Consider the following 53407-nt stretch of genomic DNA (forward strand, 5'->3'; position numbering starts at 1 on the left):
TGGTGCCTGTCAGCCAGCCACCGATGGCCAGGTAGGCCGTTGGGAGAAGAAGGATGCCGGACCAGCCGACAAAAACGAAGCGGTCGCGCTTGAGCCAGTCATCGAGGACGTCAAACCATCCCCGCTGTGGCGCGCGTCCTACAGCGATCGTCATGAGAGGTGCTTCATGATCCGTTACACGGCCGAGCCTAGGGGGTGATCACCGAAATGGGGCGGCTCCCCGCACCCTTTTCGAGGGGATGAGTAGAAATGCGCATTTTTGGACCGACGGGATGCCGGTCCCTCCGCGAAGATGACGCATCGCTTCTTTCCAACGCTGTGTACGTCATCGAACTGGCCCTGCGCATGAGTCCTGTCCCGGTGTCTGTTCAGCGCAAGGAGCATGCAGATGCCGATGCGCTGTATCAGCAGATCCGCCAGGCCCTCGAGAACGGCCAACCGCGGCTGCTGGAGCTCACCTGCGAGAAAGTGGAAGGCAAAAAAGTAACGCTGCTGGTCAGTGAGGTTCTCGCCGTTCAGCTTTATGAGAAAGCTTCGGCAGCGGGTGGCAGCAAGCGTCCCGGCTTTTCCTTTGATTCCTGACACCTCAACCGCCGAACTGAGCGTTGAGGCCGTCAGCCACCGCTGGCCGAACGGCCAGCAGGCCCTCAACCGTTGCAACCTGGTCATTCCTGGCCCAGGCCTCTGGATGCTGGTGGGCAGCAACGGCAGCGGCAAAAGCACCCTGTTCCGCCTGATTTCAGGACTGCTCGAACCCCAGAGCGGACGCATCGTCTGCCGCAGCAAAACTGCCCTGGTGTTTCAGAACCCAGACCATCAGCTGCTGCTCCCCAGTTGCGGCAGCGATCTGATGTTGGGCATGGACCCTGAAGGGCCCCAGCAGCACCGCCTAAGCACCGTGCGCGGCCTGCTGAGCCAGCTTGGCCTCGCCCAACTGGAGAAGCGGCCGATTCACAGCCTCAGCGGCGGCCAGAAACAACGCCTGGCCATTGCCGGAGCCCTGGCCAGTGACGCCGGGCTTCTGCTGCTCGATGAACCGACCGCCCTGCTCGATCCCAGCAGCCAAGCAACCGTGCTGACCACCGTGCAACGGCTTTGCAAAGACCCCGTGAAGCCAATCACGGCGCTGTGGATCACCCACAGGCTTGGGGAATTGGCCTTCGCCGATGGTGCCGCTCGCATGCAAGACGGTCGGATTGGACCATGGACCCGGGGAACAGAACTGCAACGGCGCTTGCAGGGGGGCACATTCGAAGGGTAAGTTCTTCGGGTCTCATTCCTCGGTAGCTCAGCGGTAGAGCGGTCGACTGTTAATCGATTGGTCGCAGGTTCGAATCCCGCCCGGGGAGCTTTAAAGCCACAGCTCACGCTGGGGCTTTTTTATTGACAAACAGAGGAATTTCGTGACGGGTGATTGCCCGAAGCGGAAGACTTCCTAAACAGCCACCGGCGAAAGACAAGCAAAAAAACCCCCAGATCGCTGTTCCTGCATGCGATTTGCCGAAACAATGCCCCTGGTGAGCTCTTTGTTGAAAATCTGCAGACAGTTGAAAAGCTTGAGAGAATCCGTTCAGCGTTAATCCCTACAGACACGCGCTCGTTATTTCTCCAGCCGAATTGCCGCCGAACCGATGAAGCCCTGCATCCTGCTAATCGAAGATGACCAGGACATGCGCGACCTGGTTAGCGGCCATTTGGAGCACAGCGGCTTCGATGTGCAGCGCGCCGACGATGGCATCAAAGGTCAGGCCCTCGCACTCCAATACACCCCGGATCTGATCCTGCTGGATCTGATGCTGCCCAAAGTGGATGGCCTCACCCTGTGTCAGCGCCTACGGCGCGACGACCGCACCGCTGGGATTCCGATCCTGATGCTCACGGCTCTCGGCGGCACCAAAGACAAGGTGAGCGGTTTCAATTCCGGAGCCGACGATTACCTGACCAAACCCTTCGATCTGGAGGAACTTCAGGTGAGGGTCAAAGCCCTGCTGCGTCGCAGTGACCGAGCTCCTGTTGGAACCAGCAACCACAACGAGATCCTCAGCTACGGGCCTCTCACCCTGGTGCCCGAGCGCTTTGAAGCCATCTGGTTTGATCAACCCGTGCGGCTCACGCACCTGGAGTTCGAACTGCTTCATTGCCTGCTGCAGCGGCACGGTCAGACCGTGGCCCCCTCGTTGATCCTCAAGGAGGTGTGGGGCTACGAGCCCGATGACGACATCGAAACCATTCGCGTACACGTCAGACACCTGCGCACCAAGCTGGAGCCCGATCCGCGCAAGCCACGCTTCATCAAAACGGTGTACGGAGCCGGCTACTGCCTGGAACTGCCCACCAGCGCTCAGATGGATGGCCTGGAGGACGTGGTGGCCATGGCACGCGAAGAGCGCAAGCAGCAAGGTGATCGAGCCTCGGCTTGATCGCCTTCGTGCACCTAGGAGACGGATGCCGTGAGATCGAGCAGCGCCACCTCCCAGGCCAATCGCGGCTGAACGAACGAAAGCAGCTGGCCGCGCAGTGTGTCCAAGCGCTTGAGGCTTGAGGCAGAACTGCCGGAGCGCCAAAGCCGGTGTTGCCACCAGCCAATCAACCACAGCTGCTGCTCGCCATCGAGGGCTTCGCAGAGATCGCGTGCCAACGCAAGTGCCTCCATGGGAGTGGCGGGAAGCGAATCAAGGCGCTGAACCAACTCCTCAGGCAGACCAGCCAGGCTGCGCCGATGGTCGATCAGGGCGCCTGGAGACCCGGCAGCCAAGGCCAGAAGTTCCGGGGCATCCTGAGCTGTGGCACCGGTGCGCTCGAGCACCTGTGCCATGGCCTCGGGGTTGAGCCGAAGGAAACGGATCAACTGACAGCGGGAGCGAATTGTGCTGAGCAACCGCTCGGGGGCTGAGGTCAACAGAATCAGCAGCCCATGGCCGGGTTCCTCCAGCGTTTTCAACAGGGCATTGGCCGCAGCTTCCGCCATCGCCTCAGCAGCCTCAATCACAACCATCCCGCGCTTCGCCTCCACCGGCTGCCGTGCCAGACAGCGTCCGATGTCGCGGATCTGCTCCAAGCGCAACTGGGGCGGCGTGCGGCGGCTGAGCCCCGCCTCCTCGGCTTCGGCGCGGGTCAGCAAACGGCCCTGATGCTGATAGGTGGGTTCCACCCAGAGCAGGTCGGGGTGATTGCGTTCCAGCAGGCGTCGGCGTTCCCGGGCCGAGGGCTGACCATCGGCCAGCAGTCCCTCCAGAAAACGCACCGCCGCCAACTGACGCCCCACCCCTTCAGGGCCGGCAAAGAGATAGGCCGGGGCCACACGGCCCTGGGCCAGGGCCGCCGAAAGCAGATCAACGGCGAGGGGCTGGCCGATCAGATCGCCAAACAACGCGCTCAAGCCAGATGCTCCTGAAGCTGACGTTCCAGAGCAGCACGAACGGCGCTGGCTGACTGATCTGCAGCGACGGCGCACCAGGAGCGCTGCTGGGCCAACTCGGCAAAACCCTGTGCGACCCGCTCCAGAAATGCGGCGCCCTCGGCTTCGATGCGGTCCTCCTTGTCCCCGAGACGGCGCCGCAGGCTCTCTTGCACGGAAAGGCGCAGCCAGAGGGTGAGATCGGGCTGAAGCCCCGTGGTGGCGATCTGTTCGAGCCGCTGAATCAAGTCCCGATCCAGACCGCGTCCATAGCCCTGATAGGCGAGGGTCGATCCCGCGAAACGATCGCTGATCACCCAGTCACCGCGCTCAAGAGCAGGACGGATCAACGTTTCAACATGCTGCGCCCGATCGGCGGCGTAAAGCAGCAGTTCCGCAGTGGGAGCTGGTGCCTCCTGGTCTGCCGTGTGCAGCAGGAGTTCCCGGATCGAACGCCCCAGAGGAGTGCCTCCCGGCTCACGGGTGCAGACCACAGCAGCACCCTTCGGCATCAGACCGCTGTTGGGCAACCACTCGACCAGATGCTGGATCTGCGTGGTCTTGCCGCAGCCATCGATGCCCTCCAGAACAATGAAGCGACCGTTCATGGCAAGCGAAGCGCCAGGGCATTGAGCACCACCGTGATCGAACTCAAGGCCATTAAGAGCGCCGCCAACGGGGGCGACAGCAGCACCCCATGGCTGGGGAGCAAGGCACCGGCGGCCACCGGAAGAACAATCAGGTTGTAACCGAAGGCCCAGAACAGGTTCTGCCTCACCTTCACCAGGGTGCGGCGGGCCAGGCTGAGGGCTTCGGGGAGATTGTCGAGCCGATCGCCGAGCAACACCAGACCAGCGGAGTCCTGCGCGATCTGGGTTCCAGTGCCAATGGCAATCCCAAGATCAGCCGCGGCCAGGGCCGGCGCATCGTTGATGCCGTCGCCCACCATGGCCACCCGCTCCGCCTGACGCAGCTGTTCGAGGCGCTGCAGCTTCTGCTCCGGCAGCATCTGCCAGCCCAGATCCTTGGTGGCAAAACCCAGCTGCTGACCAAGGCGCTGCACAGCCGCCTGCCGATCACCACTGAACACCGAAAGCGCCAGACCGTGAGAACGCAGGCGTTGCAACGCCGGGGCAACATCCGGGCGCAGCTGATCCTCAATCTGGACCAGGCCCACCAGGACAGCTCCCACAGCCACAGCCACCACCGAGCCTTCAGCGGCAGAGAGCCAGTCCTGGGCGGCGGGTGCGATGGCAACACCCTGCTCCTCCAACCAATCGGGCTTGCCAACAAGCACCTGAGCCGATGCACCGTCCACATGACCCTTGAGGCCCATGCCGGAGACAGTGCGAACGTCCTTGCAGCTCAGTAGTGCGAGCTCCCGGCGCTGGGCCTCCTGCAGCAGGGCGTAGGCCAAGGGATGGCGGCTGCTTTGCTCCAGGCTGGCCGCGAGCTGCAACAAAGAGTCCGGTTCATCCCCGTACACATCGGTCACGAGGGGACGACCCAAGGTGAGGGTGCCGGTCTTGTCGAAAACCACATGCTCCAAACCGGCGGCGGTTTCGATCACATCACCACCGCGGAACAGCCAGCCGCGCCGTGCTGCCAAGCCGGTGGCCACCGTGATCACAGTGGGGGTCGCCAGACCGAGGGCACAGGGGCAGGCGACCACCAGCACGGCGATTGACAGTTGCAGGGCCAGACCCATCGGGGTGCTGGCTCCACTGCCCAAGCCGCCGTGATGCATCCCATGGCCATGGTCAATCCCATGGGACATCGCATGGGTCATGGGCATCCCAGGTGCAGACGCCTGCAGAACCTCAGGCCAGTGCTGGGCACCGAACAACCACCAGAACAGAAACGTGGCGAGGGCCAAGCCGATCACGCCGTAACAGAAACGGCCTGCTACACGATCGGCCAGGCCCTGGATGGGAGCCCGACGGGCCTGGGCCTGCTCCACCAGACGAATGATCCGGGCCAGGGCGGTTTCGGCACCGACACGGGTGACCTTCAGCACCAGGGTTGACTCCAGATTGAGGCTGCCGGATGACAACTCCGTGCCGGGCTCCGCCTGCAGCGGCAGGGGCTCACCGGTGAGGCTGGACACATCAACGGCCGAGGCCCCCTCAAGCACCACTCCATCCACCGGAATGCGGTCACCGGCCAGCAGCTGCACGGTTTCACCGGGCCTGAGAGCGCCAACGCGCACCTCACGAATCGCCCCGTCGCTCAACAGCAGGCGCGCCGTGTCCGGCTGGAGCTCAGCCAGCTGCTGCAGGGCCTGACCGGTCCGAAAGCGGGCCCGTTCCTCCAGGAAACGTCCCAGCAGGACGAACCCCAGCAACATCACCGGTTCATTGAAAAAGCAGGGCCAACCCACCTGGGGCCAAACCAAGGCCACCAGGCTGGCCACATAGGCACTGCCCACCCCCAGGCCCACGAGGGAATCCATGCTGGGGGCCCCTGCGCGAGCGGCCGCAACACCGCCCACCAGGATTGGACGGCCCGGCCCCAGCAGAGCCACCGTTGCAAGCGTGGCGTGAAAAGGCAGGCTGCCGATCAAGGGAAGCGACAGGTGACCGGCCTCGCTGAGATGCCCCAGCACCGACAGCAACAGCAGCACAAGGGCCACCATCAGCTGTCGCCATTGCTGCCACCAGCCCGGCAGCGCCTGCCCGGCAGCCGCCGCTCCGATCGGGGCATCCAGGGAACGCTCCTTGGCCGGAAAGCCTCTGTCTGCCAGGGCTTTCAAGACACCATCCACATCACTCTCACCGGCAGTGAGATCGAGCCAGGCCGAGCGGCTGACCAGATTCACATCGGCGCGCTGAACACCGGGCTGATCCAGCAGAGTGGTTTCCACAGCGCGGACGCAACCGCCGCATTTCATCCCTTCCACATCCAGGACGACGGTCTGAACCGAAGGGCTCACAGGTGTTTACGCAACAGGGATCTTTACGAGCAGGCTAGGTCGGGCTCCGGTCCCGTCAGGATGGGGGTCCGTCCGCCGGAGCGCCGTGCCCCGCAGCAACCGCAACGACAACTTCATTGACAAGAGCTTCACGGTGATGGCGGACCTGATCGTCAAGCTGTTGCCGATCAACGCCCGCTCCAAGGAGGCCTACGTCTATTACCGGGATGGCCTCTCCGCCCAGAACGATGGCGACTACGCCGAAGCGCTGGAGAACTACGAGGAGGCCCTGAAGCTCGAGGAGAACTCCACAGACCGGAGTGAAACCCTCAAGAACATGGCCATCATCTACATGTCCAACGGCGAGGAGGAGCGAGCGATCGAGACCTACCGCAAGGCGCTCGAGGAAAACCCGAACCAGCCCTCCTGCCTGAAGAACATGGGGCTGATTTACGAGAAGTGGGGCCGCATCGCCGAGGAAGGCGGTGAGCAGGACGCAGCGGATCGCTGGTTTGACCAGGCCGCTGACGTCTGGACCCAGGCCGTGCGCCTCAATCCCGGCGGTTATCTCGATATCGAGAACTGGCTGAAGTCCACAGGCCGCAGCAACGTGGACGTTTACTTCTGAATCAGTCCTGGTCGGGCTGCACGGCATCACCGAGCGCCAGCACCAGGGCCTCGGTGACGCTGTCGGCCTCCAGAAGAGCGAGATCCAAACCCGAAGCCAGATCGCCCAGGCCACTGCCCCGGGGGACGACGGCCCGCTGGAAGCCCAGCCGGGCCGCTTCCTGCAGCCGAAGCTCCAGCTGACCCACAGGGCGCAACTGCCCCCCCAAACCAAGCTCGCCGATCAACACCGTGCCCGCAGGCAGGGTGAGATCTCTGAAGCTGGCAACTACCGCTGCAGCGACCCCCAGATCCGCCGCAGGCTCCTCCACCTCCAGGCCACCGGCCACGGCCAGATAGCAGTCGAAGCGGGAGAGCGGCAGTCCCATGTGCTTCTCCAGCACCGCGAGGATCTGGTGCAGACGGTTGGTGCCGATCCCTGTCGCCGTGCGTCGCGGACTGGCATAGCTGGTGACGTTCACCAAGGCCTGCAGATCCACCACCAACGAGCGCGTGCCCTCACAGGCCACGATCGTGGCGACACCGGAGGCGCGGGCATCGCTGAGGAACAGCTCACTGGGGTTGCCCACCTCGGCCAGGCCACCGCTTTGCATCTCAAACAAACCCAACTCATGGGTGGCACCGAAGCGGTTCTTGACGGCCCGCAGCAGGCGATGACTAGCGAAGCGGTCTCCCTCGAAGGTGAGCACCGCATCCACGAGGTGTTCCAACACCTTCGGGCCGGCCAACATGCCTTCTTTGGTGACGTGGCCCACCAACAACAACGAGATGTTCTGGCGTTTCGCCAGCCGTTGCAGGGCAGCCGCACATTCACGCACCTGACCGACGGACCCCGGCGCACTGGTGAGGTTGGCGTCATGCAACGCCTGAATGCTGTCGATGATCGCCACAGCGGGGCGAAGGGCCTCCAGCTCCTCCAGCACCAGTTCCAGATCGGTTTCGGCCAGTAACTGCAGCTCCGATGCCCCCCCGGCAAGCCGCTGCCAGCGCAGCTTCACCTGCTGAGCTGATTCCTCAGCACTCACATAGAGCACGGATGCACCGGCCGCCATGGCCGAGGCGCTCTGGAGCAGCAATGTGCTCTTGCCGATGCCCGGATCACCTCCCACCAGCACCAGCGAACCGGGAACCAGGCCCCCACCCAGAACGCGGTCAAATTCCGCCGACCCTGTCGCCAGCCGCTGCAGCGGCTGATCCTCCAGCGAGGCCATGGCCGTGGACCGTCGCGGGGCAGCGGCCTGCTCCGGATCCGGAGCACTGCGGCGGCGACGGCCATCGTCGGCGGGCTGGGATTGCTCCACCAGCGAATTCCAGCTGCCGCACTCCGGGCAACGGCCGAAAAACTGTCGGGCACGGGCTCCACAGACCTGACAGATGAAAACAGCGGTGGATTTGGGCACTGCGAACTGTGAAGAAAGTTGCCGTTGAATGAACAGACCGGGGGGCTGCCCTTTTATTTGTGGCGAGAAGTGACTAACGCCTCGGTGCCCATGACGGCCACGGCTCCCACCAAGGAAACGATCCTCGTGGTCGACGACGAGGCATCAATCCGACGGATCCTGGAAACCCGTCTATCCATGATCGGATACAACGTCGTAACCGCCTGCGACGGCACCGAAGCCCTGGAATTGTTCCCCACCTGCACGCCCGATCTGGTGGTGCTGGACGTGATGATGCCAAAGCTGGACGGCTATGGCGTCTGCCAGGAGCTGCGCAAGGAATCCGACGTTCCCATCGTGATGCTGACGGCCCTCGGCGACGTGGCTGACCGCATCACCGGGCTTGAGCTCGGTGCCGATGACTATGTGGTGAAGCCCTTCAGCCCTAAGGAGCTGGAAGCCCGCATCCGCTGCGTGCTGCGCCGGGTCGAGAAGGAGCAGGTGGCGGGCATTCCCAACTCCGGCGTCATCCAGGTCAGCGACCTGCGCATCGACACCAACAAACGCCAGGTGTTCCGCGGCGATGAACGCATCCGCCTAACGGGGATGGAATTCAGCCTGTTGGAACTGCTGGTGAGCCGTTCCGGCGAGCCGTTCAACCGCGGCGAAATCCTCAAAGAGGTGTGGGGCTACACCCCGGAGCGCCATGTGGACACCCGGGTGGTGGATGTTCATATCTCCCGTCTGCGCTCCAAATTGGAGGATGATCCTGCCAATCCCGAGTTGATCCTTACAGCTCGGGGCACCGGCTACCTGTTCCAGCGCATCGTCGATTCCGTTGCCTCCGAAGGACCCTGATCCCACCCCGGCCCCTCAGCCGCGGCATAAAACAAACCGTCCTCGGGCGATCCGTCGCCTGGTGATTTGGTATCGGCGCAATGCCGCCGTCACAACCATCGTTGATGGAGCTGCCAGCTCAGCAACGGCCGCGGGTTCGATGGCCGGCAACGTGGCGGAAACCGTTGTCTCCGGAGCAGGCACGGTAGCCAGCAGCGTGCTCCAACCGCTGGGGTTTGATCCCCTGCGCTGGCTGCAAGGGGGCACTGATGCCGATGAGATCGACGATGCAGAGCGCCTCTGGGTGGCCGTGGATGGCATGGGCGGTGACCATGCGCCGGGGCCGATCCTGGAGGGATGCCTGGACGCCATTGACCGGCTGCCACTGAAGATCCGCTTCGTGGGGGAGATCGACCGGGTGATGGCTGCCGCCACCAGCCTCGGGCTACGCGAAGCCTTGGAAAGTGCGCGTGCAGCAGGACATCTGGACCTGGTGGCCAGTGGGCCCTCCATCGGCATGGATGACGAAGCCACGGCGGTGCGGCGCAAACGGGACGCCAGCATCAATGTGGCCATGGACCTCGTGAAGAAAGGCGAGGCCGAGGCGGTGTACTCCGCCGGCAATTCCGGGGCGGTGATGGCCTCGGCGATTTTTCGGCTGGGACGGCTGAAGGGCATCGACCGCCCCGCCATCGGCGCCCTGTTCCCCACCAAGGATCCAGGCAAGCCGGTGTTGGTGCTCGATGTGGGCGCCAACATGGACTGCAAGCCCACCTACTTGCACCAGTTCGCCCTGCTGGGGAACATCTACAGCCGGGATGTGCTGCAGGTGAAACGGCCACGCATCGGCCTGCTGAACATTGGCGAGGAGGAGTGCAAGGGGAACGATCTCTCCTTGAAGACCCACGAATTGCTGCGGGACGAATCCAGGCTCCACTTCGCCGGCAACTGCGAAGGCCGGGATGTGCTTTCGGGCGACTTCGATGTGGTGGTCTGCGATGGATTCACCGGCAATGTGCTGCTGAAATTCCTGGAGTCCGTCGGCAGTGTTCTGCTGGGGGTGCTGCGGGCGGAGCTGCCCCGAGGGCGTCGCGGCAAGGTGGGATCAGCGTTTCTGCGCAGCAACCTGAAGCGCATCAAGAAGCGGCTCGACCATGCCGAACACGGTGGTGCCCTGCTTCTGGGCGTAAACGGCATTTCCGTGATCGGCCACGGCAGCAGCAAGGCCCTCTCGGTGGTCAGTGCCCTGCGCATTGCCCACTCCGCAGCCAGCCATGGGGTGATGGAGGATCTCGCAACGCTCCAACAGGGTTGTGATTGACTGACGCGACGTCAATCAACCTCCGTCTTGGTCGAGCCGCTCAGCACAACCAGGGGGGTGTTGTTCCGAGGGTCTGGCAGCGCGACGCCCAGCCGCTCGATCAGCAACGCAGAGCTGGGCCAGCGGGTTGAGACGAGTGACGAATGGATCCGCAGTCGCACAGGCATTGCCGCGCGACGGGTGGTCAACAGCGACGAATCCCTGGCGGAACTGAGCGGGTTGGCGGCGGAACGGGCCTTGGAGATGGCCGGTTGGTCGGCCGACAGCCTCGATCTGATCTTGTTGGCCACCTCCACCCCAGACGACCTGTTCGGTTCGGCTCCACGGCTGCAGGCGCGCCTCGGCGCCACCCATGCCGCGGCCTTTGATCTCACCGCTGCCTGCAGCGGCTTTCTCTTCGCCGTTGTGACCGCCGCCCAGTATCTGCGCAGCGGGGCGATGCGCCGCATCCTCGTGGTGGGAGCCGATCAACTCAGCCGCTGGGTGAACTGGGACGATCGCCGCTCCTGCGTTCTCTTCGGTGACGCGGCCGGTGCCGTCGTGCTGGAGGCCTCAGAGAACGGCCAGGACGATCTCGACGGATTTCTGTTGCGCTCCGATGGCAGCCGCGGCGAGGTACTCCAGCTGCCCCAGGTGAACCAGCGCCAGCCCCTGGTGGGGGATGCCAGCCATCAGTGTGGCGGCTTCGACCCCATCCAGATGAACGGGCAGGAGGTCTACAAATTCGCGGTGCGCGAGGTGCCGGCAATTCTCGAAAAGCTTCTTGCACAGGGTGGTGTTGCCGCAGATTGCCTGGATTGGCTGCTGCTGCATCAAGCCAACCAGCGCATCCTTGATGCCGTGGCGGATCGCTTCTCGGTGCCCTCCGAAAAAGTGCTCAGCAACCTGGCCCACTACGGCAACACCTCGGCAGCCACCATTCCCCTGATGCTGGATGAAGCCGTGCGCGATGGACGCATCCAACCCGGCCACCGCATCGCCAGCAGTGGATTCGGAGCGGGATTGAGCTGGGGTGCAGCCCTCTTCCGCTGGAGCGGGCCCGCCTAATCTCCGGCACGGTCTGCAGAACACAGCAATGGCGATCGCCTGGGTCTTTCCCGGTCAGGGCTCTCAAAAGGTGGGCATGGCAGAAGCGCTGCTCAGCATCGAAGGCTGCCGTGAGCGTTTCGCCATGGCCTCAGAGCTGCTGGGGCGCGATCTGCTGGCGATCTGCCAGGGGGAAAGCGGCGGTGGTGATGGCCTGGGTGACCTCAACGACACCCGCAACACCCAGCCCGCCCTGTTCGTGATCGAATCGGTGCTGGCCGACAACCTTCAGCAGCAGGGCCGCGAGCCTGCGCTGGTGGCCGGCCACAGCCTGGGCGAGCTGGTTGCTCTGTACAGCGCAGGGGTGTTTGGGCTGGAGACCGGTCTGCAGCTGATGAAAACCCGCTCAGAACTGATGGCGAACGCCGGGGGCGGCGCCATGACGGCCGTGATCGGCTTCGATCGCGCTCAGCTGGACGATCTGGTGGCCGCCACGGACGGGGTCAGTATCGCCAACGACAACAGCGATGCGCAGGTGGTGATCTCTGGCTCTCCAGAGGCCGTGGAAAGCGTGAGTGGAGCCCTGAAATGCAAACGCGCCATCCCCCTGGCCGTCTCCGGAGCCTTCCACTCCCCGTTCATGGCGGAGGCGGCTGAGCGCTTCGCCGCCGAGCTGGACAACGTGCCCTTCCTGGATGCCCGCGTACCAGTACTCAGCAACAGCGCCGCCAGCGCCAGCACCAGTGCGGACGAGCTCAAACAGCGCCTGAAGCAGCAGATGACCAGCGGTGTGCGCTGGCGCGAAACCATGGCGGCGATGACCGACAGCGGTGTGGACACCCTGGTGGAAATCGGTCCGGGCAACGTGCTCAGCGGCCTGGCCAAACGCAGCATGAGCGGGATCACCACCGCCCAGATCTCCGGGGCTGGAGACCTCGGACAGTGAGTCAGTCCAGCCTCGTCCGCACCCCCAAGCCGAGCCTCACCTACCGGCTGGTCAGCAGCCTGCTGGTGTTCCCGGTCTTCCGCTTGCTGTTCCGCGGATCGACCTCCGGCAACAACCGAGTGCCCATGCAAGGGTCCCTTGTGGTGGTGGCCAACCATGGCTCGCACCTGGACCCGCCCCTTCTGGGCCATGCCCTGGGGCGCCCCGTGGCCTTCATGGCCAAGGCGGAACTGTTCAGCATTCCGCTGCTGGGGCGCTTGATCCGGGCCTGTGGTGCTTACCCCGTGCGGCGGGGTGCCAGCGATCGCGAAGCGATCCGCACCGCCACGACTCGCCTTGAAGAAGGCTGGGCAACGGGGGTGTTTCTGGACGGCACCCGACAGAACGACGGCCGGATCAACAACCCACTCCCCGGAGCGGCCCTGCTGGCGGCTCGCACGGGAGCCCCGCTGCTGCCGGTGGCCATCTGCAACAGCCACCGCGCCTTGGGCAGCGGGCGCAGCTGGCCGCGCTTTGTGCCGATTCAGCTGCGCATCGGCGACCCCATTCCAGCCCCAGCCAGTCGCCGCAGGCCTGATCTGGATGCCACCACCGCTCTGCTGCAGGAACGCATCAACGCTCTGCTGGATCAGGGTCCGCAGCATCCCTGAGGTCGCGACCGGTCATCACCCACGCCACCGCACGAAGCCAATCACTCCATTGCTTGAGGCGTCCCTCCTGGGTGCAGTCCTCGCGGCAGGCCACGGGAACGCCGGTGAGCTGAATTCCGCGGCTGCCGGCCACCACCTGGCCCACCGCCATGGAGCGGGGCAGGTGGTCTTCGCTGGTCACCAGCAGCACGTGGCGAACACCATCCGCCTGCAGCTCATCCACCACAGACGTGAAATTGCTGAGGGTGTCACGGGCCCGGTAATCCAGGGTGAAGCGGTCGGGATTGAAGCGCTCCTGACTTAGCATCCATTCGGCGTACTCACGGTTGCTGCCGCCGCTCACCAGCAGGGGTAGGTCGAGCTGACGCGCCAACCGGGCACCCATTCGTTCCCGATCCACATCTCCCCCGAGCACCAGCACCAGCTGGGGCGGGCTGCGATCCAACAGAGCCCGCCGATAGGGCGACAGCGGGCCGGGGCCCAAAAGCCAGACCATCAGACCAGCTCCCAGCAGTAGCCCTGTACGCACGCCCGCCATTAGACCTGTCCAACAGGTGAGGTGGGGTAAATCGGCAGCACCTCAGCCCAGGGCAGCGCAGCCCCGACGGCATGGCTGCGCTGCAACAGCTGCAGGAGCCGCGCCACATCCGCTTCCACATCCAGCTGCACCTCAACAGCGGGCTTGGGTGATGCCCCCTGAGGCAGCAAGGTCGGCAGGCTGAGTTCGTGAACCTGCCCGGCCGTGATCCGGTACTGACCACCCACCACCCCCCGGCGCGGCAACTCCTGGGTGATCCAGAACGGTTCCCCCTGCATGGATTGGGGCAGTTGCAGCTCCAGGCGTGGGGCCATCAGGGCATAGCTGCTCACCCCCAGCAGGGGGCAATCCAGCTGTTGCGCCAGGGTGCGGGCCATCACCACCGTGAGGCGGGTGCCGGTGAAGCCGCCGGGTCCCGTCGCGACGGCAAGGCCCTGCAACTGGGGCCAACGCTCGGGCGGGAGGAGCCCCTGAACCCGCGAAATCAAGCTGTTGGAGAGGCCCCGGCCATCCGGATGAGCCTGCACCAAAGGCTCTGCCCCAGGCTGCTGAGGATCCAGCAGCGCCATGCCAAAGCAGTCGGAACAGCTGTGCAAGGCGAGCAGCAGCGGTGGAGCCGTCATCGGGGCAGTTCCTGTCCAGGACGGCAACGCTGCCACCGGCCTGGATCCGCCTTAAAGCTGGAGCAGGAGCGCACATCCCACTCAATCCCGGCCTGTCCATCGGGGAGATCCATCACCGACACGTGGATACGGGGCGCGTCTGGCTCAAAATCCGGGGCCTGGGCTAGATGCGGAACACCATGCTGACGCTCAACTGCGTGATAGGCCTGACAACGGTCGACCCAGCTGCAATCCACGCAGATGCACATGCCTCCCAAGGCCGTTCACTCCCCCCATTCTGATGGCCCAAGGCTCCGGCAACGCATTGCTTGACCAGCTGCGAGAGCGACTGGCTCCAGCCCAGTGGCCTCTCCCCCTGGCACGGCTTCCGGAGGGCACGGCGCTGGTGGGTGGCGCCGTGCGGGATGGCTTGCTGGACCGTCTACAGGAGCAGCCGGATCTTGACCTGGTGGTCCCATCCGATGCCATCGCTCTGACCCAGGCCCTGGCCCAGGAGCTGCATGGCACTTGTGTGGTGCTGGACGCGGAACGGAGCATTGCTCGGCTGGTGCTTGGGGGCTGGACGGTCGACATCGCCCGACAGGACGGAGACCGCATCGAAGACGACCTCTGGCGGCGCGATTACCGGCTCAATGCCATCGCCGTGTCGCTCCAGCCCTGGGGAGAGCTGTGGGATCCCACAGGGGGACTGAGCGATCTCCAGCAGGGCTGCCTGACCGCCGTCTCGGAAGCCAACCTCATCGACGACCCGCTGCGGTTGCTGCGGGGATTGCGGCTGATGGCGGAAATCCCTCTCACCATCTCCAGCCAGACCATGGCGTGGATTGAGCGCCACGCCGCACGGCTTCCGGAAGCGGCACCGGAGCGAATCCTGGCGGAGCTGCAGCGCCTGGTGCGGGGCGAACACGCTGACGCCGCGATGGCAGCCCTCACAAGCCTGCCGTTGCTGCATCCCTGGGCGGCCGGAGGGCAACCTCCCACGCCCGGCAACATCGATGGCCTGACCAGCGAGGAAGCCGCAGCAGCAGTGCCCTTGGCGCGGCTGACGGCCCTGGTGAGCGATGAGGGTCTCAGCCAACTCCGCGCCAGTCGCGCCCTGCGCCAGCGCTGCAAACGGCTGCGGAGCTGGCAGCAACGCACCGGCCAGGCACCGGGCGCGTTACCCGAGAGCGATCGACTGCAATTGCATGAGGAGCTCGAGGGGGATCTCCCCGCCCTGGCCATGCAACTACCCATGCCCGAAAAAGAAATCTGGCTGCGTCGATGGCGCAACGCCGAGGACCCTCTGTTCCACCCCAGAACCCCGGTCGACGGCAATGGCCTGCTGACGGCCCTGGAGATCGAACCCGGTCCCCGTCTCGGACGTCTGCTGCATCATCTGAAGCTGGAACATGCCTTTGAGCGCATCCAGACCCCAAGCGAGGCACTGAAGGAGGCCCAACATTTCTTGAACCGTGAAAGCGAGGCTCTGTGATTAACTTTCCTGGTGTCAATGATGACGGTCAGACACCGACAGATCGCATTTCCTTTCCTTCATGAGCATCCGCCTGTACATCGGCAACCTGCCGCAGACCTTTGAAGAACAGGAGCTGGTGGCTCTGCTCAAGTCGGTGGGAGAAGGGATTCGGTTCAAATCGGTTCTCGACCGCGAAACCGGTGCATGCCGCGGTTTCGGCTTCGCCAACGTGGACGATCCGAAACTCGCCGACGCCGTGATCGAAGCTCTCAACGGCAAGGAGTTCGGTGGCAGTGCCCTACGCGTCGAGCGCTCCGAGCGTCGCGACAACAATGCTGGCGGCAACCGTCGTGGAGCCCCCAATGCAGCCGGCCAACCTCAAGTGGCCCGCAAGGCTGTGAACAAGGTGGTCCACAGCGATGAGAAGAGCGAAGGCGCCCCTGACCCCCGCTGGGCCGGCGAACTGTCCAAGCTCAAGGATCTGCTTGCCAACCAGAAGACGGCTGTTTGATCCGTTGCTGATCTGATCGAGGGAAAAAGAAGATCAACTCCACCCCTGCCGGTCATCCCGGCAGGGATTTTTAGCGTGACTGAGCCAACAGGAATGAACGGGGCAGATCAAGCAGCTTGTTGACCTTGGCCACATAGGCACGGTGATTGAACACGTCGTAATCGACCCGTTCAATTTCATCCAGGATGCCGCGGTACAACCGCAACGACGTCCACACCGGCCAGCGCGCATCGGCGGACAGCCAACGGACTCCGGCTTCGGAGCGGGCAAACCAATCGCGAGCCCGCTCCAGCTGGAAGCGCATCAACGCACGCCAGGCGTTGTTGAGGGTTCCAGCCATCAGCTCCTCCTCGGAATAACCGAACCGCTCGAGATCTTCCTGGGGCAGATAGATACGGCCACGGCCACGGTCTTCCCCCACATCCCGAAGGATGTTGGTGAGTTGGTTGGCGATCCCCAGGGCGACGGCCGCATCGGAGGTGTCGGGACAGTCACTCCAGGGAGCTGAGGTATAGGCCTGGTCGACGCCCATCACCCCCTGGGTCATCAGGCCAACGGTGCCTGCCACGCGATAGCAGTAGAGCTTGAGATCTTCAAAGCGGGGGTAGCGGGTCCAGGTGAGGTCCATCCGCTGGCCCTCGATCATGTCAAGGTAAGGCTGAATGCCCTGGGGGAAGCGCTCCAGGGTGTCGACCATCACCGCATCCAGATCGTCCTCCACCCGACCATCAAACAGAGCACGGGTCTTCTCTTCCCAACGGTCGAGCCGCTCTGCAAGCTCCTCAACCGGACGCGCCTGAGCCTCCGGGCTGTCCATCAACTCATCCGTGCGCCGGCACCACACATAGATCGCCCAGATGGCACGCCGCTTCTCGGGAGGAAGAAGCAAGGTGCCGATATAGAACGTCTTGGCCCACTCGGCGGTCTCCCGACGGCAGGCCTCAAAGGCTGCGTCGAGATCCGGGGAGGCGAGGGGCATGGCTCAGGCCGTCACAGGCTCACTGGAAGAGGTCGATGATGCCAGCTGACCTGTCTTGCGGTCCACCGCACCGGCGCAGAGCTTGCCGCTGAGAACAGCACCCTCCATCGAGGCGAGATAGCGCTGCATCGTGTAGTCGCCCGCGAGGAAGAAGTTCTTGATCGGGGTGGTTTGATCCGGGCGAAGCTCCTGGCAGCCGGGCGTCGTCTTGTAGACGGACAACGGCGTCTTCACGACCTTGTATTTGCGCAGGGTGGCGGGGTTGTCGCCACTGAAGTGCATCGGGAACAGCTTCTTGAGCTCACCCATGGTGGCCTCGATGATCTCCTCATCGGGGCGGCCGATCCAGTCTTTGGCAGGAGCAAAGACCAGCTCAAGCATCGACTTGTCGGGATCTTCGTACTCCCTGCAGGTGATGCTCATGTCGGCATACACGCTGAGCAGAGGGGAGCGGCTGAACAACAGATGGTCGATGTCGGTGAGCTTGCGATCGAACCAGAGGTGCAGGTTGATCACAGGGACACCCCGGAGGCCATCCAACTTCTGGAACACTTCCATCTGCTTCCAGGGCTCGGGCAGCAGCAGCTTGAAGGGATCCACCGGCAAGGCACTGACATAGGCATCAGCGGTGAGGTCGAAGCTTTCCTTGCCCTTCACGCCACCGATATGGAAGGCCGCCACCGAACCATCGGCATTGAGCTTGATCTCACGCAGGGGGCTGTCGAGATGCACCTCACCACCCAGTGATTCGATGTGCTCGACCACCGGCTGGCAGAGGCGCTCCGGCGGTGCGCCATCCAGGAACGCCATCTGGGAGCCGTTCTTCTCCTGCAGGAAGCGGTTAAGGGCCGTGAGCACCACGGTGGCGGAGATCTCATCGGGATCGATGAAATTCAGCGCCTTGCTCATGGCGATGAACACCTCATCATTCACCCGCTCTGGGATGTTGTGGATCCGCAGCCACTCCGTCCATGAATACTTGTCGCACTCTTCGACGTAACCCTGGCCCCGGAGCATGGCGGGGACCAGTCCCAGGCCGAAGCTGATCTTCTCCGGCCAGGTGAGCATGTCGTTGTTGCCCAGGATCGCCGCCACACCATTCACCGGTGCCGGCAAATCAGGGAAATCAAAGCGGCTGTAGGTGCCGGGCTCCTCGGGTTGGTTGAAGATCATCGAATGGCTCTTCCACTGCAGCCGGTCTTCGATGTTCAGCTCCTTGAACAGCTGCAGCATGTTCGGGTAGGCCCCGAAGAAGATGTGTAGGCCGGTTTCGTACCAGTCGCCGTCTTCGTCTTTCCAGGCCGCCACCTTGCCGCCGAGAACATCCCTGGCTTCCACAACGATGGGGGTGTGGCCGGCATCCGCCAGGTATTTGGCACAGGAGAGTCCAGCAAGACCAGCTCCGGCAATAGCGACACGCATGCGGCCGTCTCGAAAGTGAAACTAACCTTAAAAGGGCTTGACCCCCGTTCGCTTCTTAAAGTCGTGTCAGCTTTCCCGTGGGCGCGTCTTGGCTGACACCCTTCTCAAGTGCACCACCCGCCACGTGCGCCTGTTCACAGCAGCACTTCAAGAGGAGGATCTGGTTCCTTCAGATGACCAACTGACCTTGGATCTGGATCCCGACAACGAATTTCTCTGGGATGCCGCCAGCCTCGCCAAGGTGCAGGGACGCTTCAAGGAACTGGTGGATGCCGCAGCCGGCGGCGAACTGAGTGACTACACCCTGCGCCGCATTGGTACAGACCTAGAGGGATTCATCCGGCAACTGCTCCAGGCTGGCGAACTCAGCTACAACCCGGATGGCCGCGTGCAGAACTTCTCCATGGGCCTGCCCCGCACCCCAGAACTGTTGTGACCGGCTCGCGCTACGACCGCGGCGGCCGCCGACCGCGTGATCGCCGCTACGACCGCGGTGAGCGGGATCGTTACGACGCTCCTCCCCGGGGGGGATACGGCCGTCCTCCCGGCCCCCCACCAGGTAGTGGAGGCGGCCAGGGCGGCTTTCAATTCAGCACCCTCACCGTGGCCGTCTTGGCAGGAGTTCTCGTGGTGGGGATCGGTATCGGCAGCGCTGTCACCAGCACCACCACGGGCGACCAGGGAAACATCGCCAGCTCCCAGCAACTGGACATGGCCGTTCCCGACCCGGAGTTCTGCCGCCAGTGGGGGGCGAGCGCCTTCGTCATGGACATCGAGATGTACACGACGCTCAACCCCTCCAGCAGCTTTGTGACCCAGCCAACCCTGCAACCGGGTTGTGTGATCCGTCGGGAGAACTGGTCGGTGCTGCGCAAGGAGGGGGCCATCACCGCCGAGCAGGAGCGTGAGTGCAAACAGCGGATGAACACCTTTGCCTACATCGGCTCCGTTCGGGACAAGCCCGTGGTGCGCTGCGTCTACCAAACCGACATCAGTGAGAACAAATTCCTCACCCGAGGCGTGGCAGATGACGCTGTGGGCGTGACACCCGAGGCCGATCAGTTCTGAACCAGTTGCTCCCCGATCGCTTCAGGCACGACCTTCGCTGCCTGACGAATCGGGCTGTCAGCGCTGGCAAAGACGGGCAGAACGTCATTGCGGAAGGCCACCGAGGCGCGTGAGCAGTAGCGGGCGGGATGGGTGATCAACTTGAGCTGGCGTCTCACCTGCAGATCAGCCACCTGGGGCCGGTGAATCGTTCCCGCCGATAACTCCCGCTCGATCGACACCACAGGAACAAAGGCGGCACCCAGGCCCGCCTGAACGGCATTCTTGATGGCTTCCAGCGAATTCAGTTCCATGTCGATGCGCAGGCGCTGCACATCCAGGCCGGAGCGCGCCAGAAGCTGGTCGACCATCTTCCGGGTGGTGGATTGCGCATCGAGACAGACAAAGCCCAGGCGATACAGGTCTTCCTTGGTGAGTTCAGCCAGTCGGGCCAAGGGGTGCTTCACCGGCAGCACCAGCGCCAGCTCATCACTGGCGTAGGGCACCACCTGCAGCAGTTCATTGAGTTCCGCCGGCAATTCACCACCGATGATCGCCAGGTCGATCTGACCGTTAGCCACACTCCAGCCCGTGCGTCTGGTGCTGTGGACCTGGAGCTGCACGGACACGTCCGGATATTTCTGGCGGAACAGGCCGATCATCCGGGGCATCAGGTAGGTGCCGGTGGTCTGGCTTGCCCCCACGATCAGGGATCCACCTTTGAGGTTGTGGAGATCATCCAGGGCCCGACAGGCTTCGTGGCACTGGCTCAGGATCCGGTCGCAGTAACTCAGCAGCAGATGGCCAGCCTCAGTGAGCTGCGCCTTGCGCCCGCCGCGATCAAACAGCGAAACCTCCAGCTGCTTCTCCAGGTTCTGGATCTGAAGGCTGACGGCGGGCTGGGTGACGTAAAGACTGTCGGCGGCCTTCTTGAAGCTGCCCTCACTGACAATCGCGCGAAGGATCCGCAGCTGGTCGAGGGTGAACGGCAGATCGGCCACCGCGGAACACCCGGAGGAACACCAGAAATTTAGGACCGCCGCGTCCGACAGCCAGAATCACGCCCTTCCAACGCAGCCGCCATGGCCTCCACCCACCAAAGCAGCGTCGTGATGCTGGTGCTGCTGATCCTGTTTGCCGTGATTCACAGCGGTGGTGCTGCCCTGCGCAGCCGGGCTGAGGCCGTGATCGGAGCACGGGCCTGGCGCCTGATCTTCGCGGCAGCCAGCATTCCCTCGGCCGTGGTGGTGATCGGATGGTTCCTGGCCCATCGCTACGACGGGGTGCGGCTGTGGAATCTCCAGGGAGTGCCTGGGGTGATTCCGCTCGTATGGATCGGAACCGCCGTCAGTTTTCTCTTCCTCTATCCAGCCACCTACAACCTGCTGGAGATCCCAGCGGTGCTGAAACCGCAGGTGCGTCTTTACGCCACGGGGATCATCCGCATCAGCCGCCATCCCCAGGCCATCGGGCAAATCCTCTGGTGCCTCACCCACGCCCTCTGGATCGGCAGCAGCTTCATGCTGGTGACCTGCGTGGGCTTGATCGGCCATCACCTCTTCGCCGTCTGGCATGGGGACCGGCGCCTGAAGGCCCGCTTCGGCGAAGCCTTTGACGAGCTCAAGGCCAGCACCTCGATCGTGCCCTTCGCAGCGGTGCTGGATGGACGCCAGCAGTTGCAGTGGCAGGAATTCGTTCGACCGGCACAACTGGGCATCGCCATCGCCGTCGGCGTGTTCTGGTGGGCCCATCGCTTCATTCCGACGGCTGCGGAGTTGATGCGCAATTCAGCACTCCAGAACCTGCTGGGCTGAGCTGCCTACACTCGCTTCAACCTCCTTTTTGCGGATGCCCTCGGCCGAGGAACTCGCCTGGCTCATTCCGGTTCTGCCCCTGTTCGGCGCAGTGCTGACCGGGTTGGGATTGATCAGCTTCAACCGCACGATCAACCGGTTGCGGAAACCCGTTGCGCTGCTGTTGATCTCCTGCGTTGGCGCAGCTGCGGCCCTCAGCTACAGCATCCTGTTCAACCAGCTCAATGGGGCTCCTCCAGTCGAGCATCTGTTCGCATGGGCCAGTGCTGGCAACTTCGTTCTGCCGATGGGTTACGTGGTGGATCCACTCGGGGCGGTGATGCTGGCGCTGGTCACCACCATCGCCCTGCTGGTGCTGGTGTATTCCCACGGCTACATGGCCCATGACAAGGGCTACGTGCGCTTTTTCACGTACCTGGCGCTGTTCAGCAGCTCCATGCTGGGTCTGATCATCAGCCCCAATCTTCTGGAGATCTACGTCTTCTGGGAACTAGTGGGCATGTGCTCCTACCTGCTGGTGGGCTTCTGGTACGACCGCGACGGTGCCGCCCACGCCGCTCAGAAGGCTTTTGTGGTGAACCGGGTTGGTGACTTCGGCCTGCTGCTGGGCATCCTTGGCCTGTTCTGGGCCACGGGAAGCTTCGATTTCCAGGGAATCGCCGATGGTCTGCAGAACGGCCTGGCCGCCGGAACGGTGGCCCCATGGGCAGCGCTGCTGCTCTGCCTGCTGGTCTTCATGGGTCCGATGGCCAAGTCGGCCCAGTTCCCCCTCCACGTCTGGCTGCCCGATGCCATGGAGGGCCCAACGCCGATTTCAGCGCTGATTCACGCCGCAACGATGGTGGCCGCAGGGGTGTTCCTGGTTGCCCGACTCGATCCCCTCTACGCCCAGTTCCCCATCGTTCAAACCGTGATCGCCGTCGTTGGCACGATCACCTGCTTCCTGGGGGCTTCCATCGCCCTCACCCAGATGGACCTCAAGAAGGGTCTGGCCTACAGCACCGTCTCCCAGCTCGGCTACATGATGCTGGCGATGGGTTGCGGTGCCCCGGTCGCCGGCATCTTCCACCTGGTGACTCATGCCTTCTTCAAGGCGATGTTGTTTCTGGGATCAGGCTCCGTCATCCACGCCATGGAGGAGGTAGTGGGCCACGAGCCCGTTCTCGCCCAGGACATGCGCCTGATGGGCGGCCTGCGCAAAAAGATGCCCGTCACCTCGATCACCTTCTTCATCGGCTGCATCGCCATCAGTGGCATTCCGCCCCTGGCCGGCTTCTGGAGCAAGGACGAAATTCTTGGTCAGGCCTTCAACAGCTACCCACTTCTCTGGGTAGTGGGCTTCCTGACGGCGGGGATGACGGCCTTCTACATGTTCCGGCTCTACTTCCTCACCTTTGAAGGGGAGTTCCGCGGCAATGACACCGCCATGCAGGCCCAGCTGCTGACCGCCGCTGGCAAGGATCCTTCCGAGCACCACGCCCATGGCGGCAGCGTGCACGAGTCGGCCTGGCCGATGGCAGCCCCCTTGGCGGTGCTGGCGGTGCCTTCCGTACTGATTGGCCTCTTGGGCACCCCATGGAACAGCCGCTTTGCGGGCCTTCTCAATCCGGAAGAAGCCCTCGAGATGGCCGAACAGTTCAGCTGGGGCGAGTTTCTCCCCCTGGCAGGCGCCTCCGTGGGCATCTCCGTTGCCGGCATCAGCCTGGCTGTTCTGGCCTATGCCCTGCGTCGGATTGATCTGGGGCAGCTGGTGGCCGGCCGCTTCCCGGCGGTGAATGCCTTCCTCGCTAACAAGTGGTATCTCGATGTGTTGAACGAAAAGCTGTTCGTTCGCGGCAGCCGCAAACTGGCGCGGGAAGTGCTTGAGGTGGACGCCAAAGTGGTTGATGGCGTGGTCAACCTCACCGGACTGCTCACCCTGGGCAGCGGCGAAGGTCTCAAATATCTCGAAACCGGACGCGCCCAGTTTTATGCCCTGATTGTGTTTGCCGGTGTGATCGGCCTGGTGGTGCTGTTTGGCGTGATCGGCGGACCTATCGCTTGAAGCCCATCGTCCATGTGTGTCATCGCCTATCGAGGTGATGACACAGCGGCCATGATTTCTACGATCCATCCAGTGAGGATCGGATCAGCGTGTTCGAATTCGCAGTCGCCGGACTCAGCGATCCGGTGCAGGCCACCGTTCCATGGCTGAGCCTGTCGATCCTGGTGCCGATTGTGGGTGCCCTGCTGGTTCCGCTGGTTCCGGACAAAGGCGAGGGCAAACAGGTGCGCTGGTACGCGCTGATCGTGACGCTGATCACCTTCCTGATCACCGTTGCGGCTTACCTCACCGGCTATGACCCCAGCCTGAGTGGTCTGCAGCTGTCCGAACGGGTGAGCTGGCTACCGGATCTTGGCCTCACCTGGGCGGTGGGAGCTGACGGGCTCTCGATGCCGTTGATCCTGCTCACCAGCTTCATCACCAGCCTGGCCTGCCTGGCGGCGTGGCCGGTGAGTTTCAAACCGCGGCTGTTTTATTTCCTGCTGCTGGCCATGGACGGCGGCCAGATCGCGGTGTTCGCCGTGCAGGACATGCTGCTGTTCTTCCTGGCCTGGGAGCTGGAACTGATCCCGGTCTATCTGCTGCTGGCCATCTGGGGCGGCAAGAAACGCCAGTACGCCGCAACCAAATTCATCCTCTACACCGCCGGCAGCTCCCTGTTCATCCTGTTGGCCGCCCTGGCCATGGGCTTCTTCGGCGGCGGCACCCCCAGTTTTGAGTACACAGCTCTTGCAGCCAAAGACTTCGGCACGGGCTTTCAACTGCTCTGCTACGCCGGGCTGCTGATCGCCTTCGGCGTGAAGCTGCCGATCGTGCCCCTGCACACCTGGCTGCCGGATGCCCATGGCGAAGCAACGGCACCGGTGCACATGCTGTTGGCCGGCATCCTGCTGAAGATGGGCGGCTATGCCCTGCTGCGCTTCAACTGTGAACTGCTGCCAGCGGCCCACTCCCAGTTCGCCCCACTGCTGATCGTGCTGGGGGTGGTGAACATCATCTACGCCGCCCTCACCTCCTTCGCCCAGCGCAACCTCAAACGAAAGATCGCCTACAGCTCGATCAGCCACATGGGCTTCGTGCTGATCGGCGTGGGCAGCTTCAGTGCCCTGGGCACCAGTGGCGCCATGCTGCAGATGATCAGCCACGGCTTGATTGGCGCCAGCCTGTTCTTCCTTGTGGGTGCCACCTACGACCGCACCCACACGCTTCAGCTGGATGAGATGGGAGGCATTGGCCAGAAGATGCGCATCATGTTCGCGCTCTGGACGGTTTGTGCCCTCGCCTCCCTGGCCCTGCCTGGCATGAGCGGGTTCGTGAGCGAACTGATGGTGTTCGCTGGCTTTGCCACGGATGAGGCTTACACCCTGCCCTTCCGCGTGGTGATCTGCGGGCTGGCCGCCGTCGGCGTGATCCTTACACCGATCTATCTGCTCTCGATGCTTCGCGAGATCTTCTTCGGCAAGGAGAAAGAGGAGCTGGTGTCCCACACCAACCTGGTGGATGCGGAGCCTCGCGAGGTTTACATCATCGGCTGCCTGCTGGTGCCGATCATCGGAATCGGGCTGTACCCCAAGCTGATGACCGACAGCTACCGCAGCTCGATTGAAGCCCTGGTGAATCGAAATCTGGGTGCGATGGAACAGGTGATCTCACCAACGGCCCCCCTGATTCGAGGTCAGGCGCCCGTTCCAGCCGTCATCCAGGCCCCTGCCGTGGGCGCGTCATAAATCACGTATCGATTCCGATTCATTCCCACCCAACCGTCCGTAAGTTCCAGGGGAACGCTCCCCTGCCATGCGTCAGATCAACTTCGGCCTGATCTTCAGCTTCGGCCTGATCACGGTGTTCTTCACCCTCGCGAACACCAACCCCACGACGGTTCATGTGTTGCCGGGTGTCGAGTACACCCTGCCTTTGGCGGGTCTGCTGCTGCTGGCAGCGGGGTTGGGAGCCGTGTCGGCCTGGTTCTTCGCGGCCTGGACCGGCATGCTCAACAACGTTGAACAGTTCAGCAAAGCGAACGAATACGAAGCCCAGCAGGTGCGGATCCAAGAACTGGAGACCGACCTCAGCCGCTACCGCTCCACCGTTGAAACCCAGCTGGGCCTCCTCCCCGCAACCACCGTCAGCGCGACCAGTGCCGAGAGCGACGACAACGACCAGGCGGAGGTCACCGATGCCAGCAGCGCGGCCTGAGGCAGCACTGGCAACACCGGTTGAGGACCGATACCTTGCCGGGAAAGGGTGAATTGACTTGCTCCAGGTGGCCCCCAACGACGGCGCTGATGCAGGAGCACGCCTTGCGATTCGACTGCTGCAGGACGCAGCGGAGCGGGGCGATCTCGATCCCTGGGATGTGGATGTGATTGCCGTCATCGACGGCTTTCTGGATCAACTTCGGCAACGCATCGAGATTCCCGGGCAGGTGGCGGCCGCCCTGGCCGGACGGGGTGGCAGTTACGAGCGGGATCTGGCTGACAGCAGCGAAGCCTTCCTGGCCGCCTCCGTGCTGGTGGGACTCAAAGCGGAGATGCTCGAAACCAGCATGTTGCCGCCGCCGCCCGAAGTCGAAGATCACTTCGATGCCGACTTCGATGAGCAAGGTTGGCTGGATCCGGCCTTTGATCTGCCCCGACGGCCGGAACGTCATCTGCAGCGGCGGCCCGTGGCGCCACCGCCATTGCGTCGCCCCGTCACCCTAGGGGAGCTGATCGAGCAACTGGAAACAATTGCCGAGCAGCTGGAATCAGACGAACTCGAGGCACGCCGCCGCAAACGGCAGAAGCGCTACAGCAACCGTGAAGCCATCGCCCAGGTGGCCGGACTGGCCCACCGCGAAAAGCTGCCGGAAACAACCGCAGCACTGGGGGTGTTTCTGAACGGTTGGGAGACCGCCCTGGACTGGGTGGGCTTCGATCAACTGGTGGATCAGTGGGAGGTGGCCGCCGCAGCGGACCTGGACCGTGACCGGGTCGGGGTCTTCTGGGCCCTGCTGTTTCTCTCCTCCCAGGGCCGGGTTGAGCTGGAGCAGGAGGGTTGGCTCCACGGACCGCTGCGACTGAAATTCATCCCCGCGAGTGGCACTGCAACGCAACTGCCGATCCGCAGCCTTCAGGTGCCAGATCCGTCGCCGACCCGGACGGTCGTGGCGGCCTAAGACCGGGTCTATGGTCACTACCTTGTATTGACCCGACCAAACGCCAATGAAGGCGATGATTCTGGCGGCTGGCAAGGGGACGCGGGTCCAACCGATCACCCACGTGATCCCCAAGCCAATGATTCCGATCCTGCAGAAGCCGGTGATGGAATTTCTGCTGGAACTGCTCAAGGAGCACGGTTTCACCGAAGTGATGGTGAACGTCTCCCACCTGGCCGAAGAGATTGAAAATTACTTCCGGGATGGCCAGCGTTTCGGGGTTGAAATTGCCTACAGCTTTGAAGGACGGATTGAAGACGGCGAACTTATCGGCAGTGCGCTGGGGTCTGCAGGCGGGCTCAAAAAAATCCAGGATTTCCAGCACTTCTTTGACGACACCTTCGTGGTGCTCTGCGGCGATGCGCTGATCGACCTTGATCTCAGCGAAGCGGTACGCCTGCACAAAGAGAAGGGTGCGATCGCCAGCCTCGTCACCAAACGGGTCCCCAAGGATCAGGTGAGCAGCTACGGCGTTGTGGTCACCGATGACCAGAACAGAATTTCAAGCTTCCAGGAAAAGCCCAGCATCGACGAAGCCCTCAGCGACACGATCAACACCGGCATCTACATCTTTGAGCCGGAGATCTTTGAACACATCCCTTCGGGACAGTCCTTTGACATCGGCTCAGATCTGTTCCCGAAACTGGCCGAGCTCGGTGCACCCTTCTATGCCATCCCGATGGATTTCGAGTGGGTGGATATCGGCAAGGTTCCGGACTACTGGCAAGCCATCCGCAGTGTGTTGATGGGTGACGTCCGTCAGGTGGGCATCCCCGGCAAGGAGGTGCGTCCCGGGGTTTACACCGGTCTGAATGTGGCCGCCAACTGGGACAAGATCAACGTCACCGGCCCGGTCTACGTGGGCGGCATGACCAAGATCGAAGATGGCGCAACGATCATTGGGCCCACCATGATCGGCCCCAGCTGCCACATCTGTGAGGGAGCCACGGTCGACAACTCGATCATCTTCGACTACTCACGCATCGGCCCCGGCGTGCAGCTGCTCGAGAAGCTGGTGTTCGGCCGCTACTGCGTGGGCAAGGACGGTGATCACTTCGATCTGCAGGAGGCCTCGCTCGACTGGCTGATCACCGATGCCCGTCGTCAGGACCTGGTGGAGCCTTCCCCGCAGCAGAAAGCCATGGCGGAGCTGCTCGGCACCGACCTCACCCAGGCAGCGAGCTGAGTCCGGCGCGATCCAGGATCAACGGGATACGCTCCTCAGCTTTGATCGCCATCAGGTGAACGCCACGAACGATGCCGAGATAACGCTTTACCTGTTCAGCGGCGATGGCCACACCCTCCATGGCGGGATTCTCGGCGCACTCCAACCGATGGATCAGCGCATCAGGGATGCAGGCTCCTGGCACAACGCGGTTGATGAACCGGGCATTCTTGGCTGACTTCAGCAGGAAAACGCCAGCGAGCACGGGCAGACCCAGGGGGCCGGCCAGTTCTTGCTGGAAGCGCTCGAGCGCTTCAGGGTCCATCACCATCTGGGTTTGAACGAAGCGGGCTCCCGCCGCCTGCTTGCGCTGCAACCGGCGCTGGAGACCGCTCCAGCTCCTCGATTGTGGGTCGGCGGCACACCCGGCAAACAGCGTGGTCGCCCCATCGGGCAGGGTGCCCTGCACGGGATCCACGCCCCGATTGAGGGAATCCACCTGCTGCAGGAGCTTCACCGACTCGAACTCATTCACCGGCCGGGCATCCGCCTGATCGCCCGCCCGCACCGGATCGCCAGTGAGACACAACAGGTTTCGGATCCCCAAGGCATGGGCCCCGAGCAGATCGGCCTGAAGGGCGATGCGGTTGCGGTCCCGGCAGGCCATCTGCAACACCGGCTCCAAGCCAGCCTCAAGCAGCAACTTGCAGGCGGCCAGGCTGCTCATCCGCATCACAGCCCGACTGCCATCGGTCACATTCACGGCATGGACAAGGCCTTGCAGCGATGCGGCCATGGCCAGCATGTGCGAGGGGTCGGCTCCGCGGGGAGGCATGACCTCGGCCGTGAGCACCTGATCCCCGGCCTCAATTGCGCGCTGCAGCGCCGTGCTCAAATCTCGTTCCATTTCACCGGCCCACTATGCAGGATCAGACCGGTCGTCCGGACTAGCATGATCCCAACGGTGGTCGCCCATGTCCTCCCTCGACGGTACCGATCCTCTGGAGATCTCCCTCTCTGCCAGGGAGATCGAGATCATCGAGCTCGTGGCTGAAGGACTGACCAATCAGGAAATCGCTGACCGTCTCACGATCAGCAAACGAACGGTGGACAACCATGTGAGCAACGTGTTCACCAAGACCGGCTCGAAGAACCGGGTGGCACTGCTCAATTGGGCCATGGACAACGGCAAGATCTGCCGGGACGGCTTCAACTGTTGCGTCCTTCCAGAACACGATCCCCCCTCAGCCTGATCGTGGAGCTGACAGGCTCCGGCAAGCTTTGAAGGGAGGTTGGGCCCACAGGGATCTGAAAAAGCGTGGCGTATTCCAGACAGGCCTCCACGCTGGAGCCTGCGAAGCGAAGCATTCCAGTTGTGTCATACAGACCCACCACTGGAAGGAGCCACCAATCAGAACTCCTCAAAGCTAAAGGAAATCTGAAGACAAATCCAGTCCGGCCTTAGGGCCAGCCAAAACGTCGACGCTGCGCCTCAGGCCAGGACTGAACCGGATGCTGGGCCAGCACCGCATTGCTCCAGCGGGCTTCCCCGGTGATCTCCTCGCCACACCAGGGAGGAATCAGCAGATCCGCCTGGGCCGATGCGAGCTCCACCTCCGCCAGCACCAAGGGGGCGTTCTCGCCCTGGAAACAATCCACCACCCAGTCACCACCAGGGCAATCCAAGGCGTAGCGGACTTTGTCCAGACGGTGCGGCGCCAGATCCCAGAGGGCTTCAGCGTCCGCCACGGGAATCGGATATTCGAACTCATGGCGCACCAGGCCAACGGCATCAGCCGCCGCCTTTAGGGTGAGCCAGGCCTGATCCGATCCGCGCAGACGCATCCGCACCGTCACACCGTCGGCACTGGCGGCCAGATAGCCCTGACGCAGCTGCTGTGCGGGGCCAGCACTGCTGCGCCAGGCATCCGACCGCACCAGAAAGCGCCGTTCAATCTCGAGGGCCATGGCTCAATTCTGCGAGGGCTGAGACGCGTGCAGGCTTCCCGCCCAATGCAGCTTGTGGGAGAGGGTTCGGTAATACGACGGGCTTTGATTGAGCAACACCATCAGGGCATGGTGGCGCGCCTGCTGAACAACACAGCACTCACCAGGCTCCAGCACCATGCAGCCCACACCGTCCTTCCACAGCTTGATGCGGTGATCCCCAGCCCCCAGGGGCCAGATCGCCAACCTGGCCCGAGGCGGCACCACCAGCGTTCGGCTGGAGAGGCTCATCGGGCAGATCGGAGCAACGATGATTGCATCGATGCCGGGGTGAAGGATCGGTCCCCCTGCCGCCAGGGCGTACCCGGTGGACCCCGTGGGCGTGGAGAGGATCAGGCCATCACCACGCACCTGGTCGATCACTTCCCCATCGATCTCGAGCTCCAGGGTGCAGGTGGGCGAAATTTCATCGCGGTAGGCCCGCAGGTAAAAGTCGTTGAAGGCCCAGTGGTGCTCTTCATCGTCTTCGAGATCCGGCTGCTGCAAAGGACCCGGCGAAGCCGCTCGATCTTCAGCGGAGCGTCGATCCACCATCGCCTGAAGCATCATGCGACGTTCGATCGCGAACTGATCGTCCTGAAGGCGTTGCCAGATCTGATCGCCACGCAACACACGCCGGTCATGGGTCAGAAAGCCCAGATGGCCTCCCACATTGATGCTGAGGATCGGGATGTCATGCACCGCCAGGTGGCGGGCAGCCCCCAGGACCGTGCCATCTCCCCCCAGCACCAGCGCCAGGTCGGGCAACGACTCCTCAACAGCCAGCAGGCCTGGGAAAGGATTCACCCGCGGCCCCGACATCGCCGTGACCACGTGGGAGCCGAGAGCTTTCAGCTCCTTGGCACATTGGCGGGCTTCACGCTGGGCAGGCTGGCTGTCGGCCCGATAGATCACCCAGACCCGATCGAGACGCATGACCCAGGTGTGCGGGGGTTACCAGCGCAGCAGGTTGAACTGCTCCATGTCGACGGTAACGCGATTGCGATAAAGCGACAGCAGGATCGCGAGACCGACAGCGGCCTCAGCGGCGGCCACCGTGATCACGAACACAGCGAAGACCTGGCCGCGAATCAGATCACCATCCACGAAGGAGGAGAAGGCCATCAGGTTGATGTTCACGGCATTGAGCATCAGCTCAATGCTCATCAGCACGCGCACCGCATTGCGGCTGTTGATCAGACCCCAGACGCCGATGCAGAAGAGCATCGCGGCCACCAGGAGGTAGGCCTGCAGGGAGGGAAGCGTGGCAAGGAAATCGCTCATCAGTCCGCTCGATTCATCAGCAGGGGAGTACGGGCCTTTTCAATCAGGCCTTGATCGGCCACCTCACCGGTGACCACATCGGTGGCCAGAACATCACGACGGGCCAAGACGATGGCGCCGATCATGGCCATCAGCAGCAGCACCGATGCCACCTCGAAGGGCAAGAGGTAATCGGTGAACAGGTGTTCACCGATGCGGGCCGTGGCTTCCTCACCCACGGCGGCAGGACCAGGCAGCGACCAGGGGGTGGTAACCACAACACGAACCAGCAACGCCAGCAGACCGGCGCAAACGCCGGCGGACACCACACGGCGCGTGGTGAGGTTGGCGATGGCCTTGAGATCTTCCCGCTTGTTGACGAGCATGATCGCGAACAGGATCAACACATTGATCGCGCCCACGTACACCAGGATCTGGGCCATGGCCACGAAACTGGCGTTCAGCAGCAGGTAAAGCCCTGCAACGGCAGTGAACACCCCGCCCAGCAGGAAGGCGGAATAGACGATGTTGCTGAGCAGCACCACACCCAGGGCGCCGATCACCACAACGGCGGACAGCACCAGAAAACAGATCAGCTCGGTGGTTGTCGCGATGGTCATGCGTCGCCCTCCTTGGCCTCACTGGAGGATTGTCCCTCATTCTTGGCAGAGGACTTGGCAGGAGGGGTGAGGGTCTCCAACACCTGAGACGGCAGCTGACCAGCCCGGGGACGATCTGCGGCAACACCATGGGGATCCATCTCGCCCGCCGGCAGATAGGCGAGTTCCCTGAGGGGAACAACTGAGGGGTCGGTGGTGACGCTGGTGGGAAGGCGCCCGAGGGCCACGTTGTCGTAGTTGAGGCTGTGGCGATCAAAAGCCGCCAGCTCGTACTCCTCCGTCATCGAGAGGCAGTTGGTGGGGCAGTACTCAACGCAATTTCCGCAGAAAATGCAGACGCCGAAGTCGATGGAGTAGTTGCGCAGCTCCTTCTTCTTCGTGGCCTTGTTCATCACCCAATCGACCACCGGAAGATTGATCGGGCAGACCCGCACGCACACCTCACAGGCGATGCACTTGTCGAACTCGTAGTGAATCCGGCCCCGATAACGCTCGGAAGGAATGAGCTTCTCGTAGGGGTACTGCACCGTGACCGGACGGCGCTGCATGTGGTCGAAGGTGACCGAAAAGCCTTGGGCCAGATTCCGGGCTGCATCGACTGCATCCCGGGTGTAATCACCGACCTGTTTGAGGAAGCCGAACATGGTCTGAAGGGGAGAGAACGAAGCGGAACCGGGAGCGAAGAAATCCTAGGTAGGAAAACCTAGCCGCCGAATGCAACGGGGAATGCGAGCTTGAGGGCTGCTGTCACCAGAAGGTTCACCAGGGACAGGGGCAGCAGGAACTTCCAGCCGAGATCGAGCAGCTGGTCAATGCGCACGCGGGGGGTGGTCCAGCGCAGCAAGATCGCCACGAACACCAGCAGATAGGCCTTGAGCACCGTCATCACGATGCCAACGGTGCCCGTGATCACCTGCACCACGGGGGCATCGATGGGCTGGTTCAACCAGCCGGCCAGCCACTCCACAGGAATCGGAAAGCCCCAACCACCGAGATACAGAACGCTGACCAGGACGGCCGAGAGCACCAGGTTGATGTAACCCGCCAGGTAGAAGAGAGCGAACTTCATGCCCGCGTACTCGGTCTGATAGCCGGCGACCAGCTCTTCCTCAGCTTCGGGAAGGTCGAAGGGCAGCCGCTCACACTCGGCCAGGGCACAGATCCAAAAAATCAGGAAGCCCACCGGCTGGCGCCAGATGTTCCAGCTCAAGATGCCGGCACCGGTCTGCTGACCCACGATGTCGACCGTGCTCAACGAGTTGGTCATCATCACGATGGCCAGCACAGCCAGAGCCAGAGGAATTTCGTAGCTGATCGATTGAGCCGCGGCCCGCAGCCCACCGAGCAGCGAGTACTTGTTGTTGGATGCATAGCCGCTCATCAGCAAGCCGATCGGCTGGATGCTGCTGAAGGCGATCCATAGGAAAATCCCCACGCCCACATTGCTGATCAGCAGGTTCTGGCCGAAAGGAATGATCAGCCAGGAAATGATCACCGGCACAACCACCAGCACCGGGCCGAGGGTGAACAGCAGGCTGTCGGCCCGCGCCGGGATGATGTCTTCCTTGACGAGCAGCTTGAGGCCGTCGGCCAAGGGCTGAAGCACGCCCAGGGCACCGGCGTACTCCGGACCGATTCGCTGCTGGACAGCGGCGGAAATCTTGCGTTCCAGCCACACCGAAACCAGCACACCCACCACTGCAGCCACCAGAACCAGCAGCATCGGCAGCGGCAGCCAAAGCAGCCTCGCCACCTCCGGGGAGAAGCCAAACCCTTGCAGGGCCTGGCTAAAGCTCAATTCCAGGTCCAGTCCCGGACTCACCATGGTGTCGACGGAAGTGGATGCAACTTAGGCGGCCGGAGCCGAGACGCGCTCCTCAATGGGCATCCAGGAGCGTGGCTGGGATCCGGAGTAGATCTGCGAAGGCCGGAAAATTCGGTTCGCCCCGAGCTGCTCCCGCCAATGGGCCAGCCAGCCGGCAACCCTGGCGATGGCGAAGACCGGCGTGAACAGATCCCTGGGGATGCCGAGCTTGCGGTACACCAGGCCCGAATAGAAATCGACGTTGGGATAGATGCCTTTGGGGCCGAGACGGGACGCTGCTTCTGCTTCGATCGCCCGGGCCACGTCGTAGAGGTCGTCATGGCCGAAGCTGGCGAACATCTCCTCCACCAGGGCCTGCAGGATCACGGCACGGGGATCCTTGACCTTGTATTCCCGGTGGCCGAAGCCCATGATTTTGCGCTTGGCCGCGATGGCTTCATCCAGGAAAGCGCCAGCGTTCTCGGGACTGCCCACCTGCTCGAGCATGGCGAGGACATCTTCATTGGCGCCGCCGTGAAGTGGGCCCGCCAGGGTGCCCACGGCTGAAGCCACCACGGCGTAGGGGTCGGTGAGGGTGCTGGCGGTGACCCGGGCACTGAAGGTGCTGGCGTTGAGGCTGTGCTCGGCATGGAGCATCAAGCAACGATCAAAGATTCGTGCCGCCAGGGGATCCGGCTCACGTTCGGTGAGCATGTAGAGGAAATTGGCGGAGTAGGCCAGATCATCCCGGGGCTGGATTGGGTCCTGGCCTTTGCGGATCAGCTGAAAAGCGGCCACCATCGTGGGAATCTTGGCGATCAACCGCACCACCGCGTCATAGATGTATTGCGGGTCGTCGATCGCCCGGCGCGAATAGAACAGCCCCAGGGAAGCGGCACTGGACTGCAGCGCGTCCATCGGATGGCCACTGGCCGGGAAGCACTTCATCATGTCCCGCACCCGGAAGCTGACCCGCCGGTGCATCTGCACCGCGTGCTCAAACTCCGCCAGCTGGTCGCGGCTGGGGAGCTCTCCCCAAATCAGCAGGTAAGCCGTTTCCAGAAAACTGCTGTTGGCCGCCAGATCCTGCATCGGATAGCCGCGGTAGGTGAGCAGCCCTTGCTCTCCATCGATGTCGCAGATCGCCGACTGGGTGGCCGGCACGCCATCCAGGCCTGGACGCAGTTCGATCCCGGTCCGCGCATGGCGCAGGTCGCCTGTCTGCTGCTGGGCCACCGCCTGATTGCCTCTAACAGCAACCTAAATCGTCAATCAACAGTGCTGGCCGAAGCAAGGCCTTCAACTGCCACTGGCCCGCGGAACGGCGCAGCTGAATCACGCCGGCTTTCTTCAGCACCAGGGCACCTGGGGCACACCCCAGAAGACCGCAGGCCAGATCGCCAAGATCCGGCTCATGACCGACCAAGCCAAGCCGTTGATCAAAGGCGGTCACCAGCATGTTGAGGTCCCCTCCAGGCTGAAGCCGTTCATCCACCGCGAGTTCAGAAGCGAGCCCCGCCTCCAACGCCAGTTCCGCCGTTTGCAGAGCCCGGCGATAAGGGCTGGACAGCAAGCGATCCAAGCGCAGCCCGCGTTGCACCAGGGCCGCCATCACCTGCTGGGTTCGCTGACGGCCAGTGGCGGTCAGGGGTCGATCCGGATGGTCCTGGCCCGCCTGGCGGGGTTCGGCGATGCCATGCCGCAACAGAACCAGGTCAGCCGAGTTCGAGCCGGGCATGCAAAGGAATCTCGGTACTGCCTTGCTCCTGACGATCAACGTCGACGGCCACCGCAAGGCCGCGGACCTGATCCTGAAGCGGTCGCCCCGCCATCACCTGCAGCAGGGCCCAGGGCCGCCATTGCCCCAACAGCGCACGGGCCGGCTCATCCGCCAGCAGGAGGGCCTGCGCTGGTTGGGCGGAGGCTGTGAGCTCCTGCCACTGGTTCAAGCGGGGCTGGAGGACACGCCCGTTCTGGCGCTGCGACAAAGCCATCAAGGACTCGCCCCACCAGTTCAGCGCAGACGAGCGAACCTGAGCCACGGCCAACTGGGCATCCACCCCAGGCTGGCGTCCCCGCTGGCGCACCAGCCGCGTCCACACGCTCAGCACCTCGCCATCTCCCTCCAGCTCAGAACGGGTCAGACCCTGCTCCTGCAAACGCGCATCCACCGCATCCCTGGTGGGAGTTTGCGGGCGGGTGGCCAGCAGCCAGCCCTCGGGTTGGTCCTGCCAGAGGAGAGGGCCAGCATCGGCCCCCACAACAGCATCGGCCGCCGGCTGGTCCGCCAAGCGCTGCTCCAGCAAGGGAGCGAACCATTGGGCCAGCGGATGGCTTTCGCTGGGATCCAACAAACGGGCCGGACTCTGGAGCTGAGCCAGCCAGCGGGCATGGCCGCCCGCCGACGCCGTCAGATCCGTGAGCCCAGGCCAGGGGTCGGTGCCAAGGGCTTGCCGGAACCCGAGGCGCCCATCCACCGCCAGGGTTGAACCCTCCGGACGCAGTGATGCCACGAGTCCGCTCAGATCGTCCCGTTGGGCCACCAGCTGCGGAAGCTGCAGCCAATGCTCAAGGGCATGGGGAGATGCCGTGAGCAGAGCCACGCCTTCGCCGAGCTCAGCCACCTGACGTTGCAAGCGTTGATCGCCCAGCTGATGCTGATCCGGAAGCTGGGAGACATCGAGGGCCTGCTCCAGCACACCCCGGCCTGAGGCCACCAGCAGCAGATCGTCGTCAATCAAGGCCGTGGCCAGGGGTTGGGGGTCATGCCCCACCAACGCCCCCTGGCCGCTGATCACACCGATGCCGCGGTAACTGCTGATCTGCAGGTCGGTGCCCGCCAGGCTGCGGGTCTGCCAGAACCGTTGCAGAAAGCGCCGGGCTCCGTCGTCATCCCGACTGGTCAAAGCCAACACCCAAGCGGCGTTGGAATTCCCATCGGTGAGGGTGAGACTGACCTCCTCGCCAAGCCAGGGCTCCAGCTCAAGACCGAACTGGAGGCCCGCCAAAGCAAAGACGCCTTCGCGCCACTGCCGGGCGCCATCACGAGCATCGCGGCGTTGGGAGGCAGGGGCAACGGCCTGGGCGTAGGCCGGCAACCGTCCTGGATCGGCCAACCAATGGAGGGACAAGTCAGCATCCCGGGGCACAAACCGGGCCGCCCGAGGCAGATGCAACGGCTGCTCCGCCAACTGCAGGGGGCTCTGGCGGTTCATGGTCCAGAGCAGGCCAGCGGCCAGCAAAATCAGCGACAACAGCACAGCGCCGGCAGCGCTGAGGAAGGGGCGGGCCTTCATGGGCCGGCGGTCTCGGGTCGCCTCATCTTTGTCCATCACCGCAGAATGGCGCCATGGGCCAATCCCAACAACCACAACCAATCCAAGCCTCTGAACTGCAGCAATGGCTGCAAAGCGAGCGACCTTCACCGCAACTGGTGGATGTGCGCGAGGAGGCTGAGCTCGCGATCGCTGCCTTTCCAGGTGCGGTGCTGCACCGCCCCCTGAGCCAATCCAATGCATGGCTTGGAACACTGCAGGCCGACCTCAACCCCGATCAACCCGTCGTGGTGGTCTGCCATGCCGGCGTGCGCAGCTACCACTTCGGCCTGTGGCTGCTGGACCAACCCTGGGGCCTTGAGGTGTGGAACCTTGAGGGAGGCATTGATGCCTGGAGCCTTCAGGTGGATCCCAGCGTTCCCCGCTACTGATGAGCAAGCCCCTGTCCCTTCGGCAAGAACAGGTGCTTCAGGCGACGGTGCACCACTACGTCGACACGATGGAGCCGGTGGGCAGCCGCACCCTGGTGCAACGCTTCGGCATTCCCGCCAGCTCCGCCACCGTTCGCTCCGCCATGGGGGCGCTGGAGCGCCGAGGACTGCTGCATCAACCGCACACCTCCGCCGGACGCGTTCCCAGTCCGATGGGATACCGGCACTACGTGGACGCGTTGCTGCCGGAACCCGGCATCGCCGTTCAACACCTGGAACGGGAGCTCACCGGCCTCAGTCTTCGTTGGGCCGGTTTGGACGACCTGCTGATGCATCTGGCCCGGCGGCTGACGGATTTCACCGGTCTGATGAGCCTGATCACCCAACCGCAGCAAGAGAACCAGCAACTGGAGACGATCCGTCTGGTGCCCAGCGGTGATCGACTGCTGGCGATGCTGGTGGAAGCCAATGGCCGCGCTAGCCACCTCAACCTGCGTCTGCCCCACGGGGCTGAAGCCGAACTCACCGCGATGGAACGCTGGGCGTCGGCCCAGCTCGAGCAGGGCGACCTGAACTGGGACGCACTGCCCAGGCAGCTGCAACGCAGCGGCGCTGTGCTGCGCAACGCCCTTGAGCAGCCCACCCCCGCCAACTCCACACAGGTGGTGGTGCATGGCCTTTCAAGGCTGGTGAGCGAACCGGAATTTGAAAGCACCTCCAGCCTTCGGCCGCTGCTGGAACTGATCGATGACCAACCCGCCACCTTGATCAGCCGCGGTGAATCCGCACGGGTGTGGATCGGCGAGGAACATCCCCAGCCAGCCCTGGAGGCCTGTGCCGTGGTTCAGGCGCCCTACCGCTGCAACGAGGGGCTCGGCCATGTGGCTCTGGTGGGGCCGATGCGGATGGCGTACGCCACGGCACGAGCCGCCGTGCAGCGGGTGGCCCGCCACCTGGAATTGCTGCTGGCCTGAGGATCACTCCTTAGAGCTGATCCCCCAGCTTCTCCGCCACGGTGTTGACGTCCTTGTCGCCGCGGCCGGAGCAGTTGATCACCACTTCCGTGCCATCGGCCAGGGTGGGGCAGAGCTGCTCAAGCCAGGCGAAGGCGTGGGCGGTTTCCAGGGCCGGAATGATGCCCTCAAGTTCACTCACCAGGCGCAGGGCATCGAGGGCCTGTTGGTCGGTGACTGCGGCGTACTCAGCACGCCCGATCTCCCGCAAGTAGCTGTGCTCCGGCCCCACACCGGGGTAATCGAGACCTGCACTGATGGAGTGGGCCTCCATCACCTGACCGTCACCGTCCTGCAGCAGCAGGCTCATGGCGCCGTGAAGCACACCGGCACGACCCTCGGTGATCGTCGCGGCGTGGCGACCGGTGGCCACACCATCACCGGCGGCCTCAACACCGATCAGCCGCACAGACGTTTCCTGCACAAAGGGATGGAACAGGCCCATGGCATTGGAGCCACCGCCAACGCAGGCCATCAGAACGTCGGGCAGCCGGCCGAAGGCGTCCTGACACTGCTGCTTGGACTCCTCACCGATCACGGCATGGAAATCCCGCACCAACATCGGATAGGGGTGCGGACCAGCGACGGATCCAAGGATGTAGTGGGTGGTCTCTACGTTGGTCACCCAGTCGCGGATCGCCTCACTGGTGGCGTCCTTGAGGGTGGCGGTGCCGGCCGTCACCGGTTGCACCATGGCGCCCAGCAGGCGCATGCGGAAGACGTTGAGGGCCTGACGGCGCATGTCTTCCGCGCCCATGTAGATCACGCACTCCAGACCAAAGCGGGCACAGACCGTGGCCGTGGCGACGCCGTGCTGCCCCGCACCAGTCTCGGCAATGATCCGCTTCTTACCCATGCGCAGGGCCAGCAGGGCCTGCCCCAAGGCGTTGTTGATCTTGTGGGCACCGGTGTGGTTCAGGTCTTCACGCTTGAGCCAGATGCGGGGGCCACCGTCGGCTCGGCGGTAGTGGGCGGTGAGACGCTCGGCCTCATACAACGGTGTCGCCCGGCCGACGTAGTTCTTGAGCAGACGGTTGAGCTCGGCGGTGAAGGCGGGATCGTTCCAGGCCTGGGCCGCTGCTTGCTCCAGTTCCGCCAAGGCCGGCATCAGGGTCTCGGGCACGTACTGGCCACCGAATCGTCCAAAGCGGCCATGGGCACCGGGGCGCACCGCTGGCTGCAGGCTGGAGGGATCCGGAGTGCTGGCGTTGGGCAGGGTGCTGGTCACGGATCCACGGCGGAGCGTCGGCTCAGCGTAAGCAGGCGGTCACGCCATGGGGCGCCGCATCGGCGCTCATCGACAATGCAAGCCGGTTGCGACGGGTGAATGCCGAAGGGAGGCTGGCAAGAATTCAGCAGTGCCGAGAGCCTGCAGCGACCGAGCGGCCCTGCGGCGGAGCCCACAGCCAAGGCGCAGCAAGTGGTGCGGGTGCAGCCCACCCGTGGTGGCAAAGGTGGCAAAACCGTGACGGTGATCCGGGGCCTGGAGCTGGATGATGCGGGCTTCAAGGCGCTGCTGAAGAAGCTCAAAACACGCATCGGCAGTGGCGGGACCGCCAAGGACGGCGTGATCGAACTGCAGGGAGATCAGGTGGATCTGGCACTCGAGCTGCTCAGCAAGGAGGGATACCGGCCGAAACGGGCTGGGGGCTAAGGGAGAATGGCCGCCACTTCATGCCTTGGCCATGACCGCCAGCCCCACCTACGGAGAGCTCACCAACAAAGGTGCCTCCACCAACATCGCCTGGCATGAGGCCTCCGTGGGCCGCGACGAGCGCTCGAAGCAGCGTGGGCACCGCAGCGCCATTCTTTGGTTCACCGGACTCTCCGGCTCCGGCAAGAGCACCCTGGCCAATGCCGTCAACGCAGCCCTGTTTGAGCGGGGACTCGCCACCTATGTGCTGGATGGCGACAACATCCGCCACGGCCTCTGCAAAGACCTGGGCTTCTCCGATGCCGACCGTGAAGAGAACATCCGCCGCATCGGTGAAGTGGCCAAGCTGTTCCTGGATGCGGGCGTGATCGTGCTGACCGCCTTTGTGTCGCCCTTCCGTGCAGACCGGGACAAGGCCCGGGACCTGGTGAAGGACGGTGACTTCCTCGAGGTGTTCTGCGCCGCAGACCTCGAGGTCTGCGAATCCCGGGACCCCAAAGGCCTATACGCCAAGGCACGGGCGGGGCAGATCAAGGAATTCACCGGCATCTCTAGCCCCTACGAAGCACCGGAAACGCCCGAACTGAAGATCGACACCGGCAAGCAGGATCTGGCCGACTCCGTGGAGCTGGTAATCAAAGCGCTCCAGGAGCGTGGGGTGATTCCGGCCGCCTGAGGTCGACGTCACCAGCCCTGGCGGCATCCGCCAGAGTTTTGATGCAACTGGCCACCGGCACAGCCAACAGCAGGCCCAGAAGATCGCCCACGCCATAGAGGGCTCCCACCCGGGCCCCAATGGGCAAGGCGATCAGCAACCAGGCCGGTTGCAACCCGACGATGCTGCCCATCAGCCGCGGTTGGATCACCTGATCCACGATCTGACCGACCACAATCGCCGCGGCCAGCAACTCAAGGCCTGTGCGGGGGTCCTGAACCGCCAGCACCGCACTCACCGAGACGATCGACACGGCACTGGCATAGGGCACCAGGGTGGTGAAGCCGATCAGCACGGCGAACAAGACGCCGTAGGGAATGTTCAGGGCGGTGAACACCAGAAGCTGACCACCACTGAGGATCAGCGCCAACACCACCTGACCGGCGAAATAGCCCCGAAAGGTGCGCTCGAGGGTCGTCTGCACCAGATCCCGCCAACGGTCGGGCAGCCAGCGGGCCAGACCATCGACGATCGGATCCGCCCCAAGCAGCAGGAAGACCGCCAGCACCAGCACGATCACCACATTGATCGTGGTGCCCACCGTGGCCCCCAGCAGGCCCAACAGGCGTTGGCTCAACTGCGTCGCCAGACGGCTGAACTGGGCCACCAGATCACTGCTGAGGTCCGCGAAATCAGCCGGCAGGCCATGGTCCAGCGCCCAGAGCTGACCCCGATCGATCCACTGCTCCGCCGCCGTGAGCAGAGACGGCGAGGCACTGAGCAATTGGCTGAGCTGTTCGATCAGCAGCGGCACCAGGGCCACAGCGGCCCAGACCAGAAGCCCCAGGGTCACCAGGACCACGCTGACGATGGCCCAGGCGCGGGGAAGACCCCGTTGCGCGAGCCAGCGGCAGGGCAGGTCCAACAAAAAGGCGATCAAAGCCGCGGTGAGGAACAGCCCGGGGAATGGGGCGAACTGCACCAGCAAACGCTTCAGCACAAAGGCGTTCAAGCCCAGCACTGGCAGCAGAAGACCAAGCCGCAACCAGGCCGGCCAGGACGTCATCGTGGCGATGACGCGAATCGATCAGTGCTGCTCAAGGGCGGCCGGCTTGGAGGCGGAACTGACGTAATGGCACCAAAAACTGAGCCAGGCGGCAATCCCAAGGAACTTGAATCCCTCCTCAAAGATCTGCACCGTCTCATAGGAATTCGGCCACAGCCCCTGGAGGGCATCGGTCAGAACCGACAGGCCCAACAACACCACGGACACCAGAAAGGTGTCGCCACCGAATCGCCGCAGGGGACCACGGAAGCGGAACAACAGCAACCCGGTGAAGAAGGCGTAGGTGATGTAAAGGAACGCCTCACCGAGGTAGCGGTCATGCACCAGAAACATGTCGTCGAGGCAGAGCCAAAGCGAGAAACCACCCCCACAGAAGGCGAATTGACGGTTCAGAACGGAGCCTTGGATCTGCCGGGTGGACGCCGCAAACAAGGCAATGGCCGCCGCCGCCATCCAGAGCAGGTAGCCCACGCTGGAAAGGAAACCTTCCCCGAGAGGGGCCTTGCAGGACTGGGCCAAGTCCTTCAGCACCAGCTTGGCGCTGATGCCCTCAGCTCCGCTCCAGACCAGGGCAATCGCATAGACGATGGCCGCCGGCACCACCGCCCAAAGCAGCGTGGATCGCAGGGTGGAACGAACGGGAAGACTCATGAAGTCATCTGGGAGAGGTAATCCGTGCTGCCCAGATCAACCAGGCGCGCATCCTTGGCGACCACAGCATCGTGGAGGCTGCTGCGGTAATCCTCAAGTTTCCGGGCCAAGTCAGCGTCGGCCACCGAAAGGATCTGCGCCGCCAGCAAACCGGCATTGAGGCCCCCACCGATGGCGACGGTAGCCACAGGAATCCCCCCCGGCATCTGCACGATCGAGTGGAGGGAATCAACCCCGGACAGGGCCCGGCTTTTCACCGGAACGCCGATCACAGGCAGCGTGGTGAGGGCGGCCACCATGCCGGGGAGATGGGCCGCCCCGCCGGCGCCGGCGACGATCACCCCAAACCCCTGACTCCGGGCCGATTGAGCGAAGTTCACCATCTCCACGGGGGTGCGATGGGCCGAGAGCACCCGAACCTCCACCTCCACCCCCAACTCGCGCAGGATGGCGGCGGCGGGTTCCATGGTGGGCAGGTCAGAGTCACTGCCCATCACAACGGCAACACGGGGAAGCACTGGCAGCACAACGCAGAGGGGCAAGACTGCCATCGTCTCCCCCCATGGCTGAAGAAGCCAGTGTTGCGTTGATGCACCGGATCACCAACGTTCGACTTCCGGGTCCCCTGCCTGGGGACGGAGACCAGCGCTACGCGATCGACCTGGACGAGCAGGGTCGGATCTGCCGCATCAAGGCGCTGGGCACCGAGGCACAACACGAGGCGCAACAAGAGACTCAAGAAACCGATGCGAACTGGAACGGCGACTGGCTCAGCCCCCGGGGTGTGGACCTACAGATCAACGGCGGGCTGGGGCTGGCCTTCCCGGAGCTAAGCGAGAGCGATTTGCCCCTGCTGGAGCAACTCCTCGAGCTGTTGTGGCGCGATGGGGTCGAAGCCATCGCCCCGACCCTGGTGACCTGCGGCATCGCGCCGCTGCGCCAGGCCCTGGCCGTGCTGCGGCAAGCGCGGCAGCATCACCGGCCCGGCCGTTGCGAGCTGCTGGGGGCCCATCTGGAGGGCCCCTTTCTGGCCGAAGCCCGCCGCGGTGCCCATCCCCGTGAACACCTGGCCAGCCCCAGCCTGGAGGCTCTCGAGGAACGGATTGGTGGGTTCGAAACGGAGATTGCCCTGGTGACCCTGGCCCCCGAACTGGAGGGAGCCGCTGCGGTGATCGGGCGACTGCGGGAACTGGGCATCAGCGTGGCCCTGGGCCACAGCGCCGCCACGGCCGAACAAGCCAGCAGCGGGTTCGATCAGGGAGTGGCGATGCTCACCCACGCCTTCAATGCCATGCCGGGCTTGCACCACCGGGCACCGGGGCCACTGGGGGAAGCCTGCAGGCGCGGAGGGGTGGCCCTGGGGCTGATCGCCGATGGCGTGCACGTTCACCCCACGATGGCGATGCTGTTGCAACGGCTGGCGCCGGAGCAGACGGTGCTGGTGAGCGATGCTCTGGCCCCCTACGGCCTGGCCGACGGAGAGCACCGCTGGGACGAGCGGGTGCTGCTGGTGGAGACCGGCACCTGTCGCCTCAAGGACGGCACCCTGGCGGGAGTGACCCTGCCGCAACTCGAGGGGGTGAAACGGCTGGCCCGCTGGAGTGACGCCCCCAGTGCTGCGATCTGGAGCGCCACGGTGGCGCCGCGGCGGGTGATTGGTGATGCAACGGGGTGCATGGATGCCTTGATGGGACGGCCACTGACGCAACTGCTGCGCTGGCACCAGAAGGAGGGTGATCTGCACTGGGCCTGCGCTGCTTAGGATCCCGCCGACACAAACCCTTCCGCCATGGCCCCCGATCAGCTGCTGGAGCAGAAACAGGCCGAGAAAAAGGAGGTGAAGGGCTACTTCGAAACCACGGGTTTCGACCGCTGGAACCGCATCTACAGCGACAGCGATGACGTGAACAAGGTGCAGCGCAACATCCGCATCGGTCACCAGAAAACCGTGGATGAAGTGCTGGCCTGGATCAAGGAGAGCGGTGAACTCAGCCAGGCGAGCTTCTGCGACGCGGGCTGCGGTGTTGGCAGCCTGAGCCTTCCGCTGGCGGCGATGGGGGCCGGTTCCATCAGCGCCAGCGACATTTCAGAGGCCATGGCCCAGGAAGCCGAGCGCCGGGCCGGCGAGGCTGGTCTCGACATGGCCAAGCTGAACTTCTTCGCCAGCGACCTGGAAAGCCTGAGCGGCTCGTTCCACACGGTGTGCTGCCTGGATGTGTTCATTCACTACCCCCAGCAACCGGCCGAGGAGATGGTGAAGCACCTCTGCGGCCTCACTGAAGAGCGGCTGATCGTGAGCTTTGCCCCCTACACGCCACTGCTGGCGCTGTTGAAGGGCATCGGCCAGCTGTTCCCCGGACCCAGCAAAACCACCCGGGCCTACACCCTCAAGGAAGACGGCATCGTGAAGGCAGCCGAAGCCTGCGGCTTCAAGCTGGTGCGCCGCAGCCTGAACAAGGCCCCCTTCTACTTCTCGCGCTTGATCGAATTCCGCAAGGCCTGATCTCCCTCACCTGGGGGATCCACCTGGAGGGTGATCTCCCTCAAATGAGGGAGACCCGAAAGCCGCCAGGCATGCAGCCGATAGCCCCCGTCACCGGGCGTTGCGGTGGCTGAAATCTCGCGATGCATCAGATAAAGCGGATCCCCCAGCAGCGGACTGCCCAGCTGCGCCAGATGAATGCGGATCTGATGCGGCCGGCCGGTGGTGATCGTCACCTGCAGGCGATCGCCCTCGGCCGTGCGCTCCAACAGCTCCAGCTCGGAGTGGGCTGAGAGCCGTTTGCGGATCGGCGCATCGTTCAGCGGTTCCGGCCCCCAGATCCAACCCAAGAGCGGATGCGGCCGTTCCACCACATCACTGCTCACCGTTAGGCACTGCCCCAACTCCAACCCCGGCACCCGCTGGCTCCAGGCCTGATACACCTTGCGGCAACCGCCGTCGGGCCGGAACTGCTTCGACCAGAGGGCGCGGGTCTGCGGCGTGCGGGCACACACCTGCAAACCGGAGGTGAACCGCCCCAGGCGATGCACCGGCCGGGCACCGGTGGGTTCAAGCAAGGCCGTGAGCGTGTGGCGCAGGAAGCCACCACCGGGCATCACCGGCAAACCGGAAGGCTTGTTGATCACCAACAGGTCGCCGTCGTCGTGGATCGTCTCCCATTGATCGGGGATCGCCTGCTCCAACCAGGGCGGACGCCGCCAACAGAGGGTCTCACCGCCCTGCAACGCTCGATCACCGGTCAGCAGCGCTTCGTTCCAATCCAGCTCACCGGCGGCGATACGCTGCTGCCACAACCCAGCATCAGAGTGGCGGTAGCGATCCGCCAGCCATTCACTCACCAAAGTGCCGGCAGCAGCCCGCGGCACCCGGTCGCGGTAGGTCCAACCGTTGTTGAACGCCGCCTTGCGCCAACCAGCCTTCAAGTCACCAGACGGTGCTCCAGGGCATAACGCACCAATTCCGTACGGCTGGAGGTGCCCGTCTTGTTGAACAGCCGGCTCACGTACTTCTCCACGTTGCGGATCGACGTCTCCAGCTGCCGGGCAATCTCCTTGTTCATCAATCCTTCCGCCACCAGCTGCAGCACACTCGCCTCCCGCGGCGTGAAGCTGTGCACCACCGGCTCGGTGGAGGGCAACGCTTCGGCCTGGGCCAGCAGCGAACGGATCTCGGTGATCTGCTTGGCCATCTGGCCCATATCGGTATCCGCAAAGCGCGCTGCCTCCTGCAGCAGCCGTTGCTGGCGCTGGGCCACGTTGCGCACCCGCGCCACCAGCTCATCGGGATCGAACGGCTTGGGGATGTAGTCATCCACCCCGGCCAGATAGCCCTGGGTGCGGTCCGCCGTCATGCCCTTGGCGGTGAGGAAAATCACCGGGGTGCCACCAAGCCGTTCATCGGCGCGCAACTTCTGCAGCAGGCCATAGCCATCAAGCCGCGGCATCATCACGTCGCTGATTACCACATCCGGCAGCATCTGCTGGGCCTTGGCGAAGCCTTCCTCCCCGTCCACCGCGGTGGTCACCTCAAAGCCTTCGTCTTCCAGGTAGGCCTGCACCGCCGTGCGAAGACCGGGCTCGTCGTCCACCAGCAACAGACGCGGGGCGGGCGCCGCGGCCTCTACGGATTCAGCGGTGGGGGTGGGCGCGTCGCTCATGGCTGGAATCGCTCTGGCCGCAATGTATGGAGAGCACGCTCAACGGGCCAGTGCGGGTAACTGCTCCTGCTGTTCGGGAATCAGGGTGGAAAAGCCCAGATCCAGGGCCTTCTGACGCAACGTGGCAGGGTCGGTTCCCGCCACCTCCGGCACGCAGGCTGCCCACCACACGAGGTGATCCTCCCGATTCACGTCCGTGATCGGACCGCCGGGGTTGAGGGTGCGCACGTAAACCGTCGACGGCGTGCGTTTCACCCGCAAGGGCTTCTCTGGGGAGCAATTGACGCTCTCCACGTAGACGTTGAGATCCGACGCCGACTCCTCCCACAGGCTGTAGCTGCGGGTGTCGGGATTGGACGAGGCTGGTTTCACTGCATAGATGCCGATCGACAGGGTGCCGACGGGGGCAGGGCGTTCGATCAGCACCTTGAGATCGGCTGGCCGCGATTGCCGCATCTGCTCCAGCACCTGCTCACGGTCGAAGCCACTGGCGGGTTGCAGGCACACCAGCCCGCCCAGGCCCAGCAGAGCCATTGGCAATCGCAGACCCATGCCAGTGCCGTTCGCAATGCAGCACCATGATCGCAACATCTGCCTGCATCGTCCTGAGCGGCTCGGCTCTCGCCTTTGATTTCCAGGCCACCACCCCCTGTGCGGCTGAGGTGGTGGAGGCGATGGCGCCGTTCTGGAGTGCGGACTGGGGCAATCCCTCCAGCCGCCAGCATCGGCTCGGCCTCAGCGCCTCTGCCGCGGTGAACGTGGCGCGGCGCCAGCTTTCGGAAGCGGTGGGAGTGAGCCCGGAACGACTGGTGTTCACCAGCGGTGCCACGGAAGCCAACAACCTGGCGCTGCTGGGCCATGCCCGCGCCCTGGGGAGCGGCCATCTGATCAGCGTGGCCACCGAACACCACGCCGTGCTGGATCCACTCCAGCAACTGCAACGGGAAGGCTTCAGCGTCACCCTGCTGACCCCAGGCCCCGATGGACTGATCAGCCCTGAGCAGCTGGAGGCGGCGATCACCCCCGAAACGCGGCTAGTGAGCGTGATGGCGGCCAACAACGAAATCGGCGTGCTCCAGCCGCTCGAGCAACTGGGAACGATTTGCCGCCGCCATTGCATCACCCTGCACAGCGATGGAGCCCAGGCCTTCGGGACGCTGCCGCTGAACCCTGATGCCCTGGGGGTTGACCTGCTCAGCCTCAGTGCCCACAAGCTCTATGGGCCCAAGGGTATTGGCGCCCTGGTGCTGCGGGAGGACATCGCCATCGAACCGCTGCAGTGGGGGGGCGGCCAGGAAGCCGGGCTCCGGGCCGGCACGCTGCCCACCGCCTTGATCGTGGGCTTTGCCGCCGCCGCCCGCCTTGCGCTGCAGGAACAGGATCAGCGCAACAGCCATCTTCAGCACCTGCGCGATCAGCTGTGGGAGGGCCTGCAGCAGCGCCTCCCCGGCGTGCTGCTCAATGGGGCCCTGCAGCCGCGCCTGCCCCACAACCTCAACATCAGCCTTCCCGGAGTGAACGGCAGCCGCCTGCACCGGGCCCTGCGCCCGCACCTGGCCTGCAGCAGTGGCTCCGCCTGCAGCAACGGCGCGCCGTCCCACGTGCTCCAGGCGATCGGTCGCTCGCGGGCTGAAGCCGAAGCCTCCCTGCGACTCAGCCTGGGGCGTGAGACCACAACCGACGACGTGGATCAGGCCATCACAGCGATCACCGACGCCGCAGCTGCCGCCGGGTTCCTCAGCGGTCGCTAAGCAGGGGCCACACGCTGGGCCACACGCCATTTGGCACTGCGGCTGCGGGGGTTGGCCTCCTCCTCCTGCTCGGTGGCCACCACCGGCTTGCGGGTGATCCGTTGCAAGCGCTCATCGCGCAGGAAGGCGGTCTTGACGCGGCGGTCTTCCAGGGAATGGAAGCTGATGATTCCCAGAAGCCCCTCAGGCTCGAGCCAGTCGGGAGCTTGCTGCAGCAGGCGATCGAGCACCCCCAGCTCATCGTTCACCGCAATCCGCAGGGCCTGGAAGGTGCGGGTGGCGGGATGAATCCGTCCCCGCCGCGCCTTGGGGGGATAACAACCGGCCACGGCGTAGGCCAAGGCCGCGGTGCCCTCATAGGAGCCCTTGTCCTTGAGGTCCGCTTTGATCCGCCGGGCGATACGACGGGAGAGCCGCTCCTCGCCATAGCCATAGATCAGATCCGCAAGCTCGTTCTCCTCCAAGCGATCAATCAGCTCAGCCGCGGTCTCCCCCTCGCCGCCGGCATTCATCCGCATGTCCAAGGGACCATCCAGGCGAAAACTGAAGCCCCGCTCCGCCACATCCAGCTGCGGGCTGCTCACCCCAAGATCCGCCAGCACCATCACGGCGGGCTCGGGCGGCACATAGTCGGCGAAGTTGGTGGCCACGATCGAGACGCGATCACCGAAGGGGGCCAGACGCTCCGCCGCCGCGGCCCGGGCCGTGGCGTCCTGGTCCAGTCCGATCAGGCGCAGGCCGGGATGCTGTTCCAGCAACAGGGCGCTGTGGCCGCCGCCCCCAAGGGTGGCGTCGATCAACAGGCCATCCGGACGGGGGATCTGCCGGGCCGCATCCAGCACCGCATCGGCCAGCACGGGCACATGGCTGAAGGGGGGCACAAGCCACAGGCGAAGACTCCTTAAGATCTACTCATCGATCGGACCACCGCTCCCATGACGCAGCTGGAAACGCGCACGGAGCCCATGGTGGTGAACTTCGGGCCCCACCACCCCTCCATGCACGGGGTGCTGCGGCTCGTGGTCACCCTCGATGGTGAGGACGTGGTCGACTGCGAACCGGTGATCGGTTACCTCCATCGCGGCATGGAGAAAATCGCCGAGAACCGCACGAATGTGATGTTCGTGCCCTACGTGAGCCGCATGGACTATGCGGCGGGGATGTTCTACGAGGCGATCGTGGTGAACGCCCCAGAAAAACTGGCGAACATCCCGGTGCCCAAGCGGGCGAGCTACATCCGGGTGCTGATGCTGGAACTCAACCGCATCGCCAACCACCTGCTCTGGCTTGGACCCTTCCTGGCAGACGTGGGGGCCCAGACCCCGTTCTTCTACATCTTCCGCGAGCGGGAGATGATCTACGACCTGTGGGAAGCCGCCACCGGCCAGCGGCTGATTAACAACAACTATTTCCGCATCGGCGGCGTCGCCGCTGATCTGCCCTGGGGATGGCTGGAGAAATGCCGTGATTTCTGTGACTGGTTCGGTCCCAAGATCGACGAATACGAAAAGCTGATCACCAACAACCCGATTTTCCGGCGCCGGATTGAAGGGTTGGGAACGATCGAAAAGGAGGACGCCATCAACTGGAGCCTCTCCGGACCGATGCTGCGCGCTTCCGGCGTGCCCTGGGATCTCCGCAAGGTGGATCACTACGAGTGCTACGACGACTTCGACTGGCAGGTGGCCTGGGAAAAAGAAGGCGACTGCTACGCCCGCTATCGCGTGCGCATCGAAGAAATGCGCCAGTCGCTCAAGATCCTGCGCCAGGCCTGCGACATGATCCCCGGCGGACCCACCGAAAACCTCGAGGCCAAGCGCCTCAACGAAGGCAAGGGCAGCGACGCTGCAGGTTTCGACTTCCAGTACGTGGCCAAGAAGGTGGCGCCCACCTTCAAGATCCCCAACGGTGAGCTCTACACCCGGCTGGAATCAGGCAAGGGAGAGATCGGCGTGTTCATTCAAGGCAACAACGACGTCACCCCCTGGCGCTTCAAGATCCGCGCTGCCGACAGCAACAACCTGCAGATCCTTCCCCACATCCTCAAGGGACACAAGGTGGCCGACATCATGGCCATCCTCGGTTCCATCGACGTGATCATGGGATCGGTGGATCGCTGATCTCTGAACCGGTTTCTGCGGTGGTTGCAACGCGCGGGCTATCTGCTGCCCGCAACCGTGACCGGTGCGTTATGGCTGAAGGGCTTGCATCCAGGGATACCCGGCCTCGGCTGCCCGCTTCGCGCCCTCACCGGCGTGCCCTGTCCCACCTGCTTTCTGACCCGAGCAACAAGCGCAGCACTCACCGGTGATCTGGGCGGATCGCTGCAATGGCATCTGTTTGGCCCCATTGCCGCCCTGGGGCTGGTGTTCTGGAGTGTGCTGGCGCTCCAGCAACGGCGTCTCATCCCCAGAGGTCTTCCCCTCTGGCCCCTGCCGTTGGTGACTGGAGGGTTGATCAGCTACTGGCTGCTGCGCCTGAGCACCAACAGCTGGCCCAGCGGCTGAGCGATCAGCGCAACAGTCCGCGCTGATAGGCGACGTTCTGAAGGAAGAAGCTGGCCATGGGAATCACCACAAAGCCCCCCAGACCGCAGGTCGCCAGGGCCAGCAGCCCCACAACGATGCCCGTCAACACCTCAAGCCCCACAAAGCTCAAGCCGTTTTCCGAGCGATACACCACCTGAAACGACTGGGAGAAGGCTTCACCGATGGCCAGGTCGGTGACGAAGATGCGATTGATGAACACCGGCGTCACCAACGCCACGGCAATCCCGGGAAGGATGCAAAGCAGAAAGCCGATGGTGGTGACCAGTGAAAAGAACAGCCCCGCCAGCACATAGCGCCACCACCGGCCGGTGAGCAGCTGAGCGGCCGTTGAAATCGTCACCACCTCACCGCACTCGTAGTAAAGGGAAGGAACGGCCACCAACAGCACCGACAACAGGCTGGCGAGGATGGAGAAAGGCAACTGAACCAATTGGGCGAGCACCGCTCCGAGCCCCAATGCCGCATCGCTGCTGCCGATGATTGACGACACGGCAACGATGATCAGGCCATAGGCCAGAACAGCCAGCAGCGACAGCACAATCGAGCCCACCCAGCTCACCAGCACCACAGGGATGTGCTGCAGGAAGGCCTTCCAGGCCTTCTGAATGGACGGAGGCTCGAAGGCAATCGGCGCGGCCATGGTTCGGGCGGAATTTCTGTCAGGGTGACAGTCGGCACCGGCTTGAACAACACATCGCCATGACCTCTGCCCCCTGGCTGGAGCTGAGCCGAACCGTGCGCTTCAGCGACACCGACGCCGCCGGCGTGATGCACTTTCAGCAGCTGCTGGGCTGGTGCCACCAGGCCTGGGAGGAAAGCCTGGAACGCTTTGGCCTGCCAGCGGGTTCAGTCTTCCCTGGCGGCCGCGGAGAGCAACCGAGCGTGGCCTTACCGATCGTGCACTGCCATGCCGATTTCCGCGCCCCGGTGCAGGTGGGCGACAAGCTGCTGATCCGCCTGGAACCGGAACGGCTCGATCCCAGCAGTTTTGCGGTGAACAGCCAGGTGCTGCTGGAGAAGCAGCTGGTTGCCAAAGGCTGCCTGCGTCATGTGGCCATCGACGTGCAAACCCGGCGCCGCTGTGCCCTGCCCGATGGCGTGGACCGTTGGCTGGAAGCATCAAGCCTCGGCCGCATCCAACCGCTTTAACCACTCCCGCCAGCGCTGGCGCTGCCATTTCCCCAGCGCCGAGGGGGCCAGGTGGGGGCACAACACCCAACGCCGTGGCGTCTCCGCCGGCGCCCAAGGCCGAGTGAGGGCCTCAAGCCGCTGCAGCACCGCAGGGTCAGAACTGCCCACCAGGGCCTCAAGCCGCTGCCCCCACTCCGGATCATCCACAGCAAGAAGCAGCACGGCACTCACCGGCAGCGATGCCGCCTGCAGCGCCGCCATCAAGCGCTGCTCCAGCTGCTCGGGGAACACGGTTTCCCCCCCGGAGTGAATGGCGCCATCGATGCGCCCGGCAATCTGGAGACCGGGGGTCAACGCGGCCTGATCCCCGGAGCGCCACCAGCCATCGCCATCCCTGAGCGGCACCCAACGCTCGGGTTGATCCGCCCGCCAACAGCCCAGCGCCAACCGATCAGTGCGCACCTCAAGCGCCCCATTAGCGGCCAGCCGCAGCTCCACATCCACCAGCGGGTCCCCACACCCGGGCTCGCCGGCCAGAAAGCGGTCCGGCGGGAGGGCCGCCACCATCGCCGCCGTCTCCGTCGACCCGTAGCAGGGCGACAGCGGCAGCTGCAAGGCCCGTGCCTGATCCGCCAACGGCGCCGGGAGAGCCGCACCACCGATCCAGATCAGCTGCAGCTGCTGCAGGAAGGCCACCCCATCGGGATGGGCCAGCAGACGTGCCAGTTGCGTGGGCACCAACGACAGCACGGCAGGATTCGTCTCCCAAGCGGGCAGGCCCTGACAGAACGCGAGCAAGTCAGTGGGGGTTTTCATCAACCCCGGCTCCAGTTGCTGATGCCCCGCGCCCCAGCAGCGGGCGCGCCACCAGGGCATCAGACCACTCACATGGGCCAGCGGCAAAGGATTGAGCAGGAGGGTGGAGGCGGGGTCCAAACCGATCCCCGTCAACCAATGGGCGGTGGCGGCGGCCGAACGGTCCAGATGCAGCGAGGGCTGGGCGCAGCAACGGCTGCCGCCACTGCTGCCACCACTGCGCACCACCACCCCCGGGCCCGGAGGCAATTGAGCGATGGGGGCCGCGTCGGCATCAGGCGATAGGGGCATCCACTGCCCAGCCGCCAGCCCCTGCTCCAGCCGCTCGATCTCGCTCATGCCGCCGCGGCCCAGACCTGCTCTGGATCGTTGGAGAACATCGGCCCCGCTGGCGTCCAGCCGGGGGCCAGGCCCGGTGCTGCCGGCGTGGGGCCCTGGGCCTGAAGACCGGCCAGATGCTCCAGCCAGCGCCGACCGATGCCGGTTTCAAACGCCGTGCTCAGCATCCGTTGGGGCAGCCCCGCCTGCAGCTCCCGCAACAGCAGGCGGGGATCACCCTCCAGCGCAGGCCGACGCACTTGCCAGCCACTCCAGCTGCTGCGCAGCTCGGGGTGCTGGTGGAGGGATTCATCGAGGGCCACCGGCCCCAGCGCTGCCAACTGATCCAGGCCGGCTTGATCCTCCACCGCCAGC

Annotated in this window: 61 protein-coding genes, 1 tRNA gene and 1 pseudogene (1 of these 63 cut by a window edge); 31 read left to right on the plus strand and 32 right to left on the minus strand. The window is 64.0% G+C overall.

Annotated features, from left to right (window positions below):
• Positions 1-154: pseudogene (locus AAXE93_RS04915) on the minus strand (photosystem II D2 protein (photosystem q(a) protein)); the annotation flags it as partial.
• 164 nt (positions 155-318) lie between these two features.
• Between AAXE93_RS04915 and AAXE93_RS04920 the strand changes: the two are divergent.
• From AAXE93_RS04920 to AAXE93_RS04935, 4 genes are all read left to right on the plus strand, one after another.
• Positions 319-582: a hypothetical protein gene (locus tag AAXE93_RS04920; protein ID WP_114987520.1), complete on the plus strand. Its 264-nt coding sequence runs from the start codon at positions 319-321 to the stop codon at positions 580-582.
• Positions 524-1261: an ABC transporter ATP-binding protein gene (locus tag AAXE93_RS04925; protein WP_390128722.1), complete on the plus strand. Its 738-nt coding sequence runs from the start codon at positions 524-526 to the stop codon at positions 1259-1261. Before AAXE93_RS04920 ends, AAXE93_RS04925 begins: the two co-directional genes overlap by 59 nt.
• Before the next feature lie 16 nt (positions 1262-1277).
• Positions 1278-1349: transfer RNA gene (locus tag AAXE93_RS04930), tRNA-Asn, on the plus strand.
• Positions 1350-1631: 282 nt separating this feature from the next.
• The gene (locus tag AAXE93_RS04935) at positions 1632-2420 is read left to right on the plus strand and encodes a response regulator transcription factor (RefSeq protein ID WP_115131221.1); all 789 of its coding nucleotides are present in this window, start codon (positions 1632-1634) and stop codon (positions 2418-2420) included.
• Positions 2421-2434: 14 nt separating this feature from the next.
• Here the strand turns inward: AAXE93_RS04935 and AAXE93_RS04940 are convergent, their stop codons facing one another.
• Genes AAXE93_RS04940 through AAXE93_RS04950 form a run of 3 tightly spaced genes read right to left on the minus strand, consistent with a single transcriptional unit; the run spans position 2435 to position 6329 of the window.
• Positions 2435-3379 (minus strand): DNA polymerase III subunit delta', encoded by a 945-nt coding sequence (locus tag AAXE93_RS04940; protein ID WP_390128725.1) that lies wholly within the window; start codon positions 3377-3379, stop codon positions 2435-2437.
• Complete coding sequence (gene tmk, locus AAXE93_RS04945) at positions 3376-4005, minus strand: dTMP kinase (protein ID WP_390128727.1); 630 nt, start codon at positions 4003-4005, stop codon at positions 3376-3378. Before tmk ends, AAXE93_RS04940 begins: the two co-directional genes overlap by 4 nt.
• Positions 4002-6329: a heavy metal translocating P-type ATPase gene (locus AAXE93_RS04950; protein ID WP_390128729.1), complete on the minus strand. Its 2328-nt coding sequence runs from the start codon at positions 6327-6329 to the stop codon at positions 4002-4004. Before AAXE93_RS04950 ends, tmk begins: the two co-directional genes overlap by 4 nt.
• An 85-nt stretch (positions 6330-6414) precedes the next feature.
• Here AAXE93_RS04950 and AAXE93_RS04955 point away from each other — a divergent pair, with 85 nt between their 5' ends.
• Positions 6415-6936: a photosystem I assembly protein Ycf3 gene (locus tag AAXE93_RS04955; RefSeq protein ID WP_006849793.1), complete on the plus strand. Its 522-nt coding sequence runs from the start codon at positions 6415-6417 to the stop codon at positions 6934-6936.
• 1 nt (position 6937) lies between these two features.
• On the opposite strand, the gene radA is transcribed toward AAXE93_RS04955, so the two are convergent.
• Positions 6938-8335, minus strand: coding sequence for a DNA repair protein RadA (gene radA, locus AAXE93_RS04960; protein WP_006851231.1), 1398 nt, complete (start codon positions 8333-8335; stop codon positions 6938-6940).
• Positions 8336-8425: 90 nt separating this feature from the next.
• On the opposite strand from radA, the gene rpaB reads away from it, so the two are divergent.
• Genes rpaB through AAXE93_RS04985 form a run of 5 tightly spaced genes read left to right on the plus strand, consistent with a single transcriptional unit; the run spans position 8426 to position 13094 of the window.
• Positions 8426-9172, plus strand: a complete 747-nt coding sequence (rpaB, locus tag AAXE93_RS04965; RefSeq protein ID WP_025362545.1) for a response regulator transcription factor RpaB — start codon at positions 8426-8428, stop codon at positions 9170-9172.
• Positions 9153-10472 carry a phosphate acyltransferase PlsX gene (gene plsX / locus AAXE93_RS04970; RefSeq protein ID WP_114987532.1) on the plus strand — a complete coding sequence of 440 codons (1320 nt, stop codon included), beginning with the start codon at positions 9153-9155 and terminating at the stop codon, positions 10470-10472. The genes rpaB and plsX overlap by 20 nt, the downstream gene beginning before the upstream one ends.
• A 57-nt stretch (positions 10473-10529) precedes the next feature.
• Entirely contained in the window at positions 10530-11519 is a 990-nt protein-coding gene (locus tag AAXE93_RS04975; RefSeq protein ID WP_390129743.1) for a beta-ketoacyl-ACP synthase III, read from the plus strand.
• Positions 11520-11547: 28 nt separating this feature from the next.
• Positions 11548-12444, plus strand: a complete 897-nt coding sequence (gene fabD / locus AAXE93_RS04980) for an ACP S-malonyltransferase (RefSeq protein WP_390128733.1) — start codon at positions 11548-11550, stop codon at positions 12442-12444.
• A complete protein-coding gene (locus AAXE93_RS04985) occupies positions 12441-13094 on the plus strand; it encodes a lysophospholipid acyltransferase family protein (RefSeq protein ID WP_390128735.1) in 654 nt (217 codons plus the stop codon). The genes fabD and AAXE93_RS04985 overlap by 4 nt, the downstream gene beginning before the upstream one ends.
• Here AAXE93_RS04985 and AAXE93_RS04990 read toward each other — a convergent pair.
• Genes AAXE93_RS04990 through AAXE93_RS05000 form a run of 3 tightly spaced genes read right to left on the minus strand, consistent with a single transcriptional unit; the run spans position 13057 to position 14503 of the window.
• A complete protein-coding gene (locus AAXE93_RS04990; RefSeq protein ID WP_390128737.1) occupies positions 13057-13632 on the minus strand; it encodes a YdcF family protein in 576 nt (191 codons plus the stop codon). The genes AAXE93_RS04985 and AAXE93_RS04990 overlap by 38 nt on opposite strands.
• Positions 13632-14255 carry a tRNA (adenosine(37)-N6)-threonylcarbamoyltransferase complex dimerization subunit type 1 TsaB gene (gene tsaB / locus AAXE93_RS04995; protein WP_390128740.1) on the minus strand — a complete coding sequence of 208 codons (624 nt, stop codon included), beginning with the start codon at positions 14253-14255 and terminating at the stop codon, positions 13632-13634. The genes AAXE93_RS04990 and tsaB overlap by 1 nt, the downstream gene beginning before the upstream one ends.
• Positions 14252-14503, minus strand: a complete 252-nt coding sequence (locus AAXE93_RS05000) for a Ycf34 family protein (RefSeq protein ID WP_115131232.1) — start codon at positions 14501-14503, stop codon at positions 14252-14254. Before AAXE93_RS05000 ends, tsaB begins: the two co-directional genes overlap by 4 nt.
• 32 nt (positions 14504-14535) lie before the next feature.
• On the opposite strand from AAXE93_RS05000, the gene AAXE93_RS05005 reads away from it, so the two are divergent.
• Together AAXE93_RS05005 and AAXE93_RS05010 are read left to right on the plus strand one after the other, a co-directional pair.
• Positions 14536-15729: a CCA tRNA nucleotidyltransferase gene (locus tag AAXE93_RS05005; protein WP_390128742.1), complete on the plus strand. Its 1194-nt coding sequence runs from the start codon at positions 14536-14538 to the stop codon at positions 15727-15729.
• Between the two features lie 61 nt (positions 15730-15790).
• Entirely contained in the window at positions 15791-16222 is a 432-nt protein-coding gene (locus AAXE93_RS05010; protein ID WP_390128744.1) for an RNA recognition motif domain-containing protein, read from the plus strand.
• A 70-nt stretch (positions 16223-16292) separates the two neighbouring features.
• On the opposite strand, the gene AAXE93_RS05015 is transcribed toward AAXE93_RS05010, so the two are convergent.
• Positions 16293-17201 (minus strand): phytoene synthase, encoded by a 909-nt coding sequence (locus tag AAXE93_RS05015; protein ID WP_186493980.1) that lies wholly within the window; start codon positions 17199-17201, stop codon positions 16293-16295.
• A gap of 3 nt (positions 17202-17204) precedes the next feature.
• On the minus strand, positions 17205-18623 hold the full coding sequence (gene pds, locus AAXE93_RS05020) for a 15-cis-phytoene desaturase (RefSeq protein WP_115131236.1): 1419 nt from the start codon (positions 18621-18623) through the stop codon (positions 17205-17207).
• A gap of 88 nt (positions 18624-18711) precedes the next feature.
• Between pds and AAXE93_RS05025 the strand changes: the two genes are divergently transcribed.
• Both AAXE93_RS05025 and AAXE93_RS05030 read left to right on the plus strand, forming a co-directional pair.
• Positions 18712-19059, plus strand: coding sequence for an NAD(P)H-quinone oxidoreductase subunit M (locus AAXE93_RS05025; RefSeq protein ID WP_025362552.1), 348 nt, complete (start codon positions 18712-18714; stop codon positions 19057-19059).
• Positions 19056-19691, plus strand: a complete 636-nt coding sequence (locus AAXE93_RS05030; RefSeq protein WP_390128748.1) for a DUF3172 domain-containing protein — start codon at positions 19056-19058, stop codon at positions 19689-19691. The genes AAXE93_RS05025 and AAXE93_RS05030 overlap by 4 nt, the downstream gene beginning before the upstream one ends.
• Here AAXE93_RS05030 and AAXE93_RS05035 read toward each other — a convergent pair.
• Positions 19682-20671 carry a LysR family transcriptional regulator gene (locus AAXE93_RS05035; protein ID WP_114987555.1) on the minus strand — a complete coding sequence of 330 codons (990 nt, stop codon included), beginning with the start codon at positions 20669-20671 and terminating at the stop codon, positions 19682-19684. The two genes, AAXE93_RS05030 and AAXE93_RS05035, sit on opposite strands and share 10 nt — an antisense overlap.
• Before the next feature lie 81 nt (positions 20672-20752).
• Between AAXE93_RS05035 and AAXE93_RS05040 the strand changes: the two genes are divergently transcribed.
• The 6 genes from AAXE93_RS05040 (at position 20753) to AAXE93_RS05065 (ending at position 27910) form a co-directional block, all read left to right on the plus strand.
• The gene (locus AAXE93_RS05040; protein ID WP_390128750.1) at positions 20753-21484 is read left to right on the plus strand and encodes an NnrU family protein; all 732 of its coding nucleotides are present in this window, start codon (positions 20753-20755) and stop codon (positions 21482-21484) included.
• A gap of 34 nt (positions 21485-21518) precedes the next feature.
• The gene (locus AAXE93_RS05045) at positions 21519-23528 is read left to right on the plus strand and encodes an NAD(P)H-quinone oxidoreductase subunit 5 (protein ID WP_390128752.1); all 2010 of its coding nucleotides are present in this window, start codon (positions 21519-21521) and stop codon (positions 23526-23528) included.
• A gap of 89 nt (positions 23529-23617) precedes the next feature.
• A complete protein-coding gene (locus AAXE93_RS05050; protein WP_115081180.1) occupies positions 23618-25255 on the plus strand; it encodes an NAD(P)H-quinone oxidoreductase subunit 4 in 1638 nt (545 codons plus the stop codon).
• 67 nt (positions 25256-25322) lie between these two features.
• On the plus strand, positions 25323-25724 hold the full coding sequence (locus AAXE93_RS05055) for a lipopolysaccharide assembly protein LapA domain-containing protein (protein ID WP_115131240.1): 402 nt from the start codon (positions 25323-25325) through the stop codon (positions 25722-25724).
• Positions 25725-25782: 58 nt separating this feature from the next.
• Positions 25783-26685: a segregation/condensation protein A gene (locus AAXE93_RS05060; protein WP_390128755.1), complete on the plus strand. Its 903-nt coding sequence runs from the start codon at positions 25783-25785 to the stop codon at positions 26683-26685.
• Positions 26686-26731: 46 nt separating this feature from the next.
• Positions 26732-27910 (plus strand): sugar phosphate nucleotidyltransferase, encoded by a 1179-nt coding sequence (locus tag AAXE93_RS05065; protein WP_390128758.1) that lies wholly within the window; start codon positions 26732-26734, stop codon positions 27908-27910.
• Here the strand turns inward: AAXE93_RS05065 and AAXE93_RS05070 are convergent.
• Positions 27891-28796 (minus strand): methylenetetrahydrofolate reductase, encoded by a 906-nt coding sequence (locus AAXE93_RS05070; RefSeq protein ID WP_390128760.1) that lies wholly within the window; start codon positions 28794-28796, stop codon positions 27891-27893. The two genes, AAXE93_RS05065 and AAXE93_RS05070, sit on opposite strands and share 20 nt — an antisense overlap.
• Positions 28797-28863: 67 nt before the next feature.
• Between AAXE93_RS05070 and AAXE93_RS05075 the strand changes: the two genes are divergently transcribed.
• On the plus strand, positions 28864-29142 hold the full coding sequence (locus tag AAXE93_RS05075) for a helix-turn-helix transcriptional regulator (RefSeq protein WP_011365335.1): 279 nt from the start codon (positions 28864-28866) through the stop codon (positions 29140-29142).
• A 208-nt stretch (positions 29143-29350) separates the two neighbouring features.
• On the opposite strand, the gene AAXE93_RS05080 is transcribed toward AAXE93_RS05075, so the two are convergent.
• Genes AAXE93_RS05080 through AAXE93_RS05120 form a run of 9 tightly spaced genes read right to left on the minus strand, consistent with a single transcriptional unit; the run spans position 29351 to position 36894 of the window.
• Entirely contained in the window at positions 29351-29857 is a 507-nt protein-coding gene (locus AAXE93_RS05080) for a CYTH domain-containing protein (protein ID WP_390128763.1), read from the minus strand.
• 3 nt (positions 29858-29860) lie between these two features.
• On the minus strand, positions 29861-30811 hold the full coding sequence (locus tag AAXE93_RS05085) for an NAD(+) kinase (protein WP_390128765.1): 951 nt from the start codon (positions 30809-30811) through the stop codon (positions 29861-29863).
• Between the two features lie 18 nt (positions 30812-30829).
• Positions 30830-31159, minus strand: coding sequence for an NADH-quinone oxidoreductase subunit NuoK (gene nuoK, locus AAXE93_RS05090; protein WP_038552705.1), 330 nt, complete (start codon positions 31157-31159; stop codon positions 30830-30832).
• Positions 31159-31758, minus strand: a complete 600-nt coding sequence (locus tag AAXE93_RS05095; RefSeq protein WP_038552703.1) for an NADH-quinone oxidoreductase subunit J — start codon at positions 31756-31758, stop codon at positions 31159-31161. Before AAXE93_RS05095 ends, nuoK begins: the two co-directional genes overlap by 1 nt.
• A complete protein-coding gene (gene ndhI, locus AAXE93_RS05100) occupies positions 31755-32402 on the minus strand; it encodes an NAD(P)H-quinone oxidoreductase subunit I (protein WP_115009924.1) in 648 nt (215 codons plus the stop codon). The genes AAXE93_RS05095 and ndhI overlap by 4 nt, the downstream gene beginning before the upstream one ends.
• A 59-nt stretch (positions 32403-32461) precedes the next feature.
• Positions 32462-33580, minus strand: a complete 1119-nt coding sequence (gene nuoH, locus AAXE93_RS05105; protein WP_170950528.1) for an NADH-quinone oxidoreductase subunit NuoH — start codon at positions 33578-33580, stop codon at positions 32462-32464.
• A gap of 27 nt (positions 33581-33607) precedes the next feature.
• Positions 33608-34798: a citrate synthase gene (locus AAXE93_RS05110; RefSeq protein WP_006850123.1), complete on the minus strand. Its 1191-nt coding sequence runs from the start codon at positions 34796-34798 to the stop codon at positions 33608-33610.
• 13 nt (positions 34799-34811) lie between these two features.
• Entirely contained in the window at positions 34812-35300 is a 489-nt protein-coding gene (gene sixA, locus AAXE93_RS05115) for a phosphohistidine phosphatase SixA (RefSeq protein WP_390128770.1), read from the minus strand.
• Positions 35278-36894, minus strand: a complete 1617-nt coding sequence (locus tag AAXE93_RS05120) for a DUF3352 domain-containing protein (protein WP_390128772.1) — start codon at positions 36892-36894, stop codon at positions 35278-35280. Before AAXE93_RS05120 ends, sixA begins: the two co-directional genes overlap by 23 nt.
• A 17-nt stretch (positions 36895-36911) precedes the next feature.
• Between AAXE93_RS05120 and AAXE93_RS05125 the strand changes: the two genes are divergently transcribed.
• Together AAXE93_RS05125 and hrcA are read left to right on the plus strand one after the other, a co-directional pair.
• Positions 36912-37268, plus strand: a complete 357-nt coding sequence (locus AAXE93_RS05125) for a rhodanese-like domain-containing protein (RefSeq protein WP_114987584.1) — start codon at positions 36912-36914, stop codon at positions 37266-37268.
• The gene (gene hrcA / locus AAXE93_RS05130) at positions 37268-38242 is read left to right on the plus strand and encodes a heat-inducible transcriptional repressor HrcA (protein WP_390128775.1); all 975 of its coding nucleotides are present in this window, start codon (positions 37268-37270) and stop codon (positions 38240-38242) included. Before AAXE93_RS05125 ends, hrcA begins: the two co-directional genes overlap by 1 nt.
• Positions 38243-38252: 10 nt before the next feature.
• On the opposite strand, the gene trpB is transcribed toward hrcA, so the two are convergent.
• A complete protein-coding gene (trpB, locus tag AAXE93_RS05135) occupies positions 38253-39509 on the minus strand; it encodes a tryptophan synthase subunit beta (protein ID WP_390128778.1) in 1257 nt (418 codons plus the stop codon).
• 99 nt (positions 39510-39608) lie between these two features.
• On the opposite strand from trpB, the gene AAXE93_RS05140 reads away from it, so the two are divergent.
• Both AAXE93_RS05140 and cysC read left to right on the plus strand, forming a co-directional pair.
• Complete coding sequence (locus AAXE93_RS05140; protein ID WP_390128780.1) at positions 39609-39935, plus strand: translation initiation factor; 327 nt, start codon at positions 39609-39611, stop codon at positions 39933-39935.
• A 31-nt stretch (positions 39936-39966) separates the two neighbouring features.
• Positions 39967-40611, plus strand: a complete 645-nt coding sequence (gene cysC, locus AAXE93_RS05145) for an adenylyl-sulfate kinase (protein ID WP_115131256.1) — start codon at positions 39967-39969, stop codon at positions 40609-40611.
• Here cysC and AAXE93_RS05150 read toward each other — a convergent pair.
• From AAXE93_RS05150 to purE, 3 genes are read right to left on the minus strand one after another with little or no spacing between them, the layout of a single operon-like run.
• Positions 40571-41656, minus strand: a complete 1086-nt coding sequence (locus tag AAXE93_RS05150; protein WP_390128782.1) for an AI-2E family transporter — start codon at positions 41654-41656, stop codon at positions 40571-40573. The genes cysC and AAXE93_RS05150 overlap by 41 nt on opposite strands.
• A 21-nt stretch (positions 41657-41677) precedes the next feature.
• Positions 41678-42307, minus strand: coding sequence for an oxidoreductase (locus AAXE93_RS05155; protein ID WP_390128785.1), 630 nt, complete (start codon positions 42305-42307; stop codon positions 41678-41680).
• Entirely contained in the window at positions 42304-42858 is a 555-nt protein-coding gene (purE, locus tag AAXE93_RS05160) for a 5-(carboxyamino)imidazole ribonucleotide mutase (protein ID WP_390128787.1), read from the minus strand. Before purE ends, AAXE93_RS05155 begins: the two co-directional genes overlap by 4 nt.
• 11 nt (positions 42859-42869) lie before the next feature.
• Between purE and AAXE93_RS05165 the strand changes: the two genes are divergently transcribed.
• Positions 42870-44069, plus strand: coding sequence for an N-acetylglucosamine-6-phosphate deacetylase (locus tag AAXE93_RS05165; protein WP_390128789.1), 1200 nt, complete (start codon positions 42870-42872; stop codon positions 44067-44069).
• Positions 44070-44096: 27 nt separating this feature from the next.
• On the plus strand, positions 44097-44810 hold the full coding sequence (gene bchM / locus AAXE93_RS05170) for a magnesium protoporphyrin IX methyltransferase (protein WP_390128791.1): 714 nt from the start codon (positions 44097-44099) through the stop codon (positions 44808-44810).
• On the opposite strand, the gene AAXE93_RS05175 is transcribed toward bchM, so the two are convergent.
• The 3 genes from AAXE93_RS05175 to AAXE93_RS05185 are packed head-to-tail and all read right to left on the minus strand — an operon-like array spanning position 44774 to position 47019.
• A complete protein-coding gene (locus AAXE93_RS05175) occupies positions 44774-45733 on the minus strand; it encodes a pseudouridine synthase family protein (protein ID WP_390128793.1) in 960 nt (319 codons plus the stop codon). The genes bchM and AAXE93_RS05175 overlap by 37 nt on opposite strands.
• Positions 45730-46467 (minus strand): response regulator transcription factor, encoded by a 738-nt coding sequence (locus AAXE93_RS05180; RefSeq protein WP_115009911.1) that lies wholly within the window; start codon positions 46465-46467, stop codon positions 45730-45732. Before AAXE93_RS05180 ends, AAXE93_RS05175 begins: the two co-directional genes overlap by 4 nt.
• A gap of 39 nt (positions 46468-46506) precedes the next feature.
• The gene (locus AAXE93_RS05185) at positions 46507-47019 is read right to left on the minus strand and encodes a hypothetical protein (protein ID WP_170950883.1); all 513 of its coding nucleotides are present in this window, start codon (positions 47017-47019) and stop codon (positions 46507-46509) included.
• Positions 47020-47045: 26 nt separating this feature from the next.
• On the opposite strand from AAXE93_RS05185, the gene AAXE93_RS05190 reads away from it, so the two are divergent.
• Positions 47046-48218 carry a cysteine desulfurase family protein gene (locus tag AAXE93_RS05190; protein WP_390128796.1) on the plus strand — a complete coding sequence of 391 codons (1173 nt, stop codon included), beginning with the start codon at positions 47046-47048 and terminating at the stop codon, positions 48216-48218.
• Here AAXE93_RS05190 and rsmH read toward each other — a convergent pair.
• Entirely contained in the window at positions 48215-49099 is an 885-nt protein-coding gene (gene rsmH, locus AAXE93_RS05195) for a 16S rRNA (cytosine(1402)-N(4))-methyltransferase RsmH (RefSeq protein WP_390128798.1), read from the minus strand. The two genes, AAXE93_RS05190 and rsmH, sit on opposite strands and share 4 nt — an antisense overlap.
• A gap of 54 nt (positions 49100-49153) precedes the next feature.
• Between rsmH and AAXE93_RS05200 the strand changes: the two genes are divergently transcribed.
• Positions 49154-50338, plus strand: a complete 1185-nt coding sequence (locus AAXE93_RS05200) for an NAD(P)H-quinone oxidoreductase subunit H (protein WP_115009907.1) — start codon at positions 49154-49156, stop codon at positions 50336-50338.
• Positions 50339-50362: 24 nt separating this feature from the next.
• On the plus strand, positions 50363-50725 hold the full coding sequence (locus AAXE93_RS05205) for a DUF2752 domain-containing protein (RefSeq protein WP_390128800.1): 363 nt from the start codon (positions 50363-50365) through the stop codon (positions 50723-50725).
• Between the two features lie 4 nt (positions 50726-50729).
• Here the strand turns inward: AAXE93_RS05205 and AAXE93_RS05210 are convergent, their stop codons facing one another.
• Positions 50730-51407 (minus strand): hypothetical protein, encoded by a 678-nt coding sequence (locus AAXE93_RS05210; protein WP_390128802.1) that lies wholly within the window; start codon positions 51405-51407, stop codon positions 50730-50732.
• Positions 51408-51466: 59 nt separating this feature from the next.
• On the opposite strand from AAXE93_RS05210, the gene AAXE93_RS05215 reads away from it, so the two are divergent.
• Positions 51467-51916, plus strand: coding sequence for a thioesterase family protein (locus AAXE93_RS05215; RefSeq protein ID WP_115131267.1), 450 nt, complete (start codon positions 51467-51469; stop codon positions 51914-51916).
• Here AAXE93_RS05215 and AAXE93_RS05220 read toward each other — a convergent pair.
• Both AAXE93_RS05220 and menC read right to left on the minus strand, forming a co-directional pair.
• The gene (locus AAXE93_RS05220; RefSeq protein WP_390128805.1) at positions 51887-53053 is read right to left on the minus strand and encodes an AMP-binding protein; all 1167 of its coding nucleotides are present in this window, start codon (positions 53051-53053) and stop codon (positions 51887-51889) included. The two genes, AAXE93_RS05215 and AAXE93_RS05220, sit on opposite strands and share 30 nt — an antisense overlap.
• A protein-coding gene (menC, locus tag AAXE93_RS05225; RefSeq protein WP_390128807.1) for an o-succinylbenzoate synthase crosses the window boundary here: on the minus strand, positions 53050-53407 show its 3' portion. It continues 611 nt past the right edge of the window; 358 of the gene's 969 nt are visible here — the last part of the coding sequence; the start codon falls outside the window, past its right edge; the stop codon is at positions 53050-53052. Before menC ends, AAXE93_RS05220 begins: the two co-directional genes overlap by 4 nt.

It is taken from the genome of Synechococcus sp. HIMB2401 (genome assembly GCF_042883245.1).
In the GTDB taxonomy this organism is placed as follows: Bacteria; Cyanobacteriota; Cyanobacteriia; order PCC-6307; family Cyanobiaceae; genus Parasynechococcus.

What these genes read in the sequence shown, in the direction of transcription:
- AAXE93_RS05000 (WP_115131232.1), bottom strand. Translation starts at nt 14,503, where the DNA reads ATGTGCATCTGCGTGGATTGCAGCTGGGTCGACCGTTGTCAGGCCTAT.
- rpaB (WP_025362545.1), top strand. Translation starts at nt 8,426, where the DNA reads ATGACGGCCACGGCTCCCACCAAGGAAACGATCCTCGTGGTCGACGAC.
- AAXE93_RS05075 (WP_011365335.1), top strand. Translation starts at nt 28,864, where the DNA reads ATGTCCTCCCTCGACGGTACCGATCCTCTGGAGATCTCCCTCTCTGCC.
- AAXE93_RS05040 (WP_390128750.1), top strand. Translation starts at nt 20,753, where the DNA reads ATGGCCTCCACCCACCAAAGCAGCGTCGTGATGCTGGTGCTGCTGATC.
- AAXE93_RS05125 (WP_114987584.1), top strand. Translation starts at nt 36,912, where the DNA reads ATGGGCCAATCCCAACAACCACAACCAATCCAAGCCTCTGAACTGCAG.
- cysC (WP_115131256.1), top strand. Translation starts at nt 39,967, where the DNA reads ATGACCGCCAGCCCCACCTACGGAGAGCTCACCAACAAAGGTGCCTCC.
- AAXE93_RS05070 (WP_390128760.1), bottom strand. Translation starts at nt 28,796, where the DNA reads ATGGAACGAGATTTGAGCACGGCGCTGCAGCGCGCAATTGAGGCCGGG.
- AAXE93_RS05015 (WP_186493980.1), bottom strand. Translation starts at nt 17,201, where the DNA reads ATGCCCCTCGCCTCCCCGGATCTCGACGCAGCCTTTGAGGCCTGCCGT.
- AAXE93_RS04990 (WP_390128737.1), bottom strand. Translation starts at nt 13,632, where the DNA reads ATGGCGGGCGTGCGTACAGGGCTACTGCTGGGAGCTGGTCTGATGGTC.
- AAXE93_RS05085 (WP_390128765.1), bottom strand. Translation starts at nt 30,811, where the DNA reads ATGCGTCTCGATCGGGTCTGGGTGATCTATCGGGCCGACAGCCAGCCT.
- AAXE93_RS05140 (WP_390128780.1), top strand. Translation starts at nt 39,609, where the DNA reads ATGCCGAAGGGAGGCTGGCAAGAATTCAGCAGTGCCGAGAGCCTGCAG.
- AAXE93_RS05055 (WP_115131240.1), top strand. Translation starts at nt 25,323, where the DNA reads ATGCGTCAGATCAACTTCGGCCTGATCTTCAGCTTCGGCCTGATCACG.
- AAXE93_RS04925 (WP_390128722.1), top strand. Translation starts at nt 524, where the DNA reads ATGAGAAAGCTTCGGCAGCGGGTGGCAGCAAGCGTCCCGGCTTTTCCT.
- AAXE93_RS04935 (WP_115131221.1), top strand. Translation starts at nt 1,632, where the DNA reads ATGAAGCCCTGCATCCTGCTAATCGAAGATGACCAGGACATGCGCGAC.
- tsaB (WP_390128740.1), bottom strand. Translation starts at nt 14,255, where the DNA reads ATGACGGCTCCACCGCTGCTGCTCGCCTTGCACAGCTGTTCCGACTGC.
- pds (WP_115131236.1), bottom strand. Translation starts at nt 18,623, where the DNA reads ATGCGTGTCGCTATTGCCGGAGCTGGTCTTGCTGGACTCTCCTGTGCC.
- AAXE93_RS05210 (WP_390128802.1), bottom strand. Translation starts at nt 51,407, where the DNA reads ATGGCCGCGCCGATTGCCTTCGAGCCTCCGTCCATTCAGAAGGCCTGG.
- AAXE93_RS05065 (WP_390128758.1), top strand. Translation starts at nt 26,732, where the DNA reads ATGAAGGCGATGATTCTGGCGGCTGGCAAGGGGACGCGGGTCCAACCG.
- AAXE93_RS05080 (WP_390128763.1), bottom strand. Translation starts at nt 29,857, where the DNA reads ATGGCCCTCGAGATTGAACGGCGCTTTCTGGTGCGGTCGGATGCCTGG.
- bchM (WP_390128791.1), top strand. Translation starts at nt 44,097, where the DNA reads ATGGCCCCCGATCAGCTGCTGGAGCAGAAACAGGCCGAGAAAAAGGAG.
- fabD (WP_390128733.1), top strand. Translation starts at nt 11,548, where the DNA reads ATGGCGATCGCCTGGGTCTTTCCCGGTCAGGGCTCTCAAAAGGTGGGC.
- AAXE93_RS05045 (WP_390128752.1), top strand. Translation starts at nt 21,519, where the DNA reads ATGCCCTCGGCCGAGGAACTCGCCTGGCTCATTCCGGTTCTGCCCCTG.
- AAXE93_RS05155 (WP_390128785.1), bottom strand. Translation starts at nt 42,307, where the DNA reads ATGAGTCTTCCCGTTCGTTCCACCCTGCGATCCACGCTGCTTTGGGCG.
- sixA (WP_390128770.1), bottom strand. Translation starts at nt 35,300, where the DNA reads ATGCCCGGCTCGAACTCGGCTGACCTGGTTCTGTTGCGGCATGGCATC.
- AAXE93_RS05220 (WP_390128805.1), bottom strand. Translation starts at nt 53,053, where the DNA reads ATGAGCGAGATCGAGCGGCTGGAGCAGGGGCTGGCGGCTGGGCAGTGG.
- tmk (WP_390128727.1), bottom strand. Translation starts at nt 4,005, where the DNA reads ATGAACGGTCGCTTCATTGTTCTGGAGGGCATCGATGGCTGCGGCAAG.
- AAXE93_RS05185 (WP_170950883.1), bottom strand. Translation starts at nt 47,019, where the DNA reads ATGGGTCTGCGATTGCCAATGGCTCTGCTGGGCCTGGGCGGGCTGGTG.
- AAXE93_RS05120 (WP_390128772.1), bottom strand. Translation starts at nt 36,894, where the DNA reads ATGGACAAAGATGAGGCGACCCGAGACCGCCGGCCCATGAAGGCCCGC.
- AAXE93_RS05165 (WP_390128789.1), top strand. Translation starts at nt 42,870, where the DNA reads ATGGCTGAAGAAGCCAGTGTTGCGTTGATGCACCGGATCACCAACGTT.
- nuoK (WP_038552705.1), bottom strand. Translation starts at nt 31,159, where the DNA reads ATGAGCGATTTCCTTGCCACGCTTCCCTCCCTGCAGGCCTACCTCCTG.
- AAXE93_RS05095 (WP_038552703.1), bottom strand. Translation starts at nt 31,758, where the DNA reads ATGACCATCGCGACAACCACCGAGCTGATCTGTTTTCTGGTGCTGTCC.
- AAXE93_RS05200 (WP_115009907.1), top strand. Translation starts at nt 49,154, where the DNA reads ATGACGCAGCTGGAAACGCGCACGGAGCCCATGGTGGTGAACTTCGGG.
- AAXE93_RS05005 (WP_390128742.1), top strand. Translation starts at nt 14,536, where the DNA reads ATGGCCCAAGGCTCCGGCAACGCATTGCTTGACCAGCTGCGAGAGCGA.
- AAXE93_RS05190 (WP_390128796.1), top strand. Translation starts at nt 47,046, where the DNA reads ATGATCGCAACATCTGCCTGCATCGTCCTGAGCGGCTCGGCTCTCGCC.
- AAXE93_RS05180 (WP_115009911.1), bottom strand. Translation starts at nt 46,467, where the DNA reads ATGAGCGACGCGCCCACCCCCACCGCTGAATCCGTAGAGGCCGCGGCG.
- AAXE93_RS05150 (WP_390128782.1), bottom strand. Translation starts at nt 41,656, where the DNA reads ATGACGTCCTGGCCGGCCTGGTTGCGGCTTGGTCTTCTGCTGCCAGTG.
- AAXE93_RS05215 (WP_115131267.1), top strand. Translation starts at nt 51,467, where the DNA reads ATGACCTCTGCCCCCTGGCTGGAGCTGAGCCGAACCGTGCGCTTCAGC.
- ndhI (WP_115009924.1), bottom strand. Translation starts at nt 32,402, where the DNA reads ATGTTCGGCTTCCTCAAACAGGTCGGTGATTACACCCGGGATGCAGTC.
- AAXE93_RS05010 (WP_390128744.1), top strand. Translation starts at nt 15,791, where the DNA reads ATGAGCATCCGCCTGTACATCGGCAACCTGCCGCAGACCTTTGAAGAA.
- hrcA (WP_390128775.1), top strand. Translation starts at nt 37,268, where the DNA reads ATGAGCAAGCCCCTGTCCCTTCGGCAAGAACAGGTGCTTCAGGCGACG.
- purE (WP_390128787.1), bottom strand. Translation starts at nt 42,858, where the DNA reads ATGGCAGTCTTGCCCCTCTGCGTTGTGCTGCCAGTGCTTCCCCGTGTT.